52 protein-coding genes, 1 pseudogene and 1 riboswitch are annotated in these 56,888 nt (G+C 77.1%); of the genes and pseudogenes, 36 read left to right on the top strand and 17 right to left on the bottom strand.

All coding sequences use genetic code 11. The features are described from left to right. Window positions 1–1,776, top strand: a 1,776-nt coding sequence (locus tag MN205_RS08600) for a SpoIIE family protein phosphatase (RefSeq protein ID WP_242126253.1), incomplete at its 5' end; no start/stop codon positions are given. A 22-nt stretch (window positions 1,777–1,798) separates the two neighbouring features. Here the strand turns inward: MN205_RS08600 and MN205_RS08595 are convergent. From MN205_RS08595 to MN205_RS08585, 3 genes are all read right to left on the bottom strand, one after another. Next, a complete protein-coding gene (locus MN205_RS08595) occupies window positions 1,799–3,004 on the bottom strand; it encodes an APC family permease (RefSeq protein ID WP_374115891.1) in 1,206 nt (401 codons plus the stop codon). Between the two features lie 187 nt (window positions 3,005–3,191). Continuing rightward, complete coding sequence (locus MN205_RS08590; RefSeq protein WP_242126248.1) at window positions 3,192–3,647, bottom strand: low molecular weight phosphatase family protein; 456 nt, start codon at window positions 3,645–3,647, stop codon at window positions 3,192–3,194. A gap of 60 nt (window positions 3,648–3,707) precedes the next feature. Next, window positions 3,708–4,091 (bottom strand): metalloregulator ArsR/SmtB family transcription factor, encoded by a 384-nt coding sequence (locus tag MN205_RS08585; RefSeq protein WP_242126247.1) that lies wholly within the window; start codon window positions 4,089–4,091, stop codon window positions 3,708–3,710. A 104-nt stretch (window positions 4,092–4,195) separates the two neighbouring features. Here MN205_RS08585 and arsB point away from each other — a divergent pair, with 104 nt between their 5' ends. The 3 genes from arsB to MN205_RS08570 all read left to right on the top strand — a co-directional run bounded on the left by arsB (window position 4,196) and on the right by MN205_RS08570 (window position 7,304). Continuing rightward, the gene (gene arsB, locus MN205_RS08580; protein WP_305037184.1) at window positions 4,196–5,299 is read left to right on the top strand and encodes an ACR3 family arsenite efflux transporter; all 1,104 of its coding nucleotides are present in this window, start codon (window positions 4,196–4,198) and stop codon (window positions 5,297–5,299) included. A gap of 13 nt (window positions 5,300–5,312) precedes the next feature. Further along, complete coding sequence (locus tag MN205_RS08575; RefSeq protein ID WP_242126245.1) at window positions 5,313–6,806, top strand: NAD(P)-binding protein; 1,494 nt, start codon at window positions 5,313–5,315, stop codon at window positions 6,804–6,806. 69 nt (window positions 6,807–6,875) lie between these two features. After that, window positions 6,876–7,304: an arsenate reductase ArsC gene (locus MN205_RS08570; protein ID WP_242126243.1), complete on the top strand. Its 429-nt coding sequence runs from the start codon at window positions 6,876–6,878 to the stop codon at window positions 7,302–7,304. Between the two features lie 52 nt (window positions 7,305–7,356). Here MN205_RS08570 and MN205_RS08565 read toward each other — a convergent pair whose 3' ends face one another. Then, window positions 7,357–8,406, bottom strand: a complete 1,050-nt coding sequence (locus MN205_RS08565; protein WP_242126241.1) for a LacI family DNA-binding transcriptional regulator — start codon at window positions 8,404–8,406, stop codon at window positions 7,357–7,359. 363 nt (window positions 8,407–8,769) lie between these two features. Here MN205_RS08565 and MN205_RS08560 point away from each other — a divergent pair, with 363 nt between their 5' ends. The 12 genes and pseudogenes from MN205_RS08560 to MN205_RS20505 all read left to right on the top strand — a co-directional run. Continuing rightward, window positions 8,770–10,056 carry an extracellular solute-binding protein gene (locus MN205_RS08560; RefSeq protein ID WP_242126239.1) on the top strand — a complete coding sequence of 429 codons (1,287 nt, stop codon included), beginning with the start codon at window positions 8,770–8,772 and terminating at the stop codon, window positions 10,054–10,056. Between the two features lie 86 nt (window positions 10,057–10,142). Continuing rightward, on the top strand, window positions 10,143–10,997 hold the full coding sequence (locus MN205_RS08555) for a carbohydrate ABC transporter permease (protein ID WP_374115890.1): 855 nt from the start codon (window positions 10,143–10,145) through the stop codon (window positions 10,995–10,997). Between the two features lie 3 nt (window positions 10,998–11,000). Next, window positions 11,001–11,885: a carbohydrate ABC transporter permease gene (locus MN205_RS08550; protein ID WP_242126235.1), complete on the top strand. Its 885-nt coding sequence runs from the start codon at window positions 11,001–11,003 to the stop codon at window positions 11,883–11,885. A 37-nt stretch (window positions 11,886–11,922) separates the two neighbouring features. Next, on the top strand, window positions 11,923–12,618 hold the full coding sequence (locus tag MN205_RS08545; protein WP_242126233.1) for a ThuA domain-containing protein: 696 nt from the start codon (window positions 11,923–11,925) through the stop codon (window positions 12,616–12,618). Further along, window positions 12,603–13,742 (top strand): Gfo/Idh/MocA family protein, encoded by a 1,140-nt coding sequence (locus tag MN205_RS08540; RefSeq protein ID WP_242126231.1) that lies wholly within the window; start codon window positions 12,603–12,605, stop codon window positions 13,740–13,742. The genes MN205_RS08545 and MN205_RS08540 overlap by 16 nt, the downstream gene beginning before the upstream one ends. Window positions 13,743–13,842: 100 nt before the next feature. After that, complete coding sequence (locus MN205_RS08535; protein WP_242126229.1) at window positions 13,843–14,568, top strand: hypothetical protein; 726 nt, start codon at window positions 13,843–13,845, stop codon at window positions 14,566–14,568. Between the two features lie 73 nt (window positions 14,569–14,641). Then, window positions 14,642–15,097 carry a Rid family hydrolase gene (locus MN205_RS08530; protein WP_242126227.1) on the top strand — a complete coding sequence of 152 codons (456 nt, stop codon included), beginning with the start codon at window positions 14,642–14,644 and terminating at the stop codon, window positions 15,095–15,097. Next, on the top strand, window positions 15,094–16,143 hold the full coding sequence (locus MN205_RS08525) for an acyl-CoA dehydrogenase family protein (RefSeq protein WP_242126225.1): 1,050 nt from the start codon (window positions 15,094–15,096) through the stop codon (window positions 16,141–16,143). The genes MN205_RS08530 and MN205_RS08525 overlap by 4 nt, the downstream gene beginning before the upstream one ends. 47 nt (window positions 16,144–16,190) lie before the next feature. Then, window positions 16,191–16,697 carry an RNA polymerase sigma factor gene (locus MN205_RS08520; RefSeq protein WP_242126223.1) on the top strand — a complete coding sequence of 169 codons (507 nt, stop codon included), beginning with the start codon at window positions 16,191–16,193 and terminating at the stop codon, window positions 16,695–16,697. Further along, the gene (locus tag MN205_RS08515; RefSeq protein ID WP_242126221.1) at window positions 16,697–17,323 is read left to right on the top strand and encodes a methylated-DNA--[protein]-cysteine S-methyltransferase; all 627 of its coding nucleotides are present in this window, start codon (window positions 16,697–16,699) and stop codon (window positions 17,321–17,323) included. The genes MN205_RS08520 and MN205_RS08515 overlap by 1 nt, the downstream gene beginning before the upstream one ends. Beyond that, window positions 17,320–17,532: a hypothetical protein gene (locus MN205_RS08510; RefSeq protein ID WP_242126219.1), complete on the top strand. Its 213-nt coding sequence runs from the start codon at window positions 17,320–17,322 to the stop codon at window positions 17,530–17,532. The genes MN205_RS08515 and MN205_RS08510 overlap by 4 nt, the downstream gene beginning before the upstream one ends. Window positions 17,533–17,593: 61 nt before the next feature. Further along, window positions 17,594–18,025 (top strand): annotated as a pseudogene (locus MN205_RS20505) (DUF6328 family protein); the annotation flags it as partial. A gap of 54 nt (window positions 18,026–18,079) precedes the next feature. Here the strand turns inward: MN205_RS20505 and MN205_RS20500 are convergent. The 3 genes from MN205_RS20500 to MN205_RS08490 are packed head-to-tail and all read right to left on the bottom strand — an operon-like array spanning window position 18,080 to window position 21,123. After that, a complete protein-coding gene (locus MN205_RS20500) occupies window positions 18,080–18,967 on the bottom strand; it encodes an ABC transporter ATP-binding protein (protein WP_242733314.1) in 888 nt (295 codons plus the stop codon). Beyond that, a complete protein-coding gene (locus MN205_RS08495; RefSeq protein ID WP_242126215.1) occupies window positions 18,964–20,007 on the bottom strand; it encodes an ABC transporter substrate-binding protein in 1,044 nt (347 codons plus the stop codon). The genes MN205_RS20500 and MN205_RS08495 overlap by 4 nt, the downstream gene beginning before the upstream one ends. A 15-nt stretch (window positions 20,008–20,022) precedes the next feature. Further along, entirely contained in the window at window positions 20,023–21,123 is a 1,101-nt protein-coding gene (locus MN205_RS08490; protein ID WP_242126213.1) for an iron ABC transporter permease, read from the bottom strand. Between the two features lie 199 nt (window positions 21,124–21,322). Next, window positions 21,323–21,432: riboswitch (SAM riboswitch) on the top strand. 234 nt (window positions 21,433–21,666) lie between these two features. Here MN205_RS08490 and MN205_RS08485 point away from each other — a divergent pair. From MN205_RS08485 to MN205_RS08475, 3 genes are all read left to right on the top strand, one after another. Beyond that, a complete protein-coding gene (locus MN205_RS08485; protein WP_242126211.1) occupies window positions 21,667–22,620 on the top strand; it encodes a MetQ/NlpA family ABC transporter substrate-binding protein in 954 nt (317 codons plus the stop codon). A 1-nt stretch (window position 22,621) separates the two neighbouring features. Then, window positions 22,622–23,650, top strand: coding sequence for a methionine ABC transporter ATP-binding protein (locus tag MN205_RS08480; protein WP_242126209.1), 1,029 nt, complete (start codon window positions 22,622–22,624; stop codon window positions 23,648–23,650). A gap of 61 nt (window positions 23,651–23,711) precedes the next feature. Beyond that, entirely contained in the window at window positions 23,712–24,311 is a 600-nt protein-coding gene (locus MN205_RS08475) for an ABC transporter permease subunit (protein ID WP_255818506.1), read from the top strand. Window positions 24,312–24,424: 113 nt separating this feature from the next. Here the strand turns inward: MN205_RS08475 and MN205_RS08470 are convergent, their stop codons facing one another. The 3 genes from MN205_RS08470 to MN205_RS08460 all read right to left on the bottom strand — a co-directional run bounded on the left by MN205_RS08470 (window position 24,425) and on the right by MN205_RS08460 (window position 27,984). Next, complete coding sequence (locus tag MN205_RS08470) at window positions 24,425–26,272, bottom strand: thiamine pyrophosphate-requiring protein (RefSeq protein WP_242126205.1); 1,848 nt, start codon at window positions 26,270–26,272, stop codon at window positions 24,425–24,427. A 73-nt stretch (window positions 26,273–26,345) separates the two neighbouring features. After that, a complete protein-coding gene (locus MN205_RS08465) occupies window positions 26,346–26,699 on the bottom strand; it encodes a hypothetical protein (protein WP_242126204.1) in 354 nt (117 codons plus the stop codon). Between the two features lie 133 nt (window positions 26,700–26,832). Then, window positions 26,833–27,984 carry an aminotransferase class V-fold PLP-dependent enzyme gene (locus MN205_RS08460; RefSeq protein WP_242126202.1) on the bottom strand — a complete coding sequence of 384 codons (1,152 nt, stop codon included), beginning with the start codon at window positions 27,982–27,984 and terminating at the stop codon, window positions 26,833–26,835. Window positions 27,985–28,108: 124 nt separating this feature from the next. Between MN205_RS08460 and MN205_RS08455 the strand changes: the two genes are divergently transcribed. Beyond that, window positions 28,109–28,297, top strand: coding sequence for a DUF2795 domain-containing protein (locus MN205_RS08455; RefSeq protein ID WP_242126201.1), 189 nt, complete (start codon window positions 28,109–28,111; stop codon window positions 28,295–28,297). Between the two features lie 32 nt (window positions 28,298–28,329). Here the strand turns inward: MN205_RS08455 and MN205_RS08450 are convergent, their stop codons facing one another. Beyond that, the gene (locus MN205_RS08450) at window positions 28,330–28,599 is read right to left on the bottom strand and encodes a hypothetical protein (RefSeq protein WP_242126200.1); all 270 of its coding nucleotides are present in this window, start codon (window positions 28,597–28,599) and stop codon (window positions 28,330–28,332) included. 140 nt (window positions 28,600–28,739) lie between these two features. On the opposite strand from MN205_RS08450, the gene MN205_RS08445 reads away from it, so the two are divergent. The 5 genes from MN205_RS08445 to MN205_RS08425 all read left to right on the top strand — a co-directional run bounded on the left by MN205_RS08445 (window position 28,740) and on the right by MN205_RS08425 (window position 32,730). Then, window positions 28,740–29,420: a metal-dependent transcriptional regulator gene (locus MN205_RS08445; RefSeq protein WP_242126199.1), complete on the top strand. Its 681-nt coding sequence runs from the start codon at window positions 28,740–28,742 to the stop codon at window positions 29,418–29,420. Window positions 29,421–29,434: 14 nt separating this feature from the next. After that, window positions 29,435–30,406 (top strand): ribokinase, encoded by a 972-nt coding sequence (locus MN205_RS08440; RefSeq protein ID WP_242126197.1) that lies wholly within the window; start codon window positions 29,435–29,437, stop codon window positions 30,404–30,406. Continuing rightward, a complete protein-coding gene (locus tag MN205_RS08435; RefSeq protein ID WP_242126195.1) occupies window positions 30,403–31,389 on the top strand; it encodes a Gfo/Idh/MocA family protein in 987 nt (328 codons plus the stop codon). The genes MN205_RS08440 and MN205_RS08435 overlap by 4 nt, the downstream gene beginning before the upstream one ends. A 169-nt stretch (window positions 31,390–31,558) precedes the next feature. Continuing rightward, window positions 31,559–31,951: a hypothetical protein gene (locus tag MN205_RS08430; RefSeq protein WP_242126193.1), complete on the top strand. Its 393-nt coding sequence runs from the start codon at window positions 31,559–31,561 to the stop codon at window positions 31,949–31,951. Between the two features lie 104 nt (window positions 31,952–32,055). Continuing rightward, on the top strand, window positions 32,056–32,730 hold the full coding sequence (locus MN205_RS08425; RefSeq protein WP_242126191.1) for a histidine phosphatase family protein: 675 nt from the start codon (window positions 32,056–32,058) through the stop codon (window positions 32,728–32,730). Window positions 32,731–32,817: 87 nt separating this feature from the next. Here the strand turns inward: MN205_RS08425 and MN205_RS08420 are convergent, their stop codons facing one another. Genes MN205_RS08420 through MN205_RS08410 form a run of 3 tightly spaced genes read right to left on the bottom strand, consistent with a single transcriptional unit; the run spans window position 32,818 to window position 36,261 of the window. After that, complete coding sequence (locus tag MN205_RS08420; RefSeq protein WP_242126189.1) at window positions 32,818–33,486, bottom strand: hypothetical protein; 669 nt, start codon at window positions 33,484–33,486, stop codon at window positions 32,818–32,820. Further along, on the bottom strand, window positions 33,473–35,149 hold the full coding sequence (locus tag MN205_RS08415) for a VWA domain-containing protein (RefSeq protein WP_242126186.1): 1,677 nt from the start codon (window positions 35,147–35,149) through the stop codon (window positions 33,473–33,475). Before MN205_RS08415 ends, MN205_RS08420 begins: the two co-directional genes overlap by 14 nt. 8 nt (window positions 35,150–35,157) lie before the next feature. After that, window positions 35,158–36,261 (bottom strand): hypothetical protein, encoded by a 1,104-nt coding sequence (locus MN205_RS08410; RefSeq protein ID WP_242126185.1) that lies wholly within the window; start codon window positions 36,259–36,261, stop codon window positions 35,158–35,160. A gap of 224 nt (window positions 36,262–36,485) precedes the next feature. Between MN205_RS08410 and nhaA the strand changes: the two genes are divergently transcribed. Together nhaA and rlmC are read left to right on the top strand one after the other, a co-directional pair. Then, a complete protein-coding gene (gene nhaA, locus MN205_RS08405) occupies window positions 36,486–37,832 on the top strand; it encodes a Na+/H+ antiporter NhaA (RefSeq protein ID WP_242126183.1) in 1,347 nt (448 codons plus the stop codon). Between the two features lie 32 nt (window positions 37,833–37,864). Then, window positions 37,865–38,992 carry a 23S rRNA (uracil(747)-C(5))-methyltransferase RlmC gene (rlmC, locus tag MN205_RS08400; protein ID WP_242126181.1) on the top strand — a complete coding sequence of 376 codons (1,128 nt, stop codon included), beginning with the start codon at window positions 37,865–37,867 and terminating at the stop codon, window positions 38,990–38,992. Here rlmC and sigJ read toward each other — a convergent pair. Both sigJ and MN205_RS21215 read right to left on the bottom strand, forming a co-directional pair. Continuing rightward, window positions 38,967–39,953 (bottom strand): RNA polymerase sigma factor SigJ, encoded by a 987-nt coding sequence (gene sigJ, locus MN205_RS08395; RefSeq protein ID WP_308220255.1) that lies wholly within the window; start codon window positions 39,951–39,953, stop codon window positions 38,967–38,969. The genes rlmC and sigJ overlap by 26 nt on opposite strands. After that, window positions 39,947–40,711: an NAD(P)H-binding protein gene (locus MN205_RS21215; RefSeq protein WP_308220254.1), complete on the bottom strand. Its 765-nt coding sequence runs from the start codon at window positions 40,709–40,711 to the stop codon at window positions 39,947–39,949. The genes sigJ and MN205_RS21215 overlap by 7 nt, the downstream gene beginning before the upstream one ends. A 126-nt stretch (window positions 40,712–40,837) precedes the next feature. On the opposite strand from MN205_RS21215, the gene MN205_RS08380 reads away from it, so the two are divergent. The 6 genes from MN205_RS08380 (at window position 40,838) to MN205_RS08355 (ending at window position 47,232) form a co-directional block, all read left to right on the top strand. Next, window positions 40,838–41,767, top strand: coding sequence for an alpha/beta hydrolase (locus MN205_RS08380; RefSeq protein WP_242126179.1), 930 nt, complete (start codon window positions 40,838–40,840; stop codon window positions 41,765–41,767). 110 nt (window positions 41,768–41,877) lie between these two features. After that, on the top strand, window positions 41,878–42,582 hold the full coding sequence (locus MN205_RS08375) for a hypothetical protein (protein ID WP_242126177.1): 705 nt from the start codon (window positions 41,878–41,880) through the stop codon (window positions 42,580–42,582). A 35-nt stretch (window positions 42,583–42,617) separates the two neighbouring features. Beyond that, complete coding sequence (locus MN205_RS08370) at window positions 42,618–43,889, top strand: sodium:proton antiporter (protein WP_242126175.1); 1,272 nt, start codon at window positions 42,618–42,620, stop codon at window positions 43,887–43,889. Window positions 43,890–44,016: 127 nt separating this feature from the next. Further along, window positions 44,017–44,466, top strand: a complete 450-nt coding sequence (locus MN205_RS08365; RefSeq protein WP_242126173.1) for a hypothetical protein — start codon at window positions 44,017–44,019, stop codon at window positions 44,464–44,466. A 62-nt stretch (window positions 44,467–44,528) separates the two neighbouring features. After that, complete coding sequence (locus tag MN205_RS08360) at window positions 44,529–45,950, top strand: threonine/serine exporter family protein (RefSeq protein ID WP_242126172.1); 1,422 nt, start codon at window positions 44,529–44,531, stop codon at window positions 45,948–45,950. A 112-nt stretch (window positions 45,951–46,062) separates the two neighbouring features. Then, a complete protein-coding gene (locus MN205_RS08355; RefSeq protein ID WP_242126170.1) occupies window positions 46,063–47,232 on the top strand; it encodes an ATP-grasp domain-containing protein in 1,170 nt (389 codons plus the stop codon). Between the two features lie 19 nt (window positions 47,233–47,251). Here MN205_RS08355 and MN205_RS08350 read toward each other — a convergent pair whose 3' ends face one another. After that, window positions 47,252–47,935 carry a histidine phosphatase family protein gene (locus MN205_RS08350; RefSeq protein WP_242126168.1) on the bottom strand — a complete coding sequence of 228 codons (684 nt, stop codon included), beginning with the start codon at window positions 47,933–47,935 and terminating at the stop codon, window positions 47,252–47,254. Between the two features lie 132 nt (window positions 47,936–48,067). Here MN205_RS08350 and recC point away from each other — a divergent pair, with 132 nt between their 5' ends. The 3 genes from recC to recD are packed head-to-tail and all read left to right on the top strand — an operon-like array spanning window position 48,068 to window position 56,846. Then, window positions 48,068–51,472 carry an exodeoxyribonuclease V subunit gamma gene (recC, locus tag MN205_RS08345; protein WP_242126166.1) on the top strand — a complete coding sequence of 1,135 codons (3,405 nt, stop codon included), beginning with the start codon at window positions 48,068–48,070 and terminating at the stop codon, window positions 51,470–51,472. Further along, complete coding sequence (locus MN205_RS08340; protein WP_242126164.1) at window positions 51,469–54,876, top strand: UvrD-helicase domain-containing protein; 3,408 nt, start codon at window positions 51,469–51,471, stop codon at window positions 54,874–54,876. The genes recC and MN205_RS08340 overlap by 4 nt, the downstream gene beginning before the upstream one ends. Beyond that, window positions 54,873–56,846 carry an exodeoxyribonuclease V subunit alpha gene (recD, locus tag MN205_RS08335; protein WP_242126162.1) on the top strand — a complete coding sequence of 658 codons (1,974 nt, stop codon included), beginning with the start codon at window positions 54,873–54,875 and terminating at the stop codon, window positions 56,844–56,846. The genes MN205_RS08340 and recD overlap by 4 nt, the downstream gene beginning before the upstream one ends. Window positions 56,847–56,888 lie beyond the last annotated feature (42 nt).

Raw genomic sequence — 56,888 nt, 5'->3', positions numbered from 1 at the left:
GAGGTGCGCACCCTGACCGGTTTCGACCGCGTCATGGTCTACCGCTTCGACGCCCAGTGGAACGGCGAGGTCGTCGCCGAGGACCGCCGCGACGACCTCAACGCCTTCCGCGGCCTGCACTACCCCGCCTCCGACATCCCCGCCCAGGCCCGCCGCCTCTACACCGTGAACTGGACCCGGCTGATCGCCGACGTCGACTACGCGCCCGCACCCCTGCACCCCCTGCTGGACCCGGGCACCGGCGCCCCGCTGGACCTGTCGCACTCGGTGCTGCGCAGCGTCTCGCCCATCCACGTCGAGTACCTGAAGAACATGGGCGTGACCGCCTCCATGTCCGTCTCCCTCGTCCTCGACGGGCGCCTGTGGGGACTGATCGCCTGCCACCACTACTCCGGCCCGCACCGCCCCAGCCACGACGCCCGCTCCGCGGCGGAGTTCCTCGGCCAGACCGCCTCCCAGCTCATCGCCGGCCGGGAGCGCTCCGACGAGCGGGAGGACGCCCTGCAGGCGCAGGACCTGCTCGCGGGGCTGGTCTCGGCGGCCACCGCCTCCGGGGGCGACCCGTTCGTCAACCTCACCAGCGACCGCCGGCTGCTGGAGCTGCTCGGCGCGGGCGGCGTGGCCCTGACCGACGCCGGCCGCCTGCTGACCCTGGGTGAGGTCCCGGACGACGAGGTGCTGCACCGGATCTCCGCGCTGCTGGCCCGGGGCGACGGCGCCCCCACCTTCACCGACCACCTGGCCTCCCTGGACCCGGAGCTGTCCGCGGTCGAGCGGGTGGCCGCCGGCGCGCTGCGGGTGGGCCTCGGCGCGGACCGCTGGCTGCTGTGGGTGCGCCCGGAGCAGCAGGAGGTCGTCGACTGGGGCGGCGACCCGCGCAACAAGGAGATCGCCGCGGCCGAGGGGCCGGGTGTCCGGCTCAGCCCGCGCAAGTCGTTCGAGAAGTGGCGCGAGGTGGTGCGCGGGCGCAGCGTGCCGTGGGAGCGGTGGCGGGCGGTGGCCGCGGACCGGCTGCGCAGCCAGCTCACCAGCCTGGTGCTGGGCCGGGTGCGCGACCAGATCGCGGTGGCGGAGTCGCTGCAGCGCGCGGTCGTGCTGGAGCGGCCGCCGCGCTTCGAGGGCCTGGACGTGCTGGCGCGCTACCGCCCGGCCAGCGGCAGCCAGCTCGGCGGCGACTGGTGGGACGCGCTGGAGCTGCCCGGGGGGCGGGTCGCCGTCGTCGTGGGCGACGTCTCCGGTCACGGCGTGCACGCCGCCGCGGCGATGGCGCAGCTGCGCACCGCGTCGCGGGCCTACCTGTTGGAGGGGCACGGCCCGGCCGCCGCGCTGGACCGCCTCGACGCCCTGGCGGCGTCCGTGCTCGGTGAGCACATGGCCACGGCCGTCGTGGCGGTGCTGGACCCCGCCTCCGGCACGGGGCACGTGGCCAGCGCCGGGCACCCGCCGCCGCTGCTGCTCGAGGCCGGCGCGTCCCTGCTGCCGGTGACGCCCCGGCCGCTGCTGGGGGTGTCCACCGGCCGCGCGCAGGCGGTGCCGGTGCGGCTGTCGCCGGGGGCGGCGCTGGTCCTCTACAGCGACGGCCTGGTCGAGCGCCGGGGCCTGGCCCTGGACGAGACCATCGAGTCGCTGCGCGCCGCCGCGGGCGGCTCGGCGCACCTGCCCCTGCCGGAGCTGGCCGACCACCTCATGACGGTCGTGCCCGACCCCGAGGGCGACGACACGACGCTGCTGCTGGTGCGCTGCACCGGGGACGGGGCGGGCGCACCGCGGCGCTGAGCGCCCCGTGCGCCCCGCCGCGTCAGGCCGCGCGGCGGGCGCGGGTGCGCAGCCGCCACGCGCGGTACGCGACGCCGACGGCGAGGACGAGCAGGCCGGCCAGGACCGAGCTCACCGGCAGGGTGGCCGCCAGCACCACGCAGCCGACGGCGCCCAGGACCTGCAGCGGGCGGGGGAAGCGGCGCCGGTCGGCCGGCTGCGTCCAGGCGGCGGCGTTGGCGACCAGGTAGTACAGCAGCACGCCGAAGGACGAGAAGCCGATCACCCCGCGCAGGTCGGTGGTCAGCACCAGCACGCACACCACCGCGGCCAGGGCGATCTCGGCGTGGTGGGGCACCCGGTGCCGCGGGTGCACCGCGGCCAGCCAGCGCGGCAGGTCGTCCTCGCGGGCCATGGCCAGGCTGGTGCGCCCGACCCCGGCGATCAGCGCGAGCAACGCCCCCAGCGCGGCGGCGGCCCCGCCGACGCGCACGACCGGCTCGGCCCAGTCCCAGCCGGCCGAGCTCACCGCCGCGGCCAGCGGTGCGCCGGAACCGGCCAGGCCCAGCGGCCCCAGCACGCCGAGCACGCTGACCGCGACGAGCGCGTACACGACCACCGCGCCGGCCAGGGCGAGCTGCACGGCCCGGGGGATGGTGCGCTCCGGGTCGCGCACCTCCTCGCCGAGCGTGGCGATGCGCGCGTAACCGGCGAAGGCGAAGAACAGCAGCCCCGCGGACTGCAGGACCCCGTACCAGCCCTGCCCGCCGTCGGCGGCCGGGTTCGCCACCGCGTCCCACGAGAGCCCGCCGTAGCCGGCGGTCAGGCCGGCGGCCACGACCACGGCCAGCGCGACCAGGACCACGACCAGCAGGACGCGGGTCAGGCGGGCGGTGCGGGTGATGCCGTGGTGGTTCACCACCGCCAGCGCCACCACCGCGGCAGCGGCGACCGGGCGCTGCCACGGGCCCGGGGCGACGTGGGCGGCGAAGGTGAGCGCCATGGCCGCGCAGCTGGCGGTCTTGCCCACCACGAAACCCCAGCCGGCGAGGAATCCCCACCAGTGGCCGAGCTCCTCGCGCCCGTAGACGTAGGCGCCGCCGGAGGTGGGGTGGGTGGCGGCGAGCTGCGCGGTGGCGGTGGCGTTGCAGTACGCCACCACCGCGGCGATGAGCAGGCCGGTCAGCAGCCCGGCGCCGGCGGCCGCGGCGGCGGGGGCGAACGCGGCGAACACCCCGGCCCCCATCATCGAGCCCAGGCCGATGGCGACCGCGTCGCCGGTGCCCAGCCTGCGGTCCAGCTGATCGCTCTGCTGCGCGCTCACCGGCTGGTGCTCCTGCGGCGCGGGTGTCGCGGTCCCCGGGAATCCACCTGCCCCATCATCCCCGAGCACCGCTCCGGGTCCGCAACCTCGGCGCCACGTGTTTCCCGGCTGTTCAGCCCGGGTGCACCGCGGCGGTGCCGTCCTCGCCGGCGGGCCGAGGGCCGGTGCTCAGGCGCCGGTGGAGCTGGTCGACGCGGGCGGCGATGTCGTCGCGGACCAGGCGCATGCGCTCGGCGCCCTCGATGCCGCGCGCGGAGGGTTCGTCGGTCTCCCACACCTCCACCGGGGTGCCGTCGACCGGTTCGACGTGCGCCTCGGAGCCGAGGACGACGACGAGGTCGGCGTCGCGGACCATCTCGTCGGTCAGCTGCCGGGTCCGCTGGCCGGAGATGTCGACGCCGATCTCGCGCAGGCTCTCGACCGACTGCGCGTTCAGCGCGCTCCCGGCGCGGGTGCCGGCGGAGCTCACGGCGACGGCGTCGCCCGCGGCCTCACGCATCAGTCCGGCGGCCATCTGGGACTTGCCGCCGTTCTTGACGCAGACGAACAGGACTCGGGGGGTGCTCACGGTTCCGGGGCTCCTCGGGGCGCGGGCGGGGTTCAGCGGGCGGGGTTCAGCGGGCGGGGTTCAGCGGGCGGGGTCCGCGGCCGGGGTGGCCAGGACCGCGGCCAGGGCGTCGAGCGCGGCGGGGACCACGGCGAAGTAGGCCCACACCCCGCGCTTGTCGCGGGTGAGCAGGCCGGCCTCGACGAGGACCTTCAGGTGGTGCGAGACGGTGGGCTGGCTGAGGCCGAGGGGCTCGATCAGGTCGCACACGCACGCCTCGCCGCCCTCGTGCGCCGCCACGAGCGAGAGCAGCCGCAGGCGCGCCGGGTCGGCGATCGCCTTGAGCGTGCGAGCCAGCGTCGCGGCGGTCTCGGCACTGAGGGGCTCGCGGGTCAGCGGCGCGCAGCACGCGACACCCGCCGACCCGCCGGCCGGCGGGACGAGGGGCAGGGTCCTGGTGGGCACGTCCCCAGTGTGACACCCGGCATTCACCGATGTCGATATTGACAGCCGTGAGTCGGTGGTGCGAGTGTCGGTCATCGACAGATGTCGATGGAAGGACCTGCCTGATGAGCGACCTGGTCGCCGAGAACCCCCGCGGCGGTACCGAGACCCCGGTGCTGGCGCGCCTGTCGGTGCTGGACCGCTTCCTGCCGGTGTGGATCATCGCCGCGATGGCGCTGGGTCTCCTGCTGGGACGCGTCGTCCCGGGCCTGGACGAGGCGCTGAGCGCGGTCGAGGTGGGCTCGGTCAGCCTGCCCATCGCGATCGGGCTGCTGCTGATGATGTACCCGGTGCTGGCGAAGGTCCGCTACTCCGAGACCGGGCGCATCGCCGCCGACCGCAGGCTCATGGTCGCCTCGCTGGCCCTGAACTGGCTGGTGGGCCCGGCGCTGATGTTCGCCCTGGCCTGGCTGCTGCTGCCCGACCAGCCCGAGTACCGCACCGGGCTCGTGATCGTCGGGCTCGCGCGGTGCATCGCCATGGTCCTGATCTGGAACGACCTCTCGTGCGGGGACCGCGAGGCCGCCGCCGTGCTGGTGGCGATCAACTCGGTGTTCCAGATCCTCGCGTTCGCCGCCCTCGGCTGGTTCTACCTGCAGGTGCTTCCCAGCTGGCTGGGCCTGCCCACCACCAGCGCGGAGTTCTCCGTCGGCGCCATCGTCGTCAGCGTCCTGGTGTTCCTGGGCATCCCGCTGGTGGCCGGTTTCCTCACCCGCACGCTGGGGGAACGCGCCAAGGGCCGCACCTGGTACGAGGAGCGCTTCCTGCCGAGGATCGGCCCCGTCGCCCTGTACGGGCTGCTGTTCACCATCGTCATGCTCTTCGCCCTGCAGGGCGAGGCCATCACCTCCCGGCCCGGTGACGTCGCCCGCATCGCGCTGCCGCTGCTGGCCTACTTCGTGCTGATGTTCGCCGGTTCCTTCGCCCTCGGCAGGGCCATCGGCCTCAGCTACGCGAAGACCTCGACGCTGTCCTTCACCGCGACGGGCAACAACTTCGAGCTGGCCATCGCCGTCGCCATCGGAACGTTCGGCGTCACCTCCGGCCAGGCCCTGGCCGGGGTCGTCGGCCCGCTCATCGAGGTCCCCGTCCTGGTGGCCTTCGTCTACGTGGCCCTGTGGGCCGGGCGGCGCTTCTTCCCCGGCGACCCCACCGTCCCCACCCGCTGAGGAGGCGCGTGCCGTGAACACCCCCACCGGCCGGCTGCCCGTCGTCGTCGTCGGCGCCGGACCCGTCGGCCTCGCCGCCGCCGCCCACCTGCTCGAGCGCGGCCTGGAAGCGCTGGTGCTGGAGGCCGGCGAGCGGGTCGGTGCCGCCGTCCGCCAGTGGCACCACGTCCGCCTGTTCTCCCCGTGGCGCTACGACGTCGACGCCGCCGCGGCGCGGCTGCTGACCCCCACCGGCTGGGAACACCCGGAGCCGACGGGCCTGCCCACCGGTGGTGACCTGGTCGAGCGGTACCTGGAGCCGCTGGCCGCCACCGAGGCTCTGGCCCCCCGCACCCGCACCGGCGCCCGTGTCGTGGCCGTCAGCCGGGTCGGGCTGGACAAGACCCGAAGCCGGGGCCGCGACGAGCGCCCCTTCCTCGTGCGCGTCCAGCAGGCCGGTGGCACCGTCGTCGACCACCACGCCCGCGCCGTGATCGACGCCTCCGGCACCTGGGGGCAGCCCAACCCGCTGGGCGTCTCCGGCCTGCCCGCGCTCGGGGAGGACGAGGCCGCGCCGTTCCTGGCCGGGCCGCTGCCCGACGTCCTGGGTGCCGAGCGCGACCGCTTCGCCGGACGCCGCGTCCTGGTCGTCGGTGCCGGGCACTCCGCGACCAACACCCTGCTGAACCTCGTCGCGCTGGCGGACGAAGCGCCCGCCACCCGCGTCGTCTGGGCGGTGCGCGGGGCGTCGGTGACCCGCAGCTACGGCGGCGGGGACCTGGACGGGCTGCCCGCCCGCGGTGCCCTGGGCGCCCGGCTGCGCGACGCCGTGGAGTCCGGGCGCGTCGAACTGCGCACCGAGGTCACCGTCAGCGCCCTCGAACCCCGTGGCGGCGAGGTCGTGGTGGTGGCGAGGACCCCGGCCGGTGAGCAGCGCCTGGTCGTCGACGTCATCGCCGCCGCCACCGGCTTCCGCCCCGACCTGGGGGTGCTGCGCGAGCTGCGCCTGGACCTCGACCCCGGCGTCGAGGCGCCGGCGCGCCTGGCGCCCCTGATCGACCCGGAGTTCCACTCCTGCGGCACCGTGCCCCCGCACGGCGCCGACGTCCTGGCGCACCCCGAGAGCGGGTTCTTCACCGCCGGGACGAAGAGCTACGGCCGCGCCCCGACGTTCCTGCTGGCCACCGGCTACGAGCAGGTGCGCTCCATCGCCGCCCACCTCGCGGGCGACGTCGAGGCCGCCGCCGACGTCCGGCTCGACCTGCCGGAGACCGGCGTCTGCTCCAGCTCCACCCCCGCGGTCGCCGCCGACGGCACCGTGGAGATCGACGAGTCCGCCGGTGGCTCGTGCTGCGGCAGCACCACCGGCCCGGCCGGCGCCCCGCAGCCGATCACGGTCGGCGCGGGCCCGGTCGTCGGTGCCGGGGCCGGCGCAGGGCTCGGCTTCTCCACCGGCTTCCTGCGCGGGCGCTCCGGCGAGGCCTCCGCCGGGGACCCCCGCGCCACCTCGAGGGGCTGTCGAGGGTGAAGGCTCCTGCCTCCCTCCGGCAGCCCGGCGCAGCCCGCTTCCTCCGCTCGACCACCAGGGAGACGTTCCGTGAGTGACAAGCCCAGTGTGATCTTCGTCTGCGTGCACAACGCCGGGCGTTCGCAGATGGCCGCCGGGTTCACGACCGCCCTGTCCGGTGGCGCGGTGGAGGTCCGCTCGGCCGGCTCGGTGCCCGCCGAGCGGATCAATCCCGTCGCTGTTCAGGCCATGGCCGAGGTCGGCGTCGACATCACCGCCGAGCAGCCGAAGGTCCTGACCCCCGAGGCGGTGCAGGCCTCCGACGTCGTCATCACCACGGGCTGCGGCGACGCCTGCCCGTTCCACCCGGGCAAGCGCTACGAGGACTGGGAACTGACCGACCCCGCCGGGCAGGGCATCGAGGTCGTGCGGCTGGTGCGCGACGAGATCCGCGGCCGCGTCGAGGCGCTGCTCGCCGAGCTGGTGCCCACCGCTGCCGCTGGGGGGGCGCAGGGCTGATCCCCGCCGTCGGTCCACCGCGCTGCCCGTGGACCGGTGGCCGGGCGACCGGTCAGGCCGGCGGGGGAGCGGTGGTCTCGCGGACGACCAGCTCGGTCGCCAGCTCCACGTGGTGCGAGTCCAGCTCCTCGCCCACCGACATCCGCAGCACGGTCTTCAGCGCCACGCGCCCCATCTCCCGCAGCGGCTGGCGGATCGTCGTCAGCGGCGGCGTGGCGACCTCGGCGAGCTCGGTGTCGTCGAAGCCGACCACGGACAGGTCGTCGGGCACCCGCAGCCCGCGCACCCGGGCGGCCTCCATGACGCCCAGGGCGATGGAGTCGCACCCGGCGACCACGGCGGTGGGCCGGCGCGCGCGGTCCAGCACCTGCTCGCCGGCGCGGCGGCCCGGCTCGTAGGCGAAGTTCTCGGTGTCCAGCGCCCCCTCCGGCGGCACCGCCAGGCCCGCTGCCTCCATGGCCGCGCGGAAGCCGTGCTCGCGGGCCCGGTTGCAGGAGGAGGTGCCGGGGCCGCCGATGTAGACGATGTCGCGGTGCCCGAGCTGCAGCAGGTGCTGGGTGGCGGTCATGCCGCCGGTGAAGTTGGTCGAGCCGACGCTGGTGACCTCGCGGCGCGGCAGGTTCAGCGGGTCGATGACGACCAGCGGCAACCCCACCTGCCCCAGGGCGTCCACGTGCTCAGCGGTCAGTTGCCCGGTGACCACGACGACGCCGCAGCGTCCCAGCGCGGCCAGGTCCCGGGCCCAGGCGCGCGCCGGCGGGCCCTGGGCGAGGTCGTCGGCCAGGCGGCCCACGGCCACGGACACCCCCGCCTCGTCGGCGCCGCTCAGCACCCCCTCGATGACCTGCGTGGAGTACGCCCGCAGCTCCCCGTGGACGAAGAACTGCACCACGCCCGGTCCCGGCTGGGCCCGGCGCGCGGACGGCGGGGCGTAGTCGTGGCGGCGCAGCAGGTCCTCGACGAGGGCCCGGGTGTCCGCGGCGACGTCGTCGCGTCCGTTGACCACCTTGGAGACGGTGGCGATGGAGACGCCGGCCGACTGCGCGATCGTCGCGAGCGTGGGTCGCCGCCCGCTCCTGGTGCGCTGGGTGCGTTCGAGCACGGCGGCCCTCCTCGGCTGGCTGTGCAGGGACTGTAGCCGGGCCGGGGCGGTCCTGGCTGCTCCGTGCAGTGTTGTATCGAAAACTTTAGCTCCGATCTCGGGTCAGGGGCAGCTGTTCGGTCACGGGCGGGCGACGAAAGAGGTGCACCGCTTGACCGTCGTCTGGGGCGGTGCCTATGGTCTCGTCCAGACGCCGCTGTCGAAAGGTTTCGCCAGCGGCGAGAGCTGAAGGGGCCCTCCGGGTCCTCGGGGGCGGCAGCCGCCGTCCGCGTATCGAGAGCAGCCGCAGGGAAGCGGCTCGGCGCATCGGAGATCAGAGTGGATCAGAACCGCACCTCCCGACGGTCCTTCCTCACCCTCGCCATGGCGACCCCCCTGGCCGCCGCGACGCTGACCGCCTGCGGTGGCTCGTCGGGCCCCGGTCAGGCGGCTGAGGGGGACGCCACCATCTGGTTCCTGACGGGCGCACCCAAGGAAGAGGTCCGCCAGCAGTCGGTGGACTCGTTCAACGAGACCTCCGAGAGCGGCGACCTGGCCGCCACCGCCTACCAGAACGACGCGTACAAGACCAAGATCCGCACCGCCATCGGCGCCGGCCAGGCGCCCACCCTGATCTTCAGCTGGGGTGGCGGCAGCGTGCGCAACTGGGCCGAGGCGGGCCAGATCGAGGACCTCACCAGCTGGGTCGAGGAGAACCCCGAGGTGCGCGACCGCCTGTTCGACGCCGCCTGGATCCCCGGCCTCGTCGACGAGAAGATCTACGCCGTGCCGCACGAGACCGTGCAGCCTGTCGTCCTCTACACCAACAACAAGCTGTTCGAGCAGGTCGGGGCGCAGCCGCCCACGACCTGGGACGAGCTCATGGCGCTGGTGCCCGTCTTCAACGACGCGGGCATCGCCCCCATCTCGCTGGCCGGCCAGTCGCGGTGGACCACCATGATGTGGCTGGAGTTCCTCGTGCAGCGCGTGGGTGGCACGGACGCCTACCTCGCCATCAACAACAGCCAGCCCGACGCCTGGTCCAACCCGGACGTCCTGCAGGCCCTCACCATGGCGCAGGACCTCGTCCGCGCCGGCGGGTTCGTCGAGGGCTTCAACTCCGTCGTCGCCGACCAGAACGCCGACCAGGCGCTGCTCTACACCGACCGCGCCGCCATGCTGCTGCAGGGCAGCTGGTGCTACGGCTCCATCAAGGCCGACGGTGGCGAGTTCGTCAGCAGCGGCAACCTGGGCTTCCAGTCCTTCCCCGTCGTCACCGGGGGCAAGGGCGACGGCATGAGCACCGTCGGCAACCCGGCGCAGTACTACTCCATCTCCTCCAGCGCCACCGACGAGCAGAAGGAGATCGCCCGCGCCTACCTCGCCGACGGCGTGCTCACCGAGGAGATCGCCGAGGCCTTCATCCAGGAGGCCGGCGAGGTCCCGATCCTCAAGGGCGTCGAGGACCAGCTCGCCGAGGCGCCGGACGGCGAGTTCCTGACGTTCGTCTACGACATCGCCAGCAACGCCCCGTTCTTCGGGCAGTCCTGGGACCAGGCGATCAGCCCCACCGCCGCCGAGGAGCTGCTGACCAACATCGCGCAGCTGTTCCAGCTCTCGATCGAGCCGCAGCAGTTCGCGGACAACATGAACGCGGTCGCGGGCCAGTGAGCAACGCCCCTGTGGGCACCGTCGCGGTCGGACCGGCCGCGACGGGCCCCAACCGCGTCAGCTCGAAGAGGGGCAACGCAGGTCCGCTGTGGTGGCTGGTGCTGCCCGCGCTGGCGTTCTTCACCATCTTCGGGATCGTCCCCCTCGTGGGCGTCTTCGCCCTGAGCTTCACCGACTGGGACGGCATCGGCGACCTCCGGTTCGCGGGCCTGGACAGCTGGACGGCGGTCCTGCGCGACCCCGAGCTGCCCAACGCCCTGCTGGTGACGTTCCTCATCATGGCGCTGTCCTGGTTGTTCCAGACGCCGATCAGCCTGCTCATCGGCGTCTTCATCGCGGGCCACCAGCGCTACCGCGCCTTCCTGGCGGTGCTGTACTTCGTTCCGCTGCTGCTGAGCTCGGCGGCCATCGCGATCGTCTACAAGGCGCTGCTGGACCCGAACTTCGGCATCGGCGCCGGCCTCGGCCTGGGCTTCCTGAACCAGGACTGGCTGGGGCAGCGGTGGCTGGCGCTGGGCGTCGTCATCTTCGTGGTGTCGTGGCAGTTCGTGCCGTTCCACTCGCTGATCTACCAAGGCGGCGTCCGGCAGATCCCCACCTCGATGTACGAAGCGGCGCAGCTGGACGGCGCGGGCCGGATCAAGCAGTTCTTCCACATCACGGTCCCGCAGCTGAAGTACACGATCATCACGTCCTCGACGCTCATGGTCGTGGGGTCGCTGACCTTCTTCGACCTGATCTTCGTGCTGACCCAGGGTGGTCCCGGCAACGCCACCCGCGCCCTGGCCCTCGACATGTACCTGCGCGGCTTCCGCGCCAGCCTCATGGGACAGGCCAGCGCGATCGCCGTCATCCTGGTGCTCGTCGGCCTCGCACTGGCCCTGCTGCTGCAGCGCCTGGGCGGCAAGGACGCCAACACCAGTCAGCTGGAAGGGGCCTGAGACATGGCAACCGCAGTCTCCACGCCCCGGAAGGCGTCGGCCGGGAAGCCCGGTGGCGGCCGTCGCCGGGGAGCCGGACACCGCAACTACCTCGGCGGGCTGGCCGGGTGGATCTGGTTGGCGATCATCATCGTCCCGATCTACTGGATCGTGATCACAAGCTTCAAGGAGCAGTCCGAGTACTTCCGGACCAACCCGCTGGCGCTGCCGGAGAACCCGACCTTCGCCGCTTACCAGCAGGTCATCGAGTCGAACATCGCCCGGTACTTCCTCAACAGCGTCATCGTCACCCTGGGCTCGGTGGTGCCGGCGGTCCTGATGTCGTTCATGGCCTCCTTCGCCATCGTGCGCGGTGGCGGGAAGTTCCTGAAGTCCGTCAACGCCATCTTCCTCATGGGCCTGGCGATCCCGCTGCAGGCGACGATCATCCCCGTCTACCTGATCATCATCCGGCTCGAGCTGTACGACACCCTGATCGCGCTGATCCTGCCGTCGATCGCCTTCGCGATCCCGCTGACGGTGCTGCTGCTGAGCAACTTCGTCCGCGACGTGCCCAACGAGCTGTTCGAGTCCATGCGCCTGGACGGCTCCAGCGAGTGGGGCACCATGTGGCGCCTGGCGTTCCCGTTGACGCGCCCGGCCATCGTCACCGTCTCCATCTACAACGCCCTGCAGGTCTGGAACGGCTTCCTGCTGCCCCTGGTCCTGACCCAGAGCCCGGACCTGCGCGTGCTGCCGCTCGCGCTGTGGACGTTCCAGGGCCAGTACACGGTGAACATCCCCGCGGTCCTGGCCGCGGTGGTCCTGTCCACCCTGCCGATCCTCGTGCTCTACGTCGTCGGCCGCCGCCAGCTCATCGCCGGCCTGACCGCCGGCTTCAGCAAGTGACGCACCCCCGCACCGCGACCCCGGAAGGACCCTCCTCGTGAGCGAACGCAGGGCGCTCGTCGTCCGAGGCGGCTGGGACGGGCACCAGCCCGTCGAGGCCACCGACCTGTTCATCCCGCACCTGACGGCGAACGGCTTCACCGTCCGCGTCGAGGACTCGCCGAAGGTGTACGCCGACGGCGACTACATGGCGGCTGTCGACCTCGTCGTGCAGTGCAACACCATGAGCACCATCGAGAAGGACGAGCTCGCCGGTCTCATGACGGCCGTGGAGAACGGGACCGGCCTGGGCGGGTGGCACGGGGGCATCGCCGACTCCTACCGGAACTCCTCCGACTACCTGCACTTCATCGGCGGGCAGTTCGCGTGCCACCCCGGCAAGGCGCCGGCCGAGCGCGTCGGGGAGCAGTCGGACAACTACGTCCCCTACCGGGTCGAGATGCTGCCCGCCGCGGCCGAGCACCCCATCACGCAGGGCATCGGCGACTTCGACCTCGTGACCGAGCAGTACTGGGTGCTCACCGACGACTACCTCGACGTCCTCGCCACCACCACCCAGGCCGTGCGCGCCTGGGACCCGTGGCACCGCCCGGTCACCTCCCCGGCGATCTGGACGCGCCAGTGGGGGAAGGGGCGCATGTTCGTCAGCACCCCGGGGCACAACGTCGAGGTGCTGCGCGATCCGAACGTGAAGACGATCATCGAGAGGGGCCTGCTGTGGGCGGCACGGTGAACCCGCTGCGCGTGGGCGTCGTCGGCGCCGGCACCATCAGCGCCCAGTACTCCGCGTGCCTGCAGCGGCTGCCGCAGCTGCGGGTCACCGCGGTGTCGGACCTGAGCACCGAGCGCGCCGGCGCCCTGGCCGCCGAGCACGACGGCGCCCGCGTCCTGGCCCTGCCGGAACTGCTGGCCGCCGACGACGTCGACGTGGTGCTGAACCTCACGCTGCCGTCCACGCACGCCGACATCGCCCTGCAGGCCATCGCCGCCGGCAAGCACGTGTACGGCGAGAAGCCGCTGGCGATGGACGTCGCCGAGGGCCGCGAGGTGCTGAAGGCCGCCGCCGCGGCGGGCCTGCGCGTCGGCTCCGCCCCGGACACGGTGCTCGGCACGGGTGTGCAGACCGCCCGCGCCGTCGTCGACGCCGGGGAGATCGGCGTGCCGCACTCGGCCACGGCGTTCATGACGACGCCCGGGCACGAGCGCTGGCACCACTTCCCCGACTTCTACTACCAGCCCGGCGGCGGCCCGCTGCTGGACATGGGGCCGTACTACGTCACGTCCCTGGTGCAGCTGCTCGGGCCCGTCGAGCGCGTGGTCGGGGTGTCCTGGCGGCCGTCCGCCACCCGCACGATCGGGCAGGGCCCGCGGGCGGGGGAGAGCTTCGACGTCACGATCGACAGCTCGGTCGCGGGGATCCTCGTGCACGCCTCCGGCGCCGTCTCCACCCTGGTGATGAGCTTCGACACCTGGGCCGCGCGCCTGCCGCGCATCGAGGTGCACGGGACCGGCGGCTCCCTGTCCGTGCCGGACCCGAACCACTTCGACGGCACCGTGGAGGTCTACTCCGCGGCCGGCGCCCCCGCGCCCGGCCCGGGCGCGGACCACGACGCGAACTGGCGCGACGCCGGCGTGCGCGCCGGCTACGTCGGGGCGGGGCGCGGGTACGGCCTGGCCGACCTGGCGACCGCCCTCGCCGAGGGGCGCCGGCACCGCGCGAACGACGAGGTCGCCCTGCACGTCCTGGACGTCATGGAGTCGGTGCAGCGCGCCGCCGACACGCGCTCGACCGTCGAGCTGACCACGACGTGCGAGCGGCCCGCGCCGGTCGAGGCCCCGGTGGACCTGACCGCCTGAACCACCGGGACGGGGCCCCGCAGCCGGGAGGCAGCGGGGCCCCGTCACCCGTTCGGGCGTTTCCCAGTCAGGGAGCCACTACTCCCCGTAGCGTCGAAGCATGCGAATCCTCCGTGGGGCGATGGCGCTCGTCGGTGCCGCCTGCCTGACCCTGACCTCCGCGCCGGCCCAGGCGGCGCCCGTGACGGACCTGCGGGTCTCCCCGACGGCGACCTCGAACGCCCGCGGGACCTCGGTCACCTGGACGGTGACCGTCACCTGCCCCAGAGGGACCCCCTTCACCGTCGACGCGCTGCTCAGCCAGTACGACACCAGCGCCCCCTGGTACGACGGGGGCGACCTCGGCGTGCGGGCCACCGCGGACGAACCCGAGGCGTCGGGCCTGTGCCGGGGCAGGCCCCAGCGCGTCAGGTTCCGTCTGCCGGTGGTCAGCGACGAGGACAGCCCGTTCTGGCCGATCATGCCGAGCAGGTCGGTGGTGGCGTTCGCGACGCTGAGCGCCGGCGATGCGGAGGACTCCCACTGCTCCGGACCCGCGTGCGCCGACGAGGACCAGCCCCGGGTGGCGATCACCGGCCGCCCGACGAGGTCCTCCCTGTCGTACGAGCTGGCGCCCCGGGAGATCTGGAACGGGGGCGACGGCACGATCACCACCGCGCACGGGCCCGTCGTCCGGTACGACCGCAACGACCGGTTCACCCACGACGGCCGCGCCGTCTCCTACGACGAGTGGGTCGCCCTGGCGGCGGAGTGGCCCGGGCAGCACCTCTCCGGCACCGTGCAGGCCGACCCCCGCCGGGTCCAGCACCTGGTCATGCAGAGCTGACGGGCAGGAGCCGCGGGCAGGAGCCGACGGGCCGTCCCGTCCCGGTGACCCGCCCGTCCGGCACACTGCCCGCGTGAGCGAGCGACCGGACGGGCGGTTCCTGGTGTCGTCGGGGGCGCCGTGGGAGCCCCTCGTGGGGTACTCGCGCGCCGTGCGCGTGGGCGACCGGGTGTGGGTGGCGGGCACGACCGCCGCCGGGCCGGACGGGCGCGCCGCCGGGGGCTGCGCCGGGGACGCCGCCGAGCAGACCCGCGAGGCCCTGCGGCGGGTCGAGGCGGCCCTGGGGGCCGCCGGGGCCCGCCTGGCCGACGTGGTGCGCACCCGCCTGCTGGTCACCGACATCTCCCGGTGGGAGGAGGTCGGCCGCGCCCACGGGGAGTTCTTCGCCGCCGTGCGCCCGGCCGCCACGATGGTCCAGGTCTCCGCCCTCATCGACCCCACCCTGCTCGTGGAGGTCGAGGCGGAGGCCGTCGTGGGCAGCGGCGCCCCCGTCGCGCGGTCCACCCCGGCACCGGGCCGCACCCCGTGACGAGCGGGCCCGCCACGGCCGGCCCGGAGGAGGTGCTGGCGCGCCTGGCGGCCTCGGCCGCGGCGGTGGACGCGGGCGAGCGCGACGCGGGCGAGGGCCTGCGGCTGCTCGGCGACGCGGGGCTGCTCGCACCGCCCGGTGCTCCCGGTGAGCGGCCGGCGACGGCGGTGGCGCTGCTGCGGGCCGTGGCCTCGGCGAGCCTGGCCGACGCCTTCTGCGCCTGGTCGCAGACGATGGTCGTGGAGTACCTGGAGCGGTTCCCCCCCGCCGGGGAGGGGCCCGCCCTGCTCACCGGGCTGCGCGCCGGCACCCTGCCCGGTGCCACCGCGCTCGCGCCGGCCCTCGCCGACCTGACCGGCGGACCACCGGTGCCCGTGCTGGCCGAGCCCGCGGGCGGCGGCGCCTGGCGGCTGACCGGGGCGGTGTCGTGGGCGTCGAACCTGTTCGACGGGGCCGTCGTCGTGCTGCCCGCCCGCACCGCCGGCGACGGGCGCCTCGTGGTGCTCGTGCGGGTCGGTGAGCCCGGTGTCCGGGTGCGCCCCGCCGGGCCGCTGCTCGCCCTGGACGGCACCGGCACGGGCGCCGTCGAGCTCGACGGGGCGAGCACCACCACCGTGCTCGGCGACGACCTCGCCGCGTTCGTCGGCGCCTGCCGCCCCGTGATGCTGCTGACCCAGGCGGCGATGGCCCTCGGCGTCGCCGACGCCGCCCTCGCGGGCGCCGCCGGCCGCCTCACCGGCCCCGGCGCCCTGCTGGCCGGTGCGCACCGCGACCTGTGCGCCGGGCGCGACGACCTCGCCGCCCGCCTCGGGCGGCTCGCGGCCGACCCGGCGGCCGGAGGGCCCACCGGGCCCGCCGCCGCGCGCGTCGCGGTGCTCGACCTGCTGGCCCGCGCCGTGCACGCCGAGGGCCTGCTCACCGGCGGCACCGGCTACCGCCGCGACCACCCCGCCGCCCGCCGCCGCCGCGAGGCCGCGTTCCTGCCCGTGCAGGCCCCCACCGAGCTGCAGCTGCGCACCGCCCTGGCCGCGGCCGCCGCGGGGTGAGCGGGCCGGCGACCTCACGCGAGCGCCCCGCCGCGCGTCCACCGGGTGTGGAGGGACGCACCGGTGGGGACCTGGAGCCGTTCGAGGCCGTCGTGGAGCGGCACGGCGCGCTCGTGCTGCGCGTGTGCCGCGCCGTCGTCGGCCCCGACGCCGCCGACGACGCCTGGTCCGAGACGTTCCTGGCCGCGCTGCGCGCCTACCCCTCGCTGCCGACCGGCAGCGACGTGCGGGCGTGGCTGGTGACGATCGCGCACCGCAAGGCGCTCGACGCGCACCGCGCCGCCCGCCGGCGGCCCGTGCCGGCCGAGCGGCTGCCCGAGGTCGCCGCACCGGAGGGACCGGTGCCCGACCCGGTGCGCGACGAGCGGCTGTGGGCGGCCGTGGCGGCGCTGCCGCCCAAGCAGCGCCGGTGCGTGGCCTACCACCACCTGGCGGGGCTGCCGCACGCCGAGGTCGCCGCCCTCGTGGGCGGCACGCCCGAGGCGGCGCGGCGCGCGGCGGCCGACGGGATCGCCGCGCTGCGCAGGACCTGGGGACGAGAGGACGGGGAGTGATGGACGAGGACCTGTTCGCGACCGCTGACGAGGGGGCCGAGCTGACCGCGCTGCGGGCGGCCCTGGCCGGGCGCGCCGATGCCGCGGGCCTGCTGGACGTCGCCTACCGCACGGTGGATTCCCCGGTGGGGCCGCTGCTGCTGGCCGCCACCGGGCGCGGCGTCGTGCGGGTGGCGTTCGCCCGCGAGGACCACGACGCGGTGCTCGCCCAGCTCGCCGCGCGGCTGAGCCCGCGCGTCCTGCGCGCCCCCGACCGGCTGGAGGCGGCCGCGCGCCAGGTGGGGGAGTACTTCGAGGGCGGGCGGCGCGACTTCGCCGTGCCGCTGGACCTGTCGCTGGTGTCCGGGTTCCGCCGCGACGTCCTCGGCGTGCTGCGCGGCCTCGGCTACGGCACCACCGCCTCGTACGCCCGCGTCGCGGGACTGGCCGGCAACCCGCGCGCGGTGCGGGCCGTCGGCACGGCCTGCGCGCGCAACCCGCTGCCCCTGCTGGTGCCCTGCCACCGGGTCGTGCGCAGCGACGGCGGCACCGGCGAGTACCTCGGCGGCACCGACGCCAAGCGCCTGCTGCTGGCGATGGAGGCCGGCTCGACGTCGGCCGGGGAGCGCGGCATGGTGGGCCCGTGACCGAGACCAGCGCAGCCGACTTCCCGCCCGAGGACTTCCAGCCCGACACCGCCGCCCGCCCCGACGACGCCGAAGCCGTGGAGGACGCCGCCGAGCGCGAGCGGCTGAGCCGGGCGGCCGAGCGGCCCGAGCCGGCCGACGCCGACGAGCGCGAGGAACCGGCCCTGGTCGACGACCCGGACGACCCCGAGGGCGCCGCCGCGCCCTGACCCCGCTGGACCACCCCCGCCGGGCGAGCCTCGCCGGACCGGCGGGCACGGCGGGACGGGGGTGCCTACGGTGGGGCGGGTGAGCACCGTGCCCCTCGCCGAACCGGGCGACCCGTACGCCGGCCTGCGCAACGAGACGCCCACCGAACGGCTGGACCGCAACTGGGTGGAGCTGCTGCAGGAGCTGCGCGTGGTGCAGACCGGGGTGCAGCTGCTGGCCGGCTTCCTCATGACCCTGCCGTTCCAGTCGCGCTTCGACACCCTGGACACCTTCCAGCGCACCGTCTACGTGGTCGTGCTGCTGCTGGCCGTCACCGCGATCGTCCTGTTCGTGGCACCCGTGGGCTACCACCGGGCCCTGTTCCAGCGCCGCTCCAAGGCGCGGCTGGTGCGGGCGGGGACCCGCTACGCCAAGGCGGGGCTGGCCGCGGTGGGGCTCGTCGTCGCCGGCGGGGTCCTGCTGGTCGTCGACGTCGTCGGCGGCCGGGTGGCCGGTGCCGTGGCCGGCGGTGGCGTCGCGGTGCTCGTGGCCCTGTGCTGGTGGCTGCTACCGGTCCTCGCGGTGCGCGCCGCGCGGGCCGAGCAGGCCCGGGACGGCGAGCGGGACGCCGGTGGGCGGGCCGCTGGTGGGGGCGGTGGAGGGGACGGGCAGGGCGAGCCCGGCGCCGGCGCCCGCTGAGGGCGACCGCCGCAGCAGCAGCTGGAAGCCGTCCTCCACCTCCACGCGGCGCGCCTCGACGCCGTACACGGCCGCCACCCGCTGCGGGGTGAGCACCTCGCCGGGCGTCCCCGCGGCCACGACGCGGCCGGCGTCCAGCAGGACCACCTCGTCGCAGTGCGCGGCAGCCAGGTTCAGGTCGTGCAGCACCACCACGACCGTGCGGCCCAGTCCGCGCAGCAGCGCCAGCACGTCGTGCTGGTGGCGCACGTCCAGGTGGTTCGTCGGCTCGTCCAGCAGCAGGTTCGGCGCGTCCTGGGTGAGCGCCCGGGCCACGAGGACGCGCCGGCGCTCACCGCCGGACAGCTCCGGGAAGGGCCGGTCCGCCAGGTGCAGGGCACCCACCCGCTCCAGGGCGGCCGCGGCGCCCTCCTCGTCGGCGGCGCTGGTGCGGGAGAACGCGCCGCGGTGCGGGGTGCGTCCCAGCAGCACCATGTCCGCCACCGTCAGCGGCGGCACCCCCTCGTCCTCCTGCGCCACCACCGCCACCCGGCGGGCGACCTCGCGGGCGGACAGCGCCGCGACGTCGTCGCCGTCGACCTCCACGCGCCCGGCGGCCGGGCGCAGCGAGCCGTGCAGGGTGCGCAGCAGCGTCGTCTTGCCGCTGCCGTTGGGGCCGACGACCCCCAGCACCCGTCCCGCGGCGGCGTCGAGGTCCACGCCGTGCAGCACGGGCCGGCGGCGGTGGGCGAACCGCACGCCGCGGGCGCGGATCACGGGGCGGCCGCCGGCTCGGCGGGGCCGAGGGCGTCGGCGATGCGCTCCAGCCCCTCGACCGCCAGCGGCGTCGCCGGCTCCGTGAAGTTGAACAGCTGCACCAGGACCTCGCCGTCGCGCACCGCGCTCAGCGCCTGCGCCCCCGGCAGCTCCGTCACCGCCGAGCGCACCGCGGCCGGGTCGCCGTCGCTGTGCAGCAGCACCAGCACCTGCGGGTCGCGGGCCAGCAGCTCCTCGGGCGTGACCTCGAAGACGCGCTCGCCGACGTCGGCGAACACGTTGCGCAGCCCCGCCGCCTCCAGCTGCGGGGTGGCGGTGCTGGCGGCGCCGTAGGCGTAGGTGACACCCCCGCCGACCGTGGGGTACAGCACGGCGGCCGTGCGCTCGGGGGCACCGGCGGCCAGCGCGGCGTCCGTGCGCGCGCGCACCGCCTCCACGCGCTCGCGCAAGCCCCCGGCGACCTCGCGGGCGCGCTCCTCGCGCTCGAAGACCCGCCCGTACAGCTCCACCTGGTCGTAGACGCTCTCGAAGCCCGGCTCACCGCCGCCGGTGGGGCACAGCGCCGGTTCCTCCAGCAGCGGGATCCCCGAGGCGGCCAGCGACGCGCGGTCCAGGCCGTCGACCTCGCCGAGCACCAGGTCCGGGCGCCGGGAGAGCACCACCTCGCGGGAGACGCGCAGGTGCCCGCTGGTGTCGGTGCGCTCCGTCAGCAGGGGCACCGCGTCCAGCTCCCGCAGCGTCGCCGCGTCGTAGTACTCCTGCGGGTACAGCCCGGCGCGGGCCACGACCCGCTCCAGCACCCCGAGGTCGTGCAGGTACGGCACGGCGGCGCTCTTGAGCAGGACCACCCGCTCCGGCGGGGTCTCCAGCTGCACCGGCTGCCCGCAGTTGACGACCTCCAGGCGCTCGCCGGCGCCGTCCGCCCCGGAGGCCGCCCCGCCGGCCGGGCCGGCGCCGCACGCGGCGGTGAGCAGGGCGCAGGCGGCCGCGAGCGCGGCGGGCGCGCGGCGGGCGGGACCGGTGGTGCGGGGGGCGGGCACGGGGGCCTCCTCGGGTCAGACGGCGGTGCGGGTGCCCCGCACCAGCCACAGCAGGAACGGGCAGCCGGCGAGCGCGGTGACGATGCCGATGGGCAGCTCCTGCGGCGCGAGCACGGTGCGGGCCAGCAGGTCGGCCACCACCAGGAACGCGGCGCCCAGCAGCGCGGCCGCCGGCACCGACCAGCGGTGCGCGCCGCCCACCAGCCGGCGGGCGAGGTGGGGGACGACGAGACCGACGAAGCCGATCGCGCCGGAGGCGGCGACGAGCACGCCCACGCACAGCGAGACCGCGACGAGCAGCGCGGTGCGGAACGCGGCGGGGGACACGCCCAGGCCGCGGGCGGTCTCGTCGCCCAGGGCCAGGGCGTCCAGGCGCGGCCCCCACGCGGTCAGGGCCGCGACGGTGCCGGCGGCCACGACGAGCACGGCGCCCAGCGGGGCGCCCCAGGCGGCCAGGCCGAGCGAGCCCAGCAGCCAGAACACCACCGAGCGGGCGCCCTCGGCGGAGCCGGAGGCGAAGACGAGGAAGCTGGTGGCCGCGTGCAGGGCGTACCCGACGGCCACGCCCGCCAGCAGCAGCCGCCCCGAGGTGACCTGCCCGGCGCCGCGGGCGATGGCGTACACCAGCACCGCCGCGGCCAGCGCGCCGGTGAACGCGCTGCCGGACAGGGCGTGCTCGCCCCAGCCGGCGCCTGCGCCCAGCAGGATGGCGGCGGCGGCGCCCGTGGAGGCGCCGGAGGTCACGCCCAGCAGCTGCGGGTCGGCGAGCGGGTTGCGGACCATGGCCTGCATCGCGGCCCCGCACACCGCCAGGCCCGCGCCGACCGCCAGGCCCAGCAGCACCCGCGGCAGCCGCACCTCCCACACGATCGCGTCCTCGGCCGGGCCCCACGACGCGGTGGCCGGTGCGCCGAGCACGTGGTGCGCGGTGATGCGCAGCACGTCGCCCGGGGCCACGGCCGCCGCTCCCACCGCCGCACCGGCCAGGGCGGCGGCGACGGCGGACGCGGCCAGGGCGGCCAGCACCAGGGCACGGCGGCGGGTGCGGGCGCGCCGGCCCAGCGGGTCGCGCCGCAGGGCGGGGGAGGGGAGGGGCGGGGCGCCGGCTGTCGGCAAGGGACCTCCTGCGGCGCGGCGGGGCCGGTGCTGTCGCTCGGGCTGGTGCTGTTGCAATCTACTCGCGACAAGGGGCTCGGCCCGCACCGGTGCCCCGGCGGGCTCGCCCACCCGGGCGCACCCGGGCGCACCCGGGGCGACCCGGGGGTGGGTCCGGTGCGTTTTGCGTCCGATCCGGCGTCTGGTTACGATTCCCGACGGCATCGAGCGTCAGCGACAAGCCCTGGCTAGCTGACCGGCAACCCTCGTCCGCGGTGGGGTGCTCCAGGTGAAAGCCCGGCGGGACGGAGCGTCCCGCAAGCGTGTGGTCGCGCCGTCGCAGCAGCGACGGACCGGCCTGGTCGAGCAGGAGGCAACCCGTCGTGAGCCCTCGCGCCACGTCCCCCTCGTGTCCCCGGGGCGGTACCGCCACCGGCGGCTGACCGCCCACCCCGGCGAGCGCCCCGCGCCGCCCCCCGCCGGTCGCCCGCCGGTCGCCCGCCGGCAGCGGTGTCCGAGGACCCGCACCGACGTCGAGAACCCGCACCCACGAGGAGCCCCGAGTTGTCCAGCGCCGCCACCCCGCCCTCCCTGCCCGACAAGCCCGGCCGCAGCAAGCTGCCGATCGTCATCGGCGTCGCCGTCCTCGCCGTCGTGGCGATCGTCGTCGCCCTCGTCGTGCGCAACGCCGGCGACGACGACACCGCCACCACCGCGGCCGGCGAGGCGCAGACCGTGCGCATCGGCGTCACCGACCAGGCCGAGCCGTACTGGGACACCTACGTCGACCTGGCGAGCGAGCGCCTCGGCGTCGACGTGGAGCTGGTGAACTTCTCCGACTACAGCCTGCCGAACCCGGCGCTGAGCCAGGGCGAGGTCGACCTCAACCAGTTCCAGCACACCCAGTACCTGGCGAACTACAACGTCACCGCCGACGACGACCTGCAGCCCGTCGGCTCCACCGCCGTGTACCCGCTGCCGCTGTACTCCACCGAGCACGACGACCCGTCGCAGTTCCCGCAGGGCGCCAAGGTCGCCATCCCCGACGACGCCATCAACGAGGCGCGCGCGCTGCTCGTCCTGCAGGACGCGGGACTGCTGACCCTGGCCGACGGCGGTTCCGCCTTCTCCACCGTCGCGGACGTGCAGGACGCGAAGGTCGAGGTCGTCCCGCTGGACGCCTCCCAGACCGCCGGTGCGCTGCAGAACGGTTCCGTGGCCGGTGCCGTCGTCAACAACAACTACGCCACCAGCGCCGGGCTGGCGGTCGAGGACGTCGTCCACCAGGACGACCCCGAGAGCGAGTCCGCGGTGCCGTACGTGAACCTCTTCGTCTCGCGCGCCGAGGACACCGCGAACGAGACGTACCTGGACCTCGCCGAGCTCATCCACGACCCCGCCGTGCAGGAGGAGTTCGTGAAGAGCTACCCGCAGGCCGTCGTCCGCGACGTCGACCCCGCCACGCTGCAGGAGCAGCTGGTGGACGTCGAGGAGGACGCGCGGGCGGCGCAGGGCTGACGTGGCAGAACCCATCGTCCGCCTGACGGGCGTCACCAAGCGGTACGAGCGCGGCGGCAAGGCCGTCGCCGCCGTCGACGACGTCAGCCTCGACGTGCAGGAGGGGGAGGTCCTCGCCGTCATCGGGTACTCCGGCGCCGGCAAGTCCACCCTCGTGCGGCTGGTGAACGCCCTGGAGGCGCCCACCTCCGGGACGGTCACCGTCGCCGGCCAGGACCTCACCCGGCTGGGGGAGAAGGACCTGCGCCGGGCGCGCCAGCGCATCGGCATGATCTTCCAGCAGTTCAACCTGTTCCGCTCGCGCACCGTCGCCGGGAACGTCGCCTACCCGCTGAAGGTGGCCGGCGTGCCCCGGGAGCAGCGCGACGCCCGGGTCGCCGAGCTGCTGGACTTCGTCGGCCTGCTGGACCGCGCCCACGCCCACCCCGAGCAGCTCTCCGGCGGGCAGAAGCAGCGCGTCGGCATCGCCCGGGCGCTGGCCACGAACCCGCCGCTGCTGCTGGCCGACGAGGCCACCAGCGCGCTGGACCCGGAGACCACCACCGAGGTCCTCTCGCTGCTGCGGCGGGTCAACCGCGAGCTCGGCGTGACGATCGTGGTCATCACGCACGAGATGGACGCCGTGCGGCAGATCGCCGACCGGGTGGCGGTCATGGAGGCCGGGCGCGTCGTCGAGGTCGGCGACGTCTACGACGTGTTCGCCACCCCGCAGACCGCCCCGGCGCAGCGGTTCGTGCGCAGCGTCCTGCACGACCGGCCCACCCGCGAGCAGGTGGCGCGGCTGCGCGAGCACCACCCCGGGCGCCTGGTCACCGTGCAGATCACCGACGAGATCGGCCTGCAGAAGCGGATCGACGACGCGTTCGGCAGCGCGGGGGTCCGCACCGAGCTCGTGCACGGCGGGGTGGGGGAGCTGCGCGAACGGCGCATCGGCTCCCTCACCTACGAGACCACCGGTCCGGACACCGCCGTGGACGCCGCCCTGGCCGCCCTGCGCGACGCGGGCGTCCGGGCCGAGGAGGAGGTCTGACGTGGAGGGTTTCCTCAGCACGCTCGACGTCTACGTCGAGTCCATCTGGGAGACGCTGTTCATGGCGCTCGTCTCGATGGTCGCCTCCGGCGTCCTCGGGCTGGCGCTCGGGATCGCCCTGTACGCCACCCGCCCCGGGCACCTGCTCGGCAACCGGGCCGTGTTCGGCGTCCTCGGCGTCGTGGTGAACATCGTCCGCCCCATCCCGTTCGTCATCTTCCTGGCGGCGGTCACGCCGCTGCAGATCGCCGTGCTCGGCACCACCATCGGCACCGGGGCGGTGACGTTCGCGATCGCGCTGGCCGCCGCGTTCGCGGTCTCCCGCATCGTCGAGCAGAGCCTCGTCGGGGTGGACCCCGGTGTGGTGGAGGCCGCCCGCGCCGCCGGCGCCTCCCGGCTGCGGATCCTGTTCGGGGTGGTCGTCCCCGAGGGCCTGGGCCCGCTCGTGCTGGGGTACACGTTCATCTTCGTGGGCATCGTCGACATGACCGCCCAGGCGGGTCTCGTCGGCGGCGGCGGGCTGGGCGACTACGCCATCACGTACGGCTCGCAGCGCTACGACTGGGGCATCGTCTACGTCAGCGTCGCCACGATCATCGTCATCGTGCAGGTCGGGCAGTTCGTCGGGAACCGCATCGCCCGCGGCGTCCTGCGCCGCTGACCCCCGCCTCGCTCCCACCTCCCCACCCCCACCCCCACCCTGCCGTGATCTCGCACGGTTGAGGTCTCAACCGTGCAAGATCACCGCGGGGGGTGGGACGGGCCCCGGCGAGGTCAGTCGTGGTCGCGGTCGCCGCCGCGGCGCTCGCGCAGGGCCCGGGCCGCGGCGCCGACGGTCTCGCGCGCACCTTCCACGACGATCCGGCGCGCCGAGGGGTCGCCCTGCAGGCCCGCCTTCGCGGTGGCCTTCGCGGTGTTCACGACCTGCTCGGTCGTCACGTGCGGGGGGATCATCGGCACGTCCGGGTCCACCACCGCGTCGATCACCGTGGGCCGGCGCGCGGCGAACGCCTCGTCCAGCAGCGCGTCCAGGCCGTCGGGTCCGTCGGTGCGCACCCCGCCCAGCCCCAGCAGGCCCGCGTACTGCCCGTACGGCACGTCGGGCACGTCCATCGCCGCGTCGAAGGGCACCTCGCCCTGCATCGCGCGCGCCTCCCACGCCACGAACGACAGTTCCCGGTTGTTGAAGACCACGACGACGAAGCGCGGGTCCTCCCAGGTGCGCCAGCGCTGCGCGACGGTGATGAGCTCGTTGATCCCGTTCATCTGCATCGCGCCGTCGCCGATGAGCGCCAGCACCGGCCGGTCCGGGTGGGCCTGCTTGGCGGCCAGCGCGTACGGCATCCCGCCGCCCATCGACAGCAGGGTGCCCGACAGCGACGCCAGCATCCCCGGGCGCAGGTCCAGGTCGCGCGCGTACCAGCTGGTGGCGGTGCCGCAGTCCACGGCGACCATCGCGTCGTCGGTCAGCCGCGCCGACAGGCCCCGCACCAGCAGTTCCGGGTTCAGCGGTTCCGCCTGCGCGGCGGCGCGCTGCTCGCCCCAGGTGCGCCAGGTGCGGTTCCACCCGGTGATCTCCTCGCGCCAGGACGGGTCCGGGTCGGCGCCCTCCAGCAGCGGCAGCAGCGCGGCCAGCGTCTCCTTCGCGTCACCCACCAGGTTCACCTCGGTGGGGTAGCGCAACCCGCAGCGGGTGCCGTCCACGTCGATCTGCACGCCGCGGGCCTGGCCGGGCTCGGGGTAGTACTCGCTGTACGGCATGGTCGTGCCGACCATCAGCAGCACGTCGCAGCCCTGCATGAGGTTCCAGCTCGGCCGGGTGCCCAGCAACCCGATCGCGCCGGTCACCCAGTCGAGGCGGTCGTCCAGCACCGCCTTGCCCAGCAGCGCCTTCGCCACCCCGGCGCCGAGCCGGTCGGCCACGGCGGTGAGCTCCTCGGTGGCGCCCAGCGCCCCGGCCCCGGCGAGGATCGCCACCCGCTTCCCCGAGCGCAGCACCTCCGCGGCCTGCGCCAGGGCCTCCGGGCGCGGGGTCCCCGGCAGGGAACCGGGCACGGCGCTGGTGTGGGTGTACCCGTGCGCGACGGGCACCTCGAGCACCGCGTCGGCGTCCTGCAGGTCGCTGGGCAGCACGATCGCGGTGACGGTGCGCCGCTCCAGCGCGGTGCGGGCGGCGCGGTCCACCGCGTGCTGCACCTGGCTGGGGTCGCTCACCTGGAACAGGTACTCGCCGGCGACGTCGGCGAACAGCCGCACGAGGTCCAGTTCCTGGTAGTAGCTCGTGCCGAGGGCGTTGCTGGCGCTCTGCCCGAGCAGGGCGACCACGGGGACGTGGTCGAGCTTGGCGTCGTACAGGCCGTTCAGGACGTGCACCGCCCCGGGGCCGGACGTCACCGCGCACACCCCGATCGGGCTGCCGCCGTACTTCACGTCGGCGGTCGCGCAGAAACCCGCGGTCTCCTCGTGGCGGACCTGCACGAACTCCGCCTCCCCGGCGGCCTGGGCGCGGTCCAGGGCGGAGACCACCCCGCCGATGCCGTCGCCGGGGTACCCGTACACGCGGCGCGCCCCCCACCGGGCCAGGCGCGAGACGACGTGGTCACCGACCGTGGGAGAGCTCATGACCCCACGATCGCGGCCGCACCGCCGCCGCGCACCCGGGGACCGGGGCGCGGCGGCAGTACCCCGCGCCGCGTCAGTCGGTGGGCATGCGGGTGTGGTGCTGGTCGCCCAGCGGCTGCTCAGAACCGCCGTCGCCGCCGTCGCCGCCGTCGCCGCCGTCGCCGCCGTCGCCGTCGCCGCTGCCACCGCCGACCTTCGAGCGCACCGAGCCGGCGGCCGCGCCGACCTTCTCCTGCGCCACCGCGCCGGCCTGCTTGGCCGCGTCGGTGGCCTTGCCCTCGAGGTCGCCGACCTTCTGCTGCACCTTGGGGTTGCCCCAGGCGCGGGAGGCGGCGGCACTGATCTGCTCGTAGCGCTCCCGCCCGGCGCGCGCACCCAGGACGTAACCGGCAGTGCCGGCCACCAGGAACAGGACCTTGCCCTTCATCGCGGACCCTCCGGGTTCTCGTGTCGGTGATCGGGTGATCGCGCCCCACTGTCGCAGCGCCGGGCGCCCGCCGCTCGCCGGGACCCCGGGCCGGGACCCCGGGCCGGGACCCCGGGCTGGGAGGGCGCCGGCGTCAGGCCACCGCGCGCAGCGCGGCCACCAGCGCGTCCACGTCCTGCGCCGCGGTGTCGAGGTGACCGCTGACGCGCAGCGCGGGCGTGCGCATCTCGCCGGGGGAACGTTCCACGCCCGCGAACGTGGTGAGCACGCCGTGCTCCGCCAGCAGCCGGGCCCGCAGCGCCGCCAGGTCCGTGGTCGCCGGGTCGAGGCTCCCCCCGGTGGGGCGCACCGTCGCGGTGGCGCTGGGTTCGTCGAGCTCCTCCACGACCTCCCAGGTCCCCTCCAGCTCGGCCGCCAGCCGGTGCCGGACCGCCGTGCCCACCCGGGCCAGGCCCGCCCGCACGGCCGCCGGGCCCAGGTCGCGGTGCTCGGCGAGCGCGGCCGCCAGCCCCACCCGCCCGGCCACGTGCGCCTCGGCCTGCTCCAGCGGCGCCAGCCGGTGCGCCAGCGGCCCGCGCGCGGCGGCGAACCCGACGCCGCGCGGGCCCGCCAGCCACTTGCGCGAGGTGCCGTAGACGACGACGTCCGCGTCGGCGGGCAGCGCGTCCAGGGCGGTGTCCACGTGCCCGAACGCCTGCGCGGCGTCGAGCACGACGGGCACCCCGGCGGCGGCGCAGACGGCGGCGACCTCGGCGGCCGGCTGCACGGTGCCGACGTGGCTGCCCACCCACGTGACGTGCACCAGGCCGGGCCGGGTGCCCGCCAGGAACCGCTCGAACGCGGCCGGGTCCAGCCGGTGCGGGGTGTCGACGGTGACGGGCCGCACGCCCAGCCGGCGCAGCAGGGCGACGTTGGGCCCGTACTCGCCGGGGGCGTGCGCCGCGGTGGTGGGCACCCCGCCGGGCAGGCCCAGCAGCACCTGGCGCAGCGCGTCCTCGGCGCTGTGGCAGAAGGCCACCGCGCCGCCCCCCGCGGGCCAGCCCAGCAGGGCGCGCACGTCGTCACGCGCCCGGTCCAGGACCGGTGCGGCGGCGGCCGCGGCCACGTAGCCGCCCTCCTCGGCCTCGCGGCGCGCGTGCGCGGCGGTCGCGTCCAGCACGGCCCAGCTCGCGCGGGCGGCCGCCGCGGAGTCGAGGTGCACCAGGCGCCGCGGCGGGCGGGTGCGGCGCCAGGCCGCGGCGAGGTCGGCGGGGGCCAGCGGGATCTGCTCGCAGGGGTGCTCCACAGCGTGATCGTGGCACTCCCGACGTGCGGTCGGTGCCGGTCCGCGAGTGGATGGGGGCACCGGCCGCCCGTGGCGGCCGGTCGCAGCAGAACACCCGTGGACCCGGACAGCTCAGGAGGAACCCGTGGCGAACGTCAGCCCGATCGACGTCCAGAAGGCCCTGCACGGCGTGGACTACCCGGCGTCGAAGGCCGCGCTGCTGGAGGCGGCCGACGGCAACGGCGCCTCGAAGGAGGTCAAGGACGCGCTCGGCGGCATCGCGGAGCGCGAGTACGAGGGCCCCACCGGCGTGTCGGCCGAGATCTTCGACTGAGCGCGCGCGGTCCCGGTCCCGGCCCCGCGTCGTCAGGCGGCGGAGCGGGGGCCGGTGTCCGCGGCCGCGGCATCGGCCACCGCGGCCTCGGCGACCACCGCCCCGGGTACCGGGGTGAGCGCGGTCACGGCGGCGGTGCGCCGCAGGGGCAGGCGCCTGGCGGCGGCCGCCCCCCACGTCAGCGCCAGCAGCGCGGCGAGCACGGCCTCCGGCCAGCGCGCGGCGGCGGCGGACGCCCCCGCCGCGGCCAGCAGTGCGGCGGCGAGCACGGCGTCGCCGATCCCGGTCCAGCGTCGGTCCACCACGGTCTCCTCCCGCTCGGTCCACCGGTACCCCTGGCTGTGCCCCGAGTGTACGTCGACAAACCCTTTTCGGTGGGCCGAAATCAGCGCGGCGAGAGCGCGGTTCCCCGCGCCCGCGGCCCTGGTGGCAAGCTGGGGCCGTGCCCCGCCCCGCCACCCCGGCCGCCGAGGACTGCCTCAAGGCCGTCTACGCCGCCGGCGAGTGGTCGGACGAGAAGATCACCCTCTCGAAGCTGGCGCAGGCCCTGGGCGTCTCGCCGTCCACCGCCTCCGAGGCGGTGCGCAAGCTCACCGACGCCGGCCTGCTGCGCCACGAGCGCTACGGCGGCGTGGAGCTGACCGACGCCGGCCGCGCCCAGGCGCTCGGCGTGGTGCGCCGCCACCGCCTCGTGGAGACCTTCCTCGTCGCCGACCTCGGCTACTCCTGGGACGAGGTCCACGACGAGGCCGAGGTGCTCGAGCACGCCGTCTCCGACCGCCTCCTGGACCGCCTGGACCGCCGCCTGGGCCACCCCGAGCGCGACCCGCACGGCGACCCCATCCCGCGCCCCGACGGCACCGTCCCGCGCCCCGGCGCGCACAGCCTGGCCGACCTGCCCGAGGGCGCCAGCGGTTCCGTGGCTCGCATCTCCGACGCCGACCCGGACGTGCTGCGCTACTTCGCCGACCTCGGCATCGGCCTGGACCTGCACGTGCGGGTCGTCACGCGCCGCGAGTTCGCCGGCACCACCGTGGTGCGGCTCGGCGAGGGGCCCGGCGCGCGCGAGGTCGACCTCGGCGACCCGGCCGTGGCCGCGATCTGGGTCCTGCCCGTCCGGTGAGCGGGCCCGAGCCGGTGAGCGCACCCGCGCAGGCGCCCGCGGGCGCGGTGCGCGACTCCCACGGGCGCCTGCACGCGGCCAAGACGCACGACGTCACCGTCGTCGGCAGCGTCAACGCCGACCTGGCGATCGCGCTGCCGCACCTGCCGCCCGCCGGGCAGACCGTGCGCGGCGGCGACGCGGTGCGCGGCCTCGGCGGCAAGGGCGCCAACCAGGCGGTGGCCGCCGCCCGGCTCGGGCGCACCACCGCGCTGGTCGCCGCCGTCGGCGACGACGCCGACGGCCGGGCGCTGCGCACCGCCCTGGCCGCCGAGGGCGTGGACGTCGACCACGTCGGCGCCGTGGACGCCCCCACCGGTGTCGCCGTCGTCCTCGTGCACGACGCGGAGTCCACGATCGTGCTCGGTCCCGGCGCCAACGACCGGCTCGACGCCGCGCGCGTGGAGTCCGCGGCCGCTCTCGTCAGCGGCGCGCGCGTCGTGCTGCTGCAGTGCGAGGTGCCCGACGAGGCGCTGCTGGCGGCCGCGCGGCTGTGCACGGGACTGCTGGTGCTCAACCCCGCGCCGGCCCGGCCGCTGCCGCCGGAGCTGCTGCGCCGCGCCGACCTGCTCGTCCCCAACGCTGGGGAGCTGGCCGTGCTGGCCGGGGCGGAACCCGCCGCGGACGTGGAGGCGCTGGTGCGCCGGGCGCGCGCGGTGCGGCCCGACGGCACCACGATCGTCACCCGCGGCGCCCTGGGCTGCGTGGTCGTCACCCCGGCCGGCGTGGCCGAGGTGCCCGCCGCGAGCGCCGACGCGGTGGACGCCACCGCGGCCGGGGACAGCTTCGTCGCCGGCGTGGTCGACGCCCTGCTGTCGGGGGCGGGGCTGGTGGACGCCGCGCGCTGGGCGGCGCGGGTCGCGGCGGTGACGGTGAGCAGGCCGGGAGCGGCGGCGTCGCTGCCGCACCGGGAGGACGTCGAGCGGATCGGGGAGGTGGCGCGGTGAGCGTCGGCTGGGGTTTCGTGGGTACGGGCGGCATCGCCCGGACGGTGGCGCGGGCGCTGGAGCTCGCCGACGGCGGGCACCTGGCGGCGGTGTGCTCGCGCGACGCGGGCCGCGCGCGGGCCTTCGCCGACGAGCACGGGGCCGCCGGCGCGCACGACGACGTGGCGGCGATGCTCGCCGACCCGGCCGTGGACGCGGTGTACGTGGCCACCACCCACCCGCAGCACCACGCCCCGGCCAGGGCCGCCCTGCTGGCCGGGACGCCGGTGCTGGTGGAGAAGCCGATGACGGCCAGCGCCGCCGCCACCGGCGACCTGGTGGCGACCGCCCGCGAGCGCGGCGTGTTCTGCATGGAGGCGTACTGGACGCGGTTCCTGCCGCTGACGCGCGAGCTGCTGGACGTCGTGGCCTCCGGCGCGATCGGCTGGGTCCTCTCGGTGCACGCCGACCTGGGCTTCCCCGCGCCGGAGTCCGCGCGCCGCTTCCACGACCCCGCCATCGGCGGGGGCTCGCTGCTGGACCTGGGCCCGTACCCGGTGGGGCTGGCGCTGACGCTGCTGGGGGCGCCCGCGCAGGTGCGCGCCGCCGGGACGCTGACGGACTCGGGCGTGGACCGGCAGATCGCCCTGGCGCTGTCGTGGGAGTCGGGCGCGGTGGCCGCGCTGTCCACGACGATCGCCGCGCACGCCTCCTCGAACGCCTGGGTCGAGGGCGACGCCGGCTGGATCCACGTCGACGCGCCGCTGCACTCCGGCCGCCGCTTCACGGTGCACCGCCGCGGGGAGGGCGCCGGGGAGCCGGAGGTGCGCGAGAACCCCGTCGAGCACGGGCACCGCTTCATGCTCGAGCACGTCCACGAGTGCCTGGCGGCCGGTCGCACCGAGAGCCCCCTGGTGCCGCTGGACTTCTCGCTCGCGCTGGCGGACGTGTTCGAGCAGGCGCTGACGCAGGTGGGGGCCGCGCGCGCCGACGAGCCCGTCTGAGGCGGCCGCGGCGGCCCGTCGCCGAGGGCGGGGTGCCGGGAGGTCACCCGGACGGACGCTGCTCCGTCCGGGTGACGCGGCCTCAAGCTGGGCACCCCCCCTGCCACACTCGAAGTGACAGCTAAACCACAACGAGTGACTGGAGATGATCGTCGTGCGGATCGGATCGGTGACCACCCCCGTGGCGGTGCGCAGCACCGTCCGCCCCGAGGCGCTCCACAACCTCGCCCCGGTGCAGCGCATCACGCCCGACTACGTCCACGAGGACCCGCTGGACGAGCTGACGCAGTCCGACCGGGCGCTCATCGGCCACCTCTACGGCCGCGTCCTGGAGCTCGACGAGCTCGAGGGCACCCCCGTCGCGCAGCTCGCCGCGGAGATCAACCGCGAGCGCCGCGACGGCACCGTCCCCGCGCAGAAGGACCTGACGCCCGACGACGTGCGCCGCCTCATCGGCCGGCTCACCCTCACCAGCCCGCGGCCCGTGCCGGTCGACGTGCAGCTGCGCCTCATGACGTTCCTCGGCTCCGCCTCCGGCGGCCACCTCGACGTCGTGCTCTGACCCGCCCCCGCCCCTGCGACCCCGCACCCCTCGCCGCGGGTCCGCCCGGCCCGCCGGGGGACCCGCGACGGCGGGCGGCCCGGCGCGGGTGGCAAGGTGAGGGTGTGCGCCTCCTGCTCGTCCGCCACGGCCAGACCCCGTCCAACGTCCGTCACCTCCTCGACACCGGCGTGCCCGGACCCGGGCTGACCGAGCTGGGCGAGGAGCAGGCCCGGTCCCTGGTGGACACCCTCGGCCCCGAGGGGATCGGCGCCGTCACCGCCTCCTCGCAGCTGCGCGCCCGGCTGACCGCCGCGCCGCTGGCCGCCCACCTCGGCCTCGACGTGGCCGTCGACGCCGGCCTGCGCGAGATCGAGGCCGGCGAGCTGGAGATGCGCGGCGACGAGGAGGCCGTCGCGCGCTACTTCGCCGTCGTGACCGCCTGGGTCGGCGGCGACCTGGACGCCGCGCTGCCCGGCGCGCCGGACGGGAACGCCTTCTTCGCCCGCTACGACGCGGCGATCGCCGCGGCCGCCGCCCGCGCCCGCGACGCCGGCACCGCCACGCTGGCCGTCGTCAGCCACGGCGCCGCGATCCGCGCGTGGGCGGCCGTCCGCGCCCGCGGGCTGCCGCCCCGCTTCGTGCTGAGCACCGGCCTGCTGAACACCGGCGTCGTGGACCTGCGCGGCGACGGCGACGGCGGGTGGACGTGCGAGACGTGGATGGGCGCCGCCGTCGAGCCCGCGCAGGCGGACGCGGCCGGTGCCGGCCCCGCGGGGGAGCCCGGCTCGGTGTTCTGAGCGTTCCGCGGTCACCTCGGGTGACCTCGCACGCGCGACCCCTCGACCGCGCGGGACCACCTCGGGGTCCGGGAGGGGGCCGGCGGGTCAGCCGAGCCGCTCGCTCGGCTCCTGCGCCGGACCCAGGTCCAGCGCGCCGCGGTCGAACTTGTCGCGCAGGAACGCCCCGTGGACGGCCAGGTCCTGCTCCGCCCGCCGCTGCAGGCGCTCGCGCACGTCGTGGACGGCGCGCTGCAGCAGGGCCAGCTGCTCCAGCGCCTCGGTCCGCGCCCGCTCCGCGCCGCTCGCGCCGCTGCCGCCCGCGGCGCTCAGGTACGCGGTGACCACACCGGGCAGGTGCTCGCCCGCGACGGTCTCCACCGTGCGGGCGTCGGGGGAGAGGGCGTCCAGCCGCTGCCAGCGCGGCAGCACCTCCGCCACGGTGTCCAGGACGTGACGGCCGGCGCGCACCACGTCCGCCGGCACCCCGGGTGAGCGCAGCGCGCGCTCGCCCGCCTCGACGGCGGCGTGCACCGCGGCCGTCCCCGCCGGAGCCGGTGCCCCGGGCCCGGGAGCTGCCGACGGCCGCGAGCGCCCCGGGCACAGCAGGTAGCCGGACAGGTAGCCGACCGCGCAGGTGCCCACCGCCACCAGCGGGTGCTGGGTGGCGGCGAAGCCGCCCAGCAGGGCCAGCAGGCCCGCGCCGCTGCCGGCGAGGTGGGCGGTGCTGCCCAGCGCGTCCAGGCGGGCGCGGGCGGGGCGGTCACTGGTAGCCACGGATCTCCTCGAAGACGCCGGCGAGGTCCGCGGCGCCCCCGGCGGCGAACGTCTCGCCGCCGGTCAGCGCCGCCAGCTCGGCCATCTCGGCCGGGTCCGCCTCGCCGAAGACGATGACGAAGGTGGGGACGGAGGCGACCGGCCGCCCCGCCGCGGCCTGCCGGCCGTGCCAGGCGCGGAAGTCCGCCAGGGTGCCCCCGTCGGTGTTCTCCCCGTCGGTGAACAGCGTGACGCTCACGAAGCGCTCCGGGTCGGCCTCCAGGACCGACAGCGCCTCCTCGTACGCCACGCGCAGCGAGTCGTGGATCGCGGTGCCGCCCCGCGCGCGCAGGGAGGCGGTCCACTCCCGGATCCGGGCCAGGCTGCCGGCGCGGTCGGCCGGGTCCACCGCGAACGTCCCGCGGGACTTCACCGCGTCCGCGAACTCCACGTAGCGGACGTTCTCGCGGGCCTGGAAGGCGAGCAGGCCCTCGCCCGGTGCACCGCCCGCGTCGCCGTCGGGCACGGTGAGGGCGGCCAGCGCGCCCTGCAGCTGCGTCAGCCGCTCGCCGTCCATCGAACCGGAGGTGTCCACGGCGAACACCACGTCCGAGGGCTTCTTGATCTCGCTCTGGTAGGCGCTCAGCAGCGCCCGCACCGTGCTCAGGCGGTTGGGGAAGGGCAGCTCGTAGACGTCGGTCGCGGCCGCCGGGCCCCCGGCGGTGGTGCGCCGGCCGGTGGCGGCCAGCTCGCGCTGCACCGGCTCGCTCAGCAGGTCGGCCACGACCGCGTCGTAGGCGCGGCCCTGCTCCTCGCCCGCCGAGCGCAGCAGCGTCAGGGGGTACTCGGCGGTCAGGGTGCCGTCGGAGGGGGTGAGGACGTCCAGCGGTTCCCCGCCGGCGCGCAGCGGGCGCAGCACCGACTCGTACCCGAACAGGGCGTTCACGCCCCGCGGGTCCGCGGTGAACCGCTCCACCAGGAACCCGGTGGAGCCCGCGGTCAGCGCGTGCCCGCGGGCCAGGCGCCGCAGTTGCCCGGCCACGGCCGCCACGTCCTGCTCGGCCAGCACGGTGCCCGTGCCGGACAGCGCGGTGGCGGCGCCCACCAGCGTGGCGAAACCGCTGTTGGAGGAGACCGGTGAGGTCATGCCGTAGCGCAGCCGGCCGTCGTCGGCGGCGTCGACGACCTCCGCCCACGTGGGCGAGCGGCCCACCCAGCCCAGCTCGACCGCCGTCGCGCGCGCCACGCCGAGGGCCACCGGCGAGGACATGACGTCCTCGGAGCGGGCGACGGCCGCGCGGCCGCCGTCCAGCAGCGCCAGGTGGTCGTTCGAGGGGAACCAGGTGGCGTCGTAGCCGGCGGCGCCGCCGTCCGCGACGAGCCGGGTGCCCTCCAGCGTCCCGGTGTACGTCAGCTCCACCCGCACGCCGGTGCGCTCGGCGACACCGGTCAGCACCGGCTCGACGTCGCGCAGCTCCGAGCCGGCCAGCACGCGCAGGACGTCCGCGCGCGGGCCGGTGGGCGTGGCCGCGTCCTCGGCGCCGCTCGCCGGGTCGGACGTGCACCCGGCCAGCAGGACCGCGGCGGCCAGGGCGGCCAGCCCGGCCAGCGCGCCGCGGCGGGGGGTGCTGCGCGTGCTCGTCCGCCCCCTCGTCCGCCCCCTCGTCCGCCCGCTCGTCCGCACGGTCCTCCTCACTCGCCGTAGCCCGCGGCGACGGCGTCGATCAGGGCCTCCAGCACCCCGAACGAGGGCGGGTCGGCCACGTCGGTCAGGGACTGCTGCACCGCGACGCCGTGCTGCGCGGCGACGCCCGCCAGCACCGAGCCGTCCCCGGTGCGGAACCCGTGCTCGGCGGCCAGCGCGGTCAGGTCCGGGTCGGTGGCCAGCAGCTCCGCCAGGCGCTCGGCGCCGGGGTCCAGGGCGACGAGGGTGTGCTTGGAGGCCACCGTCGGGTCCGGGTAGGCCAGCACCGCGTCCGGTCCGAGCCGCGAGCCGTCCCCCCGTGCGGCCTCCCCGACGAACTGCGCCTCGTAGGCCATCACCAGCGGCAGCGCCCCGGCGCCCTGGGACAGGTAGTCGCCGAACGGCTCGTCCGAGGAAGCGGCCGAGAACCCCTGCGCCAGGAACAGGTGCGACAGCTGCGGCAGCACCGCCTCCTGCTGCTCGCGCGTGGTCACCACGCCGCCGCCGTTGAGGACCCAGGCGGCGTCCGCCAGGTACATCGCGGCGGAGTTGGAGGTGCGCACGTCGGTGGAGGTGATGAGCACCGCGCGCGGGGAGTCGTACAGCTGCGCCGCCCCCTCCAGCTCGTCCCAGCGGGTTCCCTCGCGCACCATCGCCAGGTACGCCGCCAGGTCCAGGTGCCACACCCCGCCGGCGTCCCGGGAGGCGGCGCCGTTGCGGGCCAGCAGCTGGACCACCGGCTCGTGGGTGGCCACGACCATCGGCGACCAGAACGGCGAGGAGACGGAGGTCGCGCCGGTGCCCTCGGCGATCCGCTGCGCCGCCGGGGCGGAGGAGGGGAACGCGAAGTCGTAGCCGCCCAGGTCGACGTCGGTGGCGATCTGCCGGCTGCCGGCGGTGTCGACCTCGACGGCCAGGCCGTGCGCGGACAGCGCCTCGCGCACGCGCGGGTCGTCGAAGAAGGCCTCCTTCTCCGAGCCGATCACCCCGCGCAGGGTGGTCACCGGCCCCGCCGCGGCGTCGGCCGAGCCGCTGCGGCGGTCCAGGACGAACAGCGCCGCGACGGCCGCGACCAGGAGCACCGCCAGGGCGGCGCCGACGAGCTTCCTCACCGGGGTCCGCGCCTCCGGTTCCTGCGGGGGGCGTCCACGGCAGCACCGTAGGAGCCGCGGGCGGCGCGCGGGCGAGGCGCGGGTGAACGGACGGGGAACGCGGCCCGTCCTCGCGCGAGGGCGCGGCACGGGCGCGGCACGGGGGCGGCCGTTAGGGTGGTCGCCAGGTGTGCCGGGAAGTCTGGTCGGCGATCCCGTCAGCGACCCCTGGAGAGACTCGGCCCGTGACGCACAACCCGCCCACCCGAGACGAAGCCCGCCGCCGCACGCCCCTGTTCGGGTACGGCTCCTGGCCCGAGGCGCGCCGCATCGCGGAGGTCCTGCGCACCGAGACCGTCGGCGGGGCGCTGCTGCTGATCGCCACCGCGCTGGCGCTGGTGTGGGCGAACCTGCCCGGCGACACCTACGAGTCGGTGCGCCAGTTCCACTTCGGCCCCGAGGCCCTGCACCTGGACCTGTCCGTCGAGCACTGGGCCGCCGACGGGCTGCTGGCGATCTTCTTCTTCATCGCCGGCCTGGAGCTCAAGCGCGAGTTCGTCGCCGGCGACCTGCGCAACCCGCGCGCCGCCGCCCTGCCGATCGCGGCCGCGGTCGGCGGCATGGCCGTGCCCGCCGGGGTCTACGTGCTGGTGAACTCCCTGGGCGACGGGCCCGAGGGCGCCCTGTCCGGGTGGGCGATCCCCACCGCCACCGACATCGCCTTCGCCCTGGGCGTCCTCGCCGTCATCGGCAGCCACCTGCCCTCCGGGCTGCGCACCTTCCTGCTGACCCTCGCGGTGGTGGACGACCTCCTCGCCATCACCGTCATCGCGATCTTCTACACCGACGACCTCGCCCCGCTGCCGCTGCTGCTGGCGCTCGTGCCGCTGGCGCTGTTCGCGTTCGCCGTGCAGAAGCGCGTCCGCTCGCCGTGGCTGCTGATCCCCCTGGCGCTGCTGACGTGGGGCCTGGTGCACGCCTCCGGCGTGCACGCCACCGTCGCCGGCGTGCTGCTGGGCCTGTCGGTGCCGGTGCTGCGCAGCGAGGCCGCCGGCGGTCCGGACGCCGGCCCGGGCCTCGCCGAGCACTTCGAGCACCGCTGGCGGCCGCTGTCCGCCGGGTTCGCCGTGCCCGTCTTCGCGCTCTTCGCGGCCGGCGTGGCGATCGAGGGCGCCTCCGGCTTCGTCGACGCCCTCGGCGACCCGGTCGCGCTCGGCGTCATCCTCGGGCTCGTCGTCGGCAAGCCCGTCGGCATCGTCCTGACCACCTTCCTGATGGCCAAGCTCACCAGCGCTGAGCTGGACGAGCAGCTGTCCTGGGTCGACGTGGTCGGCGTGGGGATCCTCGCCGGCATGGGCTTCACCGTCTCGCTGCTCATCGGCTCCCTGGCCTTCGGCGAGGGCACCGAGGCCGGCCAGCACGTCACCCTCGGCGTCCTGCTCGGCTCCACGGCCGCGGCCGTGCTGGCCGCGGTGCTCCTCAGCAGCCGCAACCGCGCCTACCGGCGCATCGAGGAGGCCGAGCGGGTCGACGCCGACGCCGACGGCATCCCGGACGTGTACCAGCGCGGGCAGTCCGGCGAGCGGGGCTGAGGGCCCCGCGCGGCCACCTACCCTGGGAGACCGTGCAGTGCTCCTACCTCGACGCCGGCGCGTGCCGCTCGTGCACCCTCATGGGTGTGCCGTACCCGCGGCAGGTCGCCGGCAAGGAGGAGCGCTGCCGCGAGCTGCTGGGTGAGCAGCCGCAGCTGCAGTGGCTGCCCGCGGTGCGCAGCGCCGAGTCCGGGTACCGCAACAAGGCGAAGATGGTGGTGGGCGGCACCGCCCGCCGCCCCACCCTCGGCATCCTCGACGCCGCCGGGCGCGGCGTGGACCTGCGCCGCTGCGGCGTGTGCACGCCGGGCGTGCGCGCCGCCCTGCCGGTCCTCGCCCGCTTCATCTCCCGCGCCGGGCTGGAGCCGTACGACGTGCCCCGCCGGCGCGGGGAGCTGAAGAACGTCCTCGTCACCGAGTCGCCCGACGGCGAGCTCATGGTCCGGTTCGTCGTGCGCTCCCGCGGACCGGTCGCCGCGATGCGCCGGGAGCTGCCGCGCCTGCTGCGCGAGCTGCCGAACGCCGTCGTCGTCACCGCCAACCTGCTGCCCGAGCACAAGGCCGTCGTGGAGGGCGACATGGAGGTCCCCCTCACCGAGCGCACCGCGCTGCGGATGCGGCTGGGCGGGGTGGGGATGGACCTGCGGCCGCAGAGCTTCTTCCAGACGAACTCCGCCGTCGCCGAGGCGCTGTACGCGCAGGTCGCCGAGTGGGTCGACGAGGTCGCCCCCGCCACCCTGTGGGACCTGTACTGCGGCGTCGGCGGTTTCGCGCTGCGCTGCGCGGCCCCCGGTCGCCGCGTCCTGGGGGTGGAGGTCAGCGAGGAGGCCGTGCGCAGCGCCCGCGCCTCCGCCCGCACCGCCGGCCTGCGCGACGTGCGGTTCCTCGCCGGCGACGCCACCCGCTTCGCCCTCGAGGCGGACGAGGCGCCCGACCTCGTGGTCGTCAACCCGCCGCGGCGGGGGATCGGCGCCGACCTGCGCGAGTGGCTGGAGCGCTCCGGGGCCCGCCACGTCGTCTACTCCAGCTGCAACCCCGTCACGCTCGCCGCCGACCTCGCCGCGATGCCGTCGCTGCGGCCGGTGCGGGCACGGGTGCTGGACATGTTCCCGCAGACCTCGCACGTCGAGGTCGTCACGCTCCTGGAGCGCGCGGGCTGAGACCCCCGGGCTCGGACCCCCGGGCCCCGGGCGCCGCCGGGGGCAGCTTGGCGGGGTTGAGGACGAGGTCGACGCGCCGCACGGTGCCCGCGGTCACCCCCAGCACCCCGACGAGCACCGTCCCGGACGGGCCCTCCACCGCGAAGCCCGCGCCGCCGTTGACCTCCACGACCCGGGCGGTCGCCCCCACCAGGCGCTTGCCCGCCAGGCCCACCAGGAACCGGCCCACCCGGTCGGCGCCGTGCACGCTGCGCCGCGCGGCGCTCACGACGCCGCCGCCGTCGCTGGTCAGCACCACGGCCGGGTCCAGCAGCGCCAGCAGCGCCCCGAGGTCCCCTCCGGCCGCCGCCGCCAGGAACGCGGCGGTCACCCGGCGGTGCTCGGCGGGGTCCACCTCGAGGCGGGCGGCGCCGGCGGCGACGCGGGCGCGGGCGCGGCTGGCCAGCTGCCGCACCGCCGCCGGGCTGCGCCCCACCACGCGCGCCACCTCGGCGAAGGGCACCCCGAACAGCTCGTGGAGCACCCACGCCGTGCGCTCGGCGGGCGTGAGGGTCTCCAGCACCACCGCGAGGGCGTAGCTCACCCGCTCGTCCAGGGTGACCCGGTCCGCGGGGTCGCCCGCCGCCGCGCCGGTCAGCAGCGGCTCGGGCAGCCACGGCCCGACGTAGCTCTCCCGGCGCGAGCGCGCCGAGCGCAGCACGTCCAGCGCCCGGCGGGCCACCGCGACCGTCGCCCACGCCTCCACGTCCCGCACCCGCTCCGCGGCGTCGGCGCCCACCAGGCGCAGCCAGCAGTCGGCGACGACGTCCTCGGCCTCCGCGCGCGAGCCCAGCACCGCGTAGGCGACGCCGACGAGCCTGCCGCGCTGCCGCACCCACCGCCGGGCGAGCTCCTCGGCGCGCGCCCCGGTGGTCTCCCCGGTGGTCTCCCCGGTGGTGTCGTCGCGGTGCGGCGTCAGCACGGCTCCTCCAGGTGCTCGGCGAGCGTGACGGTACCGGTGACGTGCGGACCCTCCGGCAGCAGCGCACCGGCGGCGAGGGCCCGGCCCGCGCGGCCCGGCACCCGCACCGGCACGACGAGGCGGCGACGGCCGCCCGCCGCCAGCACCCGGCGCGCCGCGTCCGGCAGCCGCAGCACCTCCGGACCGGCGATCGGCGGCACCACCCCCGCCGCCGGCCGCCGCGCGAGCCCGGCCAGGTGGGCGGCGACCTCCCGCGCCGCCACCGGCCGGTACGGCGCCACCGGCACGGGCGCCAGCGGGCCCGGGACCCGGCCCAGCAGCTGCTGCGCGAACTCGTGGAACTGTGTGGCGCGCAGCAGTGTCCACGGCACCGGCCCGGCCGCCAGCAGCTCCTCCTGGCAGCGCTTGCCCAGGTAGTGACCCAGGTCGACGCGGTCGGCGCCGACCACCGAGAGCACCACCACGTGCCCGGTGCCGGCCCGGTCGGCGGCCGACAGCAGGTTGGCCGTGGCGGCGCCGAAGAAGCGCACCGACCCCCGCGCGCTCGCGCTCGCCGTGCTGGAGACGTCCACGACCGCGTCGGCGCCGCGCAACGCCTCCTCCAGCCCCCGCCCGGACACCAGGTCCACCCCGCGCGAACGCGCCAGCGGCACCGCCTCCACGCCGGCCCCCACCAGTTCGGCGACCACCAGCCGCCCCACCACGCCGGTCCCGCCGGCCACCGCCACCCGCACGTCCGCCTCCGCTCCTCGTCCCACCGACACCCCCAGGACGAGGTGCGGCGGCCGGGTGTGACACGGCGCCCCGCCGGGCGGACCCCGGGCCGCGCCCGCACACTGGGGCGCGGTCGGCGCCGGCCGGGCGCCCGAGCGGACGGAGCACCCGTGACGCAGCTGGACCCGCAGATCGCCCAGGCCGTGCAGCGCATCGCCGCCGCGGGGCTGCCCCCGCTGAGCGCGCTGACCCCCGCGCAGGTGCGCAGCGGCGGCAGCCTCACCGGCGCCGGCGTGGACCCCGCCTGGTGGGGGCCGGTCGCCGCCGTGGAGGACACCACCGTGCCCGGTGCCGCCGGGGAGCTGCCCGCCCGCCTGTACCGGCCTGAGGGGGGCGACGGCGCCCCGCCCGTGGTGGTGTTCTTCCACGGCGGCGGCTGGGTCACCGGCGACCTGGACACCCACGACGGGCAGGCGCGCACGCTCGCCGCCGAGTCCGGCGCGCTCGTCGTCTCCGTCGCCTACCGCCTCGCCCCCGAGCACCCGTTCCCCGCCGCCCCCGACGACGCCGTCAGCGCCACCGGCTGGGTGCGCGAGAACGCCGCCGCGCTGGGCGGCGACCCGGACCGCGTGGCCGTCGCCGGGGACAGCGCCGGCGGCAACCTCGCCGCGGTGGCCGCGCAGTCGCCCGCGGGGGAGGGGCTGGCCGCGCAGCTGCTCGTCTACCCCGCCGTCAGTGGCGGGCGGGAGTTCCCCTCGGTGCGGGAGAACGCCTCCGCGCCCGTGCTGGACGCCGATGCCCTGCGCTGGTTCGGCGGGCACTACCGCGGCGACCCCACCGACGTGCGGTTCGCGCCGCTGGACGCGCCGTCCCTGGCCGGGCAGCCGCCCGCCGTCGTCGGCGTCGCCGGCTTCGACCCGCTGCGCGACGAGGGCGTCGCCTACGCCGAGGCGCTGGCCGCGGACGGCGTGCGGGTGGTGCTGCGCCGCTACGACGACCTCGTCCACGGCTTCCTCGGCATGGGGCCGGTGTCCGTCGCCGCGGACCGCGCCGCCCGGCAGCTGTGCCGCGACCTGGGGGAGCTGCTCGGCACCCGGTGACCGGCCGGGGCGCACCACCTCGGGCGCTTCGAGTGGCCGGGGCCCTGGACCGCGGTGACACTCGGAGGGCGCCGGGCGTCCCGGTGGCGAGGAGAACCCTGGAGGCCATCGTGAGCACCCCGAGCGACGGATCGCACGCCGCCGACGCCCCCCGCGACGGCGCCCGCCCCCTCGGCAGGCCGGCCGAGCAGGACACCGCCCCCGACCGCCTCGCGGTCGAGCACGGCCCGACGCTGAACCGCAAGGACGTCGTGGAGCGCGAGAAGAACGCCTTCGGCGGCGTCAAGGTCGGCTCCGCGTTCTTCGGCTGGCTCACCGCCACCGGCACCGCCGTGCTGCTCACCGCCCTCGTCGCCGCCACCGGCACCGCGATCGGCCTGGCCACCACCAGCGGCACCCCGGCCGACGCCGTCGGCACCATCGCGGACCAGGCGCAGGGCAACGCCGCCGCCATCGGCCTGGCCGGGGCGATCGCGCTGCTCGTCGTGCTGTTCGTCGCCTACTTCTGCGGCGGGTACGTCGCCGGCCGCATGGCCCGGTTCAACGGCGCCAAGCAGGGCGTGGCCGTCTGGGCGTGGGCGATCGTCGTCGCGGTCGTCATCGCGATCCTCGCCGCCGTCGCGGGTGACGCCTACGACGTCCTCGGCCAGCTCAACAGCTTCCCGCGCGTCCCCGCCGACCTCGGGTCGCTGACCGCCGAGTCCGTCCTGACGCTCATCGGCGCCGTCGTCGTCGCCCTCGTCGGCGCGATCCTCGGCGGCCTGGCGGGCATGCGCTTCCACCGCCGCGTGGACCGGGCGGGTCTCGGGCGCTGACGCACCCGGCTCGCACCCGCTGACCCGAGGTCCCCTTGCTCTACGCGCTCCTGTTCACGATCGCGGGCGCCAGCGCGCTGCTCGCCGCCCTCCTGCCGCGCGTCATCGAACGCCTGCCCGTCAACCTGCCGATGGCCTTCCTGGCCCTCGGCGTCCTCCTCGGCCTGGTCCCGGGGCTGCCCCCCGTGGACCCGATGGCCCACGAGTCCATCACCGAGCACGTCACCGAGATCGTGGTGATCATCTCGCTGATGGGGGCGGGGCTGGCCATCGACCGCCCCTTCGGCTGGCGGCGGTGGGCCAGCACCTGGCGGCTGGTCGCCATCGCCATGCCGCTGACCATCGCGCTCGTCGCGCTCACCGGCAGCGCCCTGGCCGGGCTGCCGCTGGCCGCCGCCGTCCTGCTCGGGGCGGTGCTGGCCCCCACCGACCCGGTGCTGGCCAGCGACGTGCAGGTCGGGGAGCCCGCCGACGACCCGACCACCGAGGACGAGGTGCGCTTCGCCCTCACCAGCGAGGCGGGCCTCAACGACGGCGCCACCTTCCCCGTCGTGCACCTCGCCGTCGTGCTCGCCACCGCCGGCGCCACGGCCACGGCGCTGGGCGGCTGGGCGCTGGAGGACCTGCTGCTGCGCAGCGTCGTCGGCCTGGTCAGCGGCCTGGTGATCGGCCGCGTGCTCGGTGCGCTGTTCTTCCGCTCCCGGCTGCACGCGCTGCGGCTGGCCGACGACGTGGAGGGCTTCACCGCCCTGGCCGTGACCTTCCTCGCCTACGGGGTCACCGAGATGCTGCACGGCTACGGGTTCGTGGCCGTGTTCGTCGCCGCCCACGCCATCCGCTCCGCGGAGCGCTCCCACGGCGCCCACCGCGTCGCCCACGGCTTCGTCGAGCAGGTCGAGCGGATGCTCACCGCCTGGCTCCTGCTGCTGCTGGGCGCCGCGCTGTCCGACGGGCTGCTGCGCGACCTCACCTGGCAGCTCGCCCTCACCGGGGTGCTGCTGGTGCTCGTGATCCGCCCGCTGGTGGGGTGGCTGAGCCTGCTCGGCACCCGGGCCGGGCCCCGCGAGCGGTGGGTCATCGGCGTCTACGGCGTGCGCGGCATCGGCTCGCTGTTCTACCTGTCGTGGGCCCTGGCGGAGGGCGAGTTCCCCGCCGGTCCGCTGTGGGCGGCGGTCGGGTTCACCATCGCGCTGTCCGTCGTGGTGCACGGCGCCACCGCCGCACCCGTCGTCCAGCGCCTGGACGCGCGGCGGCTGCTGCGGGCGCGCTCGCGCGGGTCCGCGGACATCGCCCGCACCCACGTGTGAGGAAGCCGTGCGGGAGCTGTGCCGGTGCCCGCCCCCGTGCAACGGGAACGCCGCCGCGCGCGTCACACCAGTGCGCAGCCGCGACGCGGGAGGGTCCCGCACCGCGCGCCGCGCGCGAGGAGGCACCGTGACCCGCACCCGCCGCACCGCCCTGGCCGCGACCCTCCCCGCGGCCGGTGCCCTCGCGCTGCTGGCCGCGGCCGTGCCCTCGGGAGCTGCCGGGCCCGCCGCACCCGCCGGTGGCTCCACCGGGGCCGGTGCGCAGCTCGTCGCGCACGCCACCCCGCAGGTCCCCGTGCAGGTGGCCGCCGAGGTCGCCGCCGCCGTGCGGGCCGGCTCGCAGGTCGCCGCCGTGCCCGCCGAGGCCTACGCCGTCACGCGGGTGCGCACCGCCGCGAGCGACCCGGCCTGGGCCGCCGCCGAGCTGGCCCCGGCCGACCCGACGGCCCTGGACCCCGCCACCGTCGTGCTGCACCGCACCGGGGAGGCCTGGGCCGTCGTGTCCCTCGGCACCGCGGGCGTCGGCTGCGAGGAGGCCCCCGCCCCCGTGGCCGCCGACCTCGCCCTGCTCTGCTGACCCGATCCCCGCGGGGCGGGGGAGGGGCGAGGAGGGGGGCCGCGAGCGGGTAGCGTCGGGGCGTGCCCCTGCTGCTCCCCGGACGCGCGCTGCCCGGGACGGTCCGCAGCGGGTTCGCCCGCCTGGCCGGCCGACTCGCCGGGCACGTGCCCGCCCCGGTCACCGACCCCGCCGACGACGTCGTCGTCCAGCAGCACCAGGCGCTGGAGGCGCTGCGCGCCCTGACCCGGATGGCCGAGGCGCTGCTGTCCTGCGGCGCCTCCGCCGCCGACGTCGCCGCCCTGACGCTGCGCGCCGCCGCCGGCGCCGGCCTGCACCGCACGCAGGTCGACATCACCTTCACCGCCGTCGTCATCGCCACCGTCGGCGCCGACGGCTTCCCCCTCACGGACGTGCGCGTCGTGCAGGCGCGCGCCACCGACTACTCGCGCCTGTCCGCCCTCTACGAGCTCGCCCACGAGGCCGGCGAGGGGCTCGAGCCCGCCGAGCTCGACGCCCGCCTCAAGCGGCTGCTGAGCTCCCGGCGCCCCTACCGCGGCGCCGTCGCCTCCCTCGGCGCCGTCGGCCTGGCGGTGTCCGTGGCCGTCGTGCTCGGCGGCGGTTGGCCCGTCGCGGTCGCCGCGGCCGCCACCACCGCCGCCCTGCAGGCGCTGCTGTTCGCGCTCAACCGCCGCGGGCTGCCCGCGTTCTTCCAGCAGGTCGCAGGCGCCGCGCTGGCCACCTGCGTCGCGCTGGCGCTGCTGCTGTGGCAGGAGCACCTGCCCGACTGGGTCGGCGTGCTGCCGCCGTCCCTCGTGGTCGGTTCCGGCATCGTCGTGCTGCTGGCCGGGTTGTCCCTCGTCGGCTCCGCCGAGGACGCCATCTCCGGTTTCTACGTCACCGCCGGAGCCCGCGCCTTCGAGACGGTCACCCTGACGGTCGCCCTGGTCCTCGGCATCGCCGGCGTCCTCGACATCGGCCAGCGAGCCGGCATCACCCTGAACCTCACGTTCGCGCCCACCGAGACGCCCCCCGCGCTCGTGCAGGTGCTCGCCGGCGCCGCCGCCGCCCTGGCGTGGGCCGTGTCCGGCTACGCCGACGCCCGCGCCATCGCGCTGGCCGCCGTCGCCGGCGGCACCGCCGCCGCCGTCTCCGCCGCCGCCCTCGCCGCCGGCGCCGGGCCCATCACGGCCGCCGGCCTGGCCGCCCTGCTCGTCGGCCTGCTCGCCGAGGGCACCGCCTGGCGCTGGCGGGTGCCCGGGCTGGTGGTCTCCGTCTGCGGCATCGTGCCGCTGCTGCCCGGCCTGGCGATCTACCGCGCGATCTTCACGCTCGTCGGCGGCGGCACCTCCGCCGGGCTGGCGCTGCTCGTCCAGGCCCTCGGCACCGCCCTCGCCCTGGCCGCCGGCGTCACGCTCGGGGAGTTCCTCTCCACCCCGCTGCGCCGCGAGTTCGACCGCGTCGAGCGCCGGGTCCGCAGCCGCTCCCTGAACCGGCGGTTCTGACCCGGGCACCGGCCGCCCGGCACGCACCGGATCGCGGGCGCGACCACGCCCCGGCAGGCTGGCGCGGGGCGCCGCGGGAGCGCCCGCGGACAGGACGCACAGGAGGACCGGGTTGCGGGCGCTGATCGTCGAGCAGGGCTGGAGCAGGGGGGCGCTGGCCGCCGCCCGGGCGCTGGCCGCCGCCGGGTGGACCGTGGGCGTGGCCACCCCCACCGGCCCCGGCGGGGGCCTGGCCGCCTCCTCCCGGGCCTGCTCCGCCCACCACCGCGTCCCGGCCCTGCACCCCGTCGGCGCGTTCGTGGACGCCGTCGCCGCGATCGCGCGCGACGGTCGCTACGACGTCGTCTTCGGCGCCGGTGAGGCGGAGGTCACCGCCCTGTCCGCCGCCCGCGACGTCGTCACCGCCGCCGGGGCGGTCGTCCCCCACGGCCCGCACGAGCAGCTGCTGCGCGCGATGGACAAGGCGGAGCTCTCGCGCGCCGCGGCGGCGGCCGGCATCGCGGTGCCCGACGTCCTCGACGCCACCGACGTGCCCGACGAGCGCACCGCCTGCGTCGTCAAGGCGCAGCGGCACGCCCGCCCCGACGTGGCCGGTTCCCCGCCGCGCATCGACACCACCGTCGTCACCGGCCGCACCGCCGTCGCCGGGCGCGTCGCGCAGATCCGCGCCCTCGGCGGCGAGGCGGAGGTGCAGGTGCTCCACCCCGGCACCCTCACCGCCTACGCCGTCGTGCGCGGCCCGGACGGCGTGGTCGCCGAGTCGATGCAGCGCGCCGAGCGCATCTGGCCGCCGCTCGCCGGGGCCAGCGCCCGCGCCGTCACCGTCGACGTCGACGAGGAGCTGGCCGCCCGGGCGCGGGCCCTGCTGGCGTCCCTGGACCTGATCGGCCTGGCGGAGCTGCAGTACGTCGCCGAGCCCGGCGGGCCCGCGCGGCTCATCGACCTCAACGCCCGCTTCTACGGCTCGATGTCGCTGGCGGTGGCCGCCGGCGCGAACCTGCCCGCGGTGTGGGGCGAGGTCGCCCTCGGCCGCTCCCCGCGCCCGGTGCGCGCCCGGCCGGGCGTGCGCTACCAGTGGGGCAGCGCGGACGTGCGCCGGGCGCTGACCGAGCGGCGCGGGGGCCTGGTCGGCGACCTCGCCGCCACCCTGGCCGCGGCGCCCGGGGCCCGGCACAGCGTCGCCGCGCTGCGCGACCCCGGCCCGGCGCTGGCCCGCCTGCGCGCCGGGCTGCCGGTCCGCCCGCGCACCGCCGCCGCACCGGTGGAGGCGCCCGCCACCTGAGCGCCCGCCGCGCCGGGGGTCAGGGGCGGGCGTCGCGCAGGTGGGCGGCGTCGTTGTGCCGCACCACCAGCCACGGTCCGCGCGGGTCGCCCGCCGGCAGGGCCCGCACCTCGGCCACGCCCGTGGGGTCCACGTGCATGCGGTGCATCACCACCCTGGGCACCCCCAGCGCGTCCACGACCGTCAGCTTCACCGGGTACATGTGGCTGACCAGCAGCACCCGAGCGCCCGGGTGCTCGGCGGCCAGGCGCTCGCGCACCCGCGCCACCCGCTCCCCGACGGCCTCCACCGACTCCCCGCCGGGCGGCGCCTGCTCGCTCTGCCGCCGCCACGCCGGCTGCGCGCCCGGCCAGCGGCGGTCCACCTCGGCCGGGGTCAGGCCCTCCCAGTCGCCGAAGTCGATCTCGCGCAGGTCGTCCTCCACCCGCAGCGGCAGGCCCAGCGCGGCCGCGACCTCCTCGGCGGTCTGCCGCGCCCGCAGCACCGGGCTGCACACCAGCGCGTCGGCCCCGCCGGCGGTGCGCAGCGCCGCGGCCAGCCGCCGCGCCTGCTCCCGGCCCACCTCCGACAGCGGCGGGTTCGCCCCCGTGCAGCCGCTCAGGCGCCCCTGCGCCGTGTGCTCCGTGGCCCCGTGCCGCGCCAGCAGGAACGTCGTCCCCGCCGCCGCGCCCGCCGCATCCCCGCCGTCCGTCGTGCCCGCCACCGCGCCTCCGTCCCGTCCCTCCGGCCGGGAGCTCCGGCCGCGCCGCATCCTCGCGCACCCTCGCGCACCCCGCGCCCCGCCCGCGACCCGGGGCGGGCCGGGCGCGTCGGAGCCGTCGGGTAGACAGGGCGTGTGCTCCACGTCCACCGGTCCACCAGCGCCGACGCCCTCCTGGAGGCGCTCGCGGACCACCTCGCGGTGCCCGCCGACGGGGCCGACCCCTTCGCCCCCGAGCTGCTGGCCGTCGGGGCGCCCGGCACCGAGCGCTGGCTCGCGCAGCGCCTCTCGCACCGCCTGGGCGCCTCCGCCGCCGGCGACGACGGCGTGTGCGCCCGCGTGGACCTGCGCCGCCCCGCCGAGCTCCTCGACGAGGTGGTCGCCGCGCTCGGGCCCCGGCACGCGGAGTCCCTCACCGCCTGGGACGCCGACGCCCTGCCCTGGCACCTGCTGCGCGTCCTCGACGGCGTCGCCGCCGAACCCGCCACCGGGCCCGGTGACCCGCTCGCCGTGCTGCGCCACCACCTGCGGCCCGACGACGGCGACGGCCCCGCCCGCGCGGGCCGCGCCGGTGTCGCCACCCGCCTGGCGGCCCTGCTGCACCGCTGCGCCGCCGCCCGCCCCGAGCTGCCGGCCCGCTGGGCCGAGGACCCGGAGGCGGCCGCGGACCTGCCGCCCGACCTGCGCTGGTGGCCGGAGGTGCACCGGCGCGTGCGCGAACGCGTCGGCGCCCCCGCACCCGCGGAGCTGCTGGACGAGGCGTGCGGCCTGCTGCGCGCCGGGGCGCCGCTGCCGGGGGTGCCCGCGCGCCTGGGGGTGCTCGCCGTCGCCCCGCTCGCCACCGCCCACCTCGCGGTCCTGGCCGCCCTCGCCGAGCACCGCGAGGTGCACGTGTGGCTGCCGCACCCGTCCCCGCGGTCGTGGGACGCGCTGGCGCCGCTCACCGCCGACCCCGACCCGCGGCGCGAGGAGTGGGAGGAGCGGGCCGGGCGCGCCGTGCGGCACCCGCTGCTGCGCTCGCTGACGCGCCGCTCGCGCGAGCTGCAGGTGCGGCTGGCCACCCTCGCCCCCGGCCACGCCGACGTGCTGCACGCCCCGCCCGCGCCGCCCGCGGCGCAGGGGCCGCGCACCCTGCTGCGGCGCCTGCAGCACGCCCTCGCCGAGGACGACCCCGCGCCCGTCGAGGCCCCCCTGGACCCGGGCGACCGCTCCGTGCAGGTGCACGCCTGCCACGGCCGCACCCGGCAGGTGGAGGTGCTGCGCGAGGCGGTCCTCGGCCTCCTCGACGCCGACCCCACCCTGCAGCCGCGCGACGTGCTCGTGGTGTGCCCCGACGTGGACGCCTACGCCCCCGTCGTCAGCGCCGTCTTCGCCACCGACAGCCACCCGGGCGCCGCGCTGCGCGTGGCCGTGGCCGGCAGCTCCCCGCTGCGCGCCAACCCGGTGCTGGCGCTCGCCGCCCACCTGCTCGAGCTCTCCACCGGCCGGGTCACCGCCACCGAGGTGCTGGACCTGGCCGCCGCCGAGCCGGTGCGCGAGCGCTTCGGCTTCGACGACGAGGAGCTGGAGCAGCTGCGCGACTGGGCCGTCCAGGCCGGCGTCCACTGGGGCCTGGGGCCCGAGCACCGGCGCGCCTGGCGGCTGGAGCAGGTGCGGCAGGGGTCCTGGCGGGCCGGGCTGGACCGCGTCCTGGCCGGGGTCGCCCTGGGCGGGGACCTGCTGCCCGCCCAGGGCCCGGAGGACCCCGTCGTGCCGCTGGCCGACGTGGAGTCCAGCCGCGTCGACCTCGCCGGCCGCCTCGCCGAGCTGCTGGACCGGCTGGGCGCCGCGGTGGAGCGGCTCAGCGGGCCCCAGCCGGTCGAGCGGTGGTGCGACGCCCTGCTGGAGAGCACGCTCGACCTCGGCGCCGCACCCGCCGACGCCGCCTGGTGGGAGTCGCAGCTTCGCGCCGAGCTGGGCCGGGTCCGCGAGCGCGCCGCCCGCGCCGGCGCCGGTGCCGTCGGCGCGGCCGACGCCGCGGCCCTGCTGACGGCGCGCTTCGAGGCGCGGGGCGTGCGGGTGCCCTTCCGCACCGGCGCGATGACCGTGTGCGCGCCCGGGGCGCTGCCGGCGGTGCCGCACCGCGTGGTGTGCCTGCTCGGGCTCGACGACGACGTCTTCCCCCGCGCCGCCGCCGCCGACGGCGACGACCCCCTGGCCCGCGCCCCGCACGTCGGCGACCCCGACCCGCGCGGGGAGGACCGGCAGGCGTTCCTCGACGCCGTCCTCGCCGCCGGCGACCACCTCCTCGTCACGTACGCCGGCCGCGACGTGCGCACCGGCGCCGCGCTGCCGCCGTCCGTGCCCGTCGGGGAGCTGCTGGACGCCCTGGACGTCCTCGCCGCGCCCGGCACCGGCCGCGTGCGCGACCGCGTCCTCGTCCAGCACCCGCTGCAGCCCACCGACGCGCGCAACTTCACCCCCGGCGCGCTGGGCCGCGATGGCGCGTTCAGCTTCGACACCACCGCCCACGCCGGGGCCGCGGCCGCCGCGGCCCCGGCCCGCCCGCCCGCGCCGTTCCTCGAGCGCGCCCTGCCCGAGCCGCCCCCCGCGCCGGACGTGGACCTCGACGCGCTCGTGCGCTTCTGGCAGCACCCCGCCCGCGGGTTCCTGCGCCAGCGCCTCGACGTGGCCGCCGACACCCGTCCCGAGGAGCCCGCCGACGCCCTGCCGGTGGAGCTGGACGGCCTGGCCGAGTGGGCGGTCGGCGACCGCTGCCTGGCCGCCCGACTGGCGGGCGTGCCCGCCGCCGACGTCGCCCGCCGCGAGGCCGCCCGCGGCGAGGTGCCGCCCGGGCTGCTCGGCACCCGCGTTCTGCGCCGCGTCGGCGGCCGCGTCGAGCAGCTGGCGGCGGCGGCCGGCCCGTGGACGGCCGCCCCCGCCCGCACCGCCGAGGTCGACGTGGAGGTGGACGGCACCCGGCTCACCGGGGTGGTGCGCGGGGTGCGCGCCGTCGGTGGCGGCCCGCGGGCCGCCGCGGTCACCGTCACGTACTCGCGGCTGAAGGCCCGCCAGGAGCTGCGCGCGTGGGTGGAGGTCCTGGCCCTCACCCTCGCCGAGCCCGACGCCCCCCGCGCCGCTGTCGTCGTCGGGCGCGGCGAGCGCGGCAGCACCGCCGTCGTCCGCCTGGGGCCGGTGGCGCCGGAGGCGGCGCGTGCGGCGCTGGCGGACCTGCTGGCCCTGCGCCGCACCGGCCTGCGCCTGCCGCTGCCGCTGCCGGTGGCCACCGGCGCGGCCTGGGCGTCGGCCGCCGCGCGCGGGGTGAACCCGCAGAACTGCGCCGCCGCCGCGGCCCGCGAGTGGGAGTCCGGCTGGGACTGGCCCCGCGAGGACGCCGAGGAGGAGCACCGGCTGCTGTGGGGGGCCGGTGCCACCACCGCTGACCTGCTGTCCTGGTCCCCGCCGCCCGGGGCGCCGCCGGGCACCCCCGCGTCCTTCGCCGAGCTCGCCCGCCGCGTGTGGCAGCCGCTGCTGGCCGCCCGCCACCGGGAGGACGCGTGAGCGCCTTCGAGGCCACCGGGCCCCTCCCCACCGGCACCACCGTGCTGGAGGCCAGCGCCGGCACCGGCAAGACCCACGCCGTCGCCGGGCTCGTCACCCGCTACGTCGCCGAGGGCGCGGCCCGCGTGGAGGACCTCCTCGTCGTCACGTTCGGCCGTGCCGCCACCGGGGAGCTGCGCAGCCGCGTGCGCGAGCGCCTGGTGCGCACCCGCGACGCGCTGGCCGACCCGGCGGCCGTCGAGCACGGCGACGAGGTGGTGCGCCACCTCGCCGGCGGCGACCCCGGCGCGGTGCGCCGACGCCGGGAGCTGCTGGCCGCGGCGCTGGCGTCCTTCGACGCCGCCACGATCACCACCGTGCACGGCTTCTGCCAGCAGGTGCTCACCGGCCTGGGCACCGCCGCCGACGCCGACCCGGGGGCGGCGCTCGTGGAGGACCTCTCCGACCTCGTCGAGGAGGTCTGCGACGACCTCCACCTGCGCTGGGCGGTGCGCCAGGAGCTGCCCTTCGACCGCGCGTGCGCGCTGCGGGTGGCGCGCCAGGCCGTGGCCCGCGCCGACGCGCGCCTGGAACCGGCCGAGCGTGCCCCGGGCACCCCGGAGGACCTGCGGGTGCGGTTCGCCACCGCGGTGCGCGCCGAGGTGGCCCGCCGCAAGGCGGCGCGGCGGGTGCTCGGCTTCGACGACCTGCTGGTGCGGTTGCGCGACGCGCTGGCCGACCCCGTCACCGGGCCGGTGGCGTGCGCCCGGCTGCGCGAGCGGTACCGGCTGGTGCTCGTCGACGAGTTCCAGGACACCGACGCCGTGCAGTGGGACGTGCTGCGCCTGGCGTTCCACGGGGTGCGGCCGCTGGTGCTCGTGGGCGACCCCAAGCAGGCCATCTACGCCTTCCGCGGCGCCGACGTGCGCAGCTACCTCGCCGCCCGCGACGCCGCCGCGCAGCGCGCCACCCTCGACGTGAACCGCCGCAGCGACCCGGCCGTCGTGCACGGCGTGCAGGAGCTGCTGCGCGGTGCGGCCCTCGGCGAGGAGGGGATCGTGGTGCACGAGGTGCGCCCGGCGCACGAGCGCGCCGCGCTGGTCGACGCGGCCGGGCGGGAGGACCCCGCGCCGGTGCGGCTGCGGGTGCTGCCGCGCGCGGATCTGCCCACCGACCGCGGCGGGCTTCCCCTGCTGGCGCGGGCGCGCTCCGCGGTCGCCGCCGACGTCGCCGCGCAGGTCGCCTCCGTGCTGGGCTCGGGGCTGCGGGTGCGGCCCCGCGACGGGGCGGGGGAGGAGACGGGCGGGCGGCCGCTGGCCGCTGGGGACGTCGCCGTCCTGGTGCGCACCCGCACCCAGGCGCGGCTGGTGCAGGAGGCGCTGCAGCGGGCGGGCCTGCCGTGCGTGCTCAGCCGCGGGCCCAGCGTCTTCGGCAGCGAGGCGGCGCGGGACTGGCTGGTGCTGCTGGAGGCGCTGGAGCAGCCGCACCGCACGGCGCGGGTTCGCCGCCTGGTCCTGTCGGCGTTCGTGGGTTCCACCGCGGAGGAGCTCGACGCCGGCGGCGAGCGCGCCACCGACGCCGCCGCCGTGCGGCTGCGCACCTGGGCGGCGGTGCTCGCCGAGCGCGGCGTGGCCGGGCTGTTCGCCGCCGTCGCCGAGGAGCACGCCCTGCCCGCGCGGCTGCTGGGCACCTCCGGCGGGGAGCGTCGCCTGACCGACCTGCGGCACGTGTGCGAGGTGCTGCACGCCGAGGCCGCCGAGCACGGGCGCGGCCCGGCGGGCCTGCTGGCGTGGCTGCGGGCGCGGGTCGACGAGGCGGACGGCGACGTCGGCGCGGAGCGCTCGCGCCGCCTGGACACCGACCGCGCCGCGGTGCAGGTCGCCACGGTCCACACCAGCAAGGGGCTGGAGTTCGAGGTGGTGTGCGTGCCGTTCGGCTGGGACGTGCCCGGCCCCGGCCCCGCCCGCCGCGAGCGCCTGCCGGTGGCGCACGCACCGGCCGGTGCACCGGCGGGCACCGGCGCGGTGCGCACCCTGCACGTCGGCGGCACCGGCAGCCCCGGTTACGCGGCGGCCTGCGCCGCGGCCGACGCCGAGTGCGCCGGGGAGGAGCTGCGGCTGCTGTACGTGGCGCTCACGCGCGCCGTCTCACGGCTGCTGGTGTGGTGGGCGCCGTCCCGGTGCACCGCCGAGAGCCCCCTGCACCGGCTGCTGTTCGCCCCCGACGCCCGCGCGCTGCCGCCGGCGGTGCCGGTGCCGCCGGAGGCGGACGCGCTCGCCCACCTGCGGCGGCTGGACGGCACCGGCACCGGGGTGCGACTGGAGCGCGCGGGCGACGACGGCGCCGCCCCGGCCGCACCGCCACCCGCCGCGCCGGCCGCGCTGCTGCCGCCGGCCGTGTTCGGCGGCCGCGTCGACGCCCTGTGGCGGCGCACCTCCTACAGCGGGCTGACGCGCGACGTGCACGAGGCGCCGCTGGTGCGCACCGGCCCGGAGGCACCGGGCACGGTGGACGAGGTGGACCTGGAGGGCGTGGCCGCCGGCGCGGGTGAGCCCGCGGACCCGGTGCTGCGCCGCTGGCGCGAGGTGCCGTCCCCGCTGGCGGACCTGCCCGCCGGCGCCGGCTTCGGCACCCTCGTGCACGCCGTGCTGGAGGACTTCGACCCGGCCGCGCCGGACCGCCCCGCCCACCTGGCGGCCCTGGCGCGCGAGCAGTTCGCCGGCGCGCTGGCCGAGCCGCTGGCGGCCGCCCTGGACCCGGTGCTGCGCACGCCCCTGGGGCCGCTCGCCGGCGGTGCGGCCCTGGAGGGCTTCGCGGTGCCCGACCGCCTCGCCGAGCTGGACTTCGAGCTGCCCCTGGGCGGCGGGGACCGCGCCGGCGACGGTGACGGGGCCCTGCTGGGGCAGGTGGCGGACCTGCTGCGCCGGCACCTGGACCCGGACGACCCCGTGCACCCCTACGCCGACGCGCTGGCCGAGCCGGCCCTCGGCGGGCAGGTGCTGCGCGGCTACCTCACCGGCTCCATCGACGCCGTGCTGCGCCGCCGGGGCCCGGGCGGCCCCGCGCACCTCGTCGTGGACTACAAGACGAACCGCCTCGCCGGGCCGGGGGAGGCGCTGACCGCCTGGCACTACCGCCGCGAGGCCCTCGACGACGCCGTCCGGGAGGCGCACTACCCGCTGCAGGCGCTGCTGTACTGCGTGGCGCTGCACCGCTTCCTGCGCTGGCGCCAGCCCGGCTACGACCCCGCCGTGCACCTGGGCGGGGTGCTCTACCTGTTCCTGCGCGGCATGTGCGGCCCCGACGTGCCCGCCGCGACCGGACCGGACGGGGCTCCCGGTGCGCCGCCGGGGGTGTGGTCGTGGTGCCCGCCGCCGGCGCTGGTCACCGACGTGTCCGACCTGCTGGCCGGGAGGCCCCGATGAGCGCACCGACCACCGGCACCCCCACCACCACCCCGACCACCGCCGGTGCGGCTCCCGGGGAGGTGCCCGCCGCCGAGCGCGCCGCCACCCGGGTGCGCAGCGCCGGCGGCCTGCTGCGCGAGTTCAACGCGCTGGGGCTGCTGCGCGCCGCCGACGTCCACGTCGCCCGCCGGCTGGGCGCCGTCACCGGGGAGGACGACGAGCGGGTCCTGCTGGCGGTGGCGCTGGCGGTGCGGGCCGTGCGGCACGGGTCGGTGGTGCTGCACCTGGAGCAGGCGCCGGCGACGGTGGTGCCCGAGGACGAGGAGGACACCGGGGCGGTCGGCGCCGTGGAGGCGCCCTGGCCGGAGCCGGCCGGGTGGTTGCGGGCGGTGCGCGCCAGCGCGCTGACCACCGTGCACGAGGAGGCGCCGGCGGCCGCCGGCGCGCAGGGCGCGGCGGGTGCCCCGGGCCCGCCGCCGCGACCGGTGCACGTCGTGGGCGACGGGCTGTGGCTGGACCGGTACTGGCGCCTGGAGCTCGCCGTCGCCGACGACCTGCGCCGCCGCGCCGCGCAGGTGCCCGCGCACGACGAGCAGCGGGTGCGCGAGGTGCTCGACCGGTTGTGGCCGGGGGAGGACGAGCCGTCCGACCAGCGGCGCGCGGCGGAGGTGTGCCTGCGCTCGGGCGTGGCCGTCCTCGGCGGCGGCCCCGGCACCGGCAAGACGACGACGGTGGCGCGGTTGCTGGCGGCGCTGCACGACCTCGCCGGCGACGGCGCCCCGCCGCGGGTGGCGCTGGCCGCGCCCACCGGCAAGGCCGCCGCGCGGCTGACGGAGGCCGTCACCGCCGCGGCGTCCACGCCCGGGGTGTTCAGCGAGCGGCAGGCGGCGTTCCTCGCCGCGGCGAGCGCCTCCACCCTGCACCGGCTGCTGGGGCTGCGGCCGGGGTCCACGCGCGCCCGCTACGACGCCGAGCACCGCCTGCCGCACGACGTCGTCGTGGTGGACGAGGCGTCCATGGTGGGCCTGGGCGTGGTGGCGCACCTGCTGGCGGCGCTGCGCCCGCAGGCGCGGCTGGTGCTCGTGGGCGACCCCGACCAGCTGGCGTCGGTCGAGGTCGGTGCCGTCCTCGCCGACCTCGTCGCCCCCGCCCTGGCACCGACGGGCGGGGGCGACGAGGTGGGCGGTGGGCGGCCGGGCACCGTCGCGGGCGGGGTGGCGCTGCTGCGCACCACCCACCGCTTCAGCAGCGGCGGCCCCATCGCCGAGCTGGCGCGTGCCGTGCGCGCCGGGGACGCCGGAGCGGTCGTGGACGTGCTGCGCGCCGGAGGCGACGGGCTGGAGTTCGTCGAGGTCGCCGAGGACGAGCCGGTGGCCGGTGCCGCGCTGGAGGCGGTGCGCGCCGACGTGGTCGCGCGCGGGCGGGACGTGGTGCGTGCCGCCGTCGGGGGCGACGTGCCGGCGGCGCTGCTGGCGCTGGACGCGCACCGCGTGCTGTGCGCGCACCGCCACGGCGGGCGCGGGGTGTCGCGCTTCAGCGCCCTGGCGCACCGGTGGGCCGTGGAGGAGCTGGGCGTGCGACCGCGCCCGGACGGCCGGTACGTCGGTCTGCCGGTGATCGTCACCACGAACGACGCGGCGGCGGGCGTCTTCAACGGCGACACCGGCGTGGTGCTGGAGTCCGGCGGTGACCTGGTGGTCGCCGTGGGCCGCGGCGACGGGCCCCTGCTGGTGCCGCTGGCGCGGCTGGCGGCGGTGGAGCCGGTGCACGCCATGACGGTGCACCGCAGCCAGGGCTCGCAGTTCGGCGCGGTCACGGTGCTCGCGGCGCCGGCGCGCTCGCCGCTGGCGACGCGGGAGATGCTCTACACGGCCGTGACCCGCGCCCGGCACCGGGTGCGCGTGGTGGGCTCGGTGGAGGCGGTGACCGCTGCCGTGCAGCGTCCGCTGGCGCGCGCCACCGGCCTCGCGGCGCGCCTGGCCCCCTGACCCCTGGCCCACCCCACCCGCTCACCTGCTCCCCCTCCCGGG

The sequence above is a fragment of the Kineococcus sp. TRM81007 genome (assembly GCF_022669155.1).
In the GTDB taxonomy this organism is placed as follows: domain Bacteria; phylum Actinomycetota; class Actinomycetes; order Actinomycetales; family Kineococcaceae; genus Kineococcus.
The sequence above is the reverse complement of the archived record's forward strand: the minus strand, read 5'-3'. Positions and strand labels throughout refer to the sequence as shown.

Excerpts from the sequence above, each read along its gene's own strand:
- recD (WP_242126162.1), top strand. The coding sequence starts at position 54,873 with ATGAGCGCACCGACCACCGGCACCCCCACCACCACCCCGACCACCGCC.
- MN205_RS08560 (WP_242126239.1), top strand. The coding sequence starts at position 8,770 with ATGGCGACCCCCCTGGCCGCCGCGACGCTGACCGCCTGCGGTGGCTCG.
- MN205_RS08515 (WP_242126221.1), top strand. The coding sequence starts at position 16,697 with ATGGACGAGGACCTGTTCGCGACCGCTGACGAGGGGGCCGAGCTGACC.
- MN205_RS08475 (WP_255818506.1), top strand. The coding sequence starts at position 23,712 with ATGGCGCTCGTCTCGATGGTCGCCTCCGGCGTCCTCGGGCTGGCGCTC.
- MN205_RS08595 (WP_374115891.1), bottom strand. The coding sequence starts at position 3,004 with ATGATGGGGGCCGGGGTGTTCGCCGCGTTCGCCCCCGCCGCCGCGGCC.
- arsB (WP_305037184.1), top strand. The coding sequence starts at position 4,196 with ATGAGCGACCTGGTCGCCGAGAACCCCCGCGGCGGTACCGAGACCCCG.
- MN205_RS08550 (WP_242126235.1), top strand. The coding sequence starts at position 11,001 with ATGGCAACCGCAGTCTCCACGCCCCGGAAGGCGTCGGCCGGGAAGCCC.
- MN205_RS08535 (WP_242126229.1), top strand. The coding sequence starts at position 13,843 with ATGCGAATCCTCCGTGGGGCGATGGCGCTCGTCGGTGCCGCCTGCCTG.
- MN205_RS08465 (WP_242126204.1), bottom strand. The coding sequence starts at position 26,699 with ATGAAGGGCAAGGTCCTGTTCCTGGTGGCCGGCACTGCCGGTTACGTC.
- MN205_RS08470 (WP_242126205.1), bottom strand. The coding sequence starts at position 26,272 with ATGAGCTCTCCCACGGTCGGTGACCACGTCGTCTCGCGCCTGGCCCGG.